Source organism: Syntrophorhabdaceae bacterium, from assembly GCA_035541755.1.
GTDB lineage: Bacteria > Desulfobacterota > Syntrophorhabdia > Syntrophorhabdales > Syntrophorhabdaceae > PNOF01.
The window spans coordinates 1-52011 of record DATKMQ010000011.1 but is presented as its reverse complement, the minus strand read 5'-3'; the positions used below and the strand labels follow the sequence as shown (position 1 = coordinate 52011).

The following is a 52011-nucleotide window of genomic DNA, read 5'->3' as shown; positions in this document are numbered from 1 at the left end:
GGATACGAAGCGGAGGATTTTCACCTCGCCCGTTTCCGTGTTCACTTCCACTTCGCAGAATTGGGCGCAAAATGGATTTATGGCAAAGCCCTCTGGGTTGGGTGCGCGGTAGCCGATGCCCACGATGACTCCCCGGTCCTTAAGTCCCTTAAGGTCTGAGAAGAGCACCTTCTTGGACGGGTTCTTCGTAGATACGGCAAAGCCGCTCTCGAGTGAAACCGAAGCGGGGTCCGTCTCCAACTCCTGCGCAGCTATTTTCAAGAGCTGTTGCTTCACGTCGATGGCTGCCGCCCTCACCGCGGGGGATTCCGTGGGCACGGTCTTGCTTCCTCCGCTGGGGGTGGCATACTGGGTCGTGCCGGTATCCGCGTGTTCGATAGCGATCACCTCCGGCTTAATCCCCAGTTCCTCGGCGATCACCATGGCCATTACCGTCTTGGTGCCCGTGCCCAGATCGCTCGCGCCCATATTCAGGTTGGCGCTCCCGTCCGAGAAGAGTTTGACGATAATGGTAGATGGCGGACGTCCGCCTCCCACCGACCAGAGACAGCTCGCCATGCCCAAGCCCCTCCTCACAGGTGCATTCTTCTGTGACCGGGAAATCTCAAGGCGAGTCTCACGCCACCGAAAGGCCTTCGCGCCCTCTTCCAAACATTGTTTGAGACCCGTGGACGTATACGGAGGAGTGCCCGGCCTCGATTGGTTCTTAAGCGGTATATTCTTAAGCCTCATCTCAACGGGGTCCATGCCGATGGCCTCACTTAAAGCGTCCATCATCTGTTCCAGTGCCCAGGCCCCCTGAGGATGCCCCGGGGCGCGGAAAGCACGGGCAGGTCCCGCGTTCATATAGACGTCGGTAGCTTCCGTGCGCACGTTGGGACACAGGTACAGATCTTTGACCAGAGAATCGACCGCCCCGGTACCGCCGGCGGCGTAGGCCCCACCACTTCCGAGGATCGAGAATTCTAGCGCTGTGAGCGTGCCGTTCTTCTTGATACCTGCCTTAAGCCGCATGTTTGCTGCGGGCCTGTTGCCCACGGCAAGATAGGTCTCCTCTCGGGTGAGGAAGATCTTGACCGGCCTGCGCGTCCTTTTGGCAAGAAGCGCCGCAATGATCGTGGATTTGTCGGTCTGCAACTTGGCCCCGAATCCGCCTCCCATGTAGTGGCCGATGACCCGTACCTTGGAAAGAGGAAGACCGAGTATCTCGGCGATCTGCGCCTGCACGCCGTAGACGCCCTGCGTCGACTCCCACACGGTCAACTCATTGCCGTCCCATCTCGCCACGCAACCATGCGTCTCCACGGGCGTATGGATCTGGCAGTCTGTTCGGTACGTCTGCTCCAGAACCACATCCGCTTCAGCAAAGCCCTTTGCCACATCACCCCGTTCGTAGCGCTCTGGAGTCCTCACACGGTTCCCCTCAGGTTGCACCTTCTGGGTATTGGGAGAAAGCGCCAGGCTCTCGTCCGCTACAAAGGGCAGCGTATCGTATTCGACCTTGATGGCGCGCACCGCATCCCACGCCTTGTACGGTGTGTCTGCCGCCACCGCAGCGACCACTTCGCCCTCATAACGGCAATTCGGATCAAAGAGTTTGAAGCGCTGCGATCTTCCGTATGGCCAGAGCAAATCCACGCCGGACGAGGCCGCACTCAATACCCCGCGAACTCCCTCCATGGAGCTCGCCGCGCTCACGTCGACTTTTCGCACCACGGCATTGGCGTGAGGAGAGCGGAGGATGGCCCCGTAGAGCATACCTGGCAGAGAGACATCCGATGGATAGATGGCCTTGCCGCTTAATCGTTCATAGGCATCGACCTTGGGCTGCGCCCGGCCAACGACCCGCGTCTTACCCCATGGCTTGGGCGCCACGCCGGGAGCGGGCGTTTCCGGTATGGGGATCGATTCAATGTAGTAGTCGCGCTCATTTGCCATGGTCTACTCCTTTCCCTTAGCTTTCAGGTCAGCAGCTTTAGCTACCGCTCTGAATATGTGCGCGTAGGAGCCGCATCTGCACAGGTTGCCGCTCATGCCCTTGCGGATTTCATCAAAAGTCGGGTGTGGTTTTGCGCGAAGCAGACCCTCGGCTGCCATCACCTGGCCAGGGGTGCAGTAACCGCACTGAAAGGCATCCTCTTCGAGAAAGGCCTGCTGCACGGCTCCCAATTCGTCCCCGTTCATCAAGCCTTCAAGCGTGGTTATAGACGTGCCTTCCGCCTCCACGGCAAGGGTCATGCATGCGTACTTGGGGATGCCGTCAATCAAGACCGTGCATGCCCCGCACTCGCCCCGTTCGCATCCCACCTTGGTTCCTGTAAGACCAAGACGTTCCCTCAGCACATAGAGGAGCGACCAGCGAGGCTCTACAACGAGTCTGTGCCGCCGGCCGTTAATCGTGAGCGTGATCTTGGCGAGCTTGTCCGCCGGAAGGAGAGTATCCTCCTTTTCTTCTGCCGCGGCGGCTATCCTCCCGGATACCGCGGTTACGGCCGCAGCCGTGCCCACAGATTTTATGAATTGACGGCGTGTAAGCCCCTTCTCGCCATCGGTCTTTTTCTCTTCTTCGTCCATCGGCCCCTCCTTCCTCGTTCGATACTGTCTAATTATGATACTGCCCCGGATAGATGTCAAATTGTGGACCAGGCTAGTTTCTCTGTGTCGTCGCTCCTGTGGATTGGACCTGACGTGCGTCTCGTTTAGGGAATGACCGGACCCTGGATTGGACTGTTAACAGAATATTTCTTTCAAATTTGTCGTTCCTTAACCTTCCCCTCACATAGTGATATTGGAACATCTCGGGGTAGCAGGTATCTAATTCGACTGAAGTGAGTTGTTGTCGTGGTCAAGCTTAAAGTGGCATTATTTGAGAAGCATATAGAAAATTATGAAGTGACCGGTGAAGAGTATTGTCGGTACCTTCACTACCGGAGATTAACGAATCTTGACATTGTACTCTGCCGTTGTCGCGACTCGCACGGACAGCTTGGATTTTTCAGATTACTGTCTACATTGTTATACGGAATACCGCCCGGCGGACGAGCATCCTCTCCGAATGCACCGCCAGCTTCCGGGTCTTCTTCGAATCCTCGAGTCCAACAAAAATCCCTCTCTTGGGTGACCGGTGTCTTTAGTATCGTGCAGGGCGATACAGGACGGGGAGTCCGATATGGATTTGAACTGCCATATATGACAGATACGTAACCGCTATAGTCTACCCTCCTCGACATTTTTGTCCGCAGCTCATGTGCTCATATCTTGGTCCAGGGTTTAGCCCAGGAAATGGACGGACTTATATGAAGGGAGGACAGGGTCTCAGGTCAATCCGAAAAAATTCCCGTTTTTTATATATTTGGGTACGGGGCGAAAATCCCGAATCTAAAAGCAGGAGGTATTCATCATGGATACTGATCAAAAGAAAGGCCATGGAGAGAAGTACAGTAGGTTAAAGGAAGGGGTATTGGGCGCTCTGATGTGCTCGAAAACCATAGGGGAAGCGGCACAGAAAGCTGGCATCGCGGAATCCACCGTGAGGCGCTGGCTCAAGAAGCCCAATTTCCGAAACGAGTATGACGAGCGAAAGAGACGCTTATACGAAGAGGCCGTAAGCGAGCTGCCCGAGGCTATGGCCGATGCCATACGGGTTCTCCACATTGTAGTCAACGACTACAGGGATGAGCACAGCATCCGCGTAACCGCCGCGAATGCCATTCTCAACTTCTACAATAGGGCGACCCCCCGGCTTGACACAGAACGGCGGTTGAGCGCGTTAGAACGAAAGGTAGCTGGCGAGCGGACACTCGGTACGGAAGATGCCATCGTGGAGAATCAAGAAGATGAGGACGATGTGGAAGAGGGCGAAGCCGACATGGTTGACACTCTGCCCGAGGCACAAATTACCACCACAGAAGACCTCGTGACTTCGCCATCGGCGCAGATGAGCGCAGACGATGGGAAGGAGAACGATGAAAACAATGTAGGAGGCCTCAACCTTGAAGCCATCTCCGAGTGCTTTCCGGACAACGGAGGTCCGACCAAGGATCGTGATACCCATGGGCTGATCTCCACACCAACGAATGAGCCGCAGCCTGAGACGGAAACGCCGGGCGCACCTCTTATTGCCACCCAGTCACCCATACCAGAGACGCAGGTGAGCGCAGATGAGCGAAAAAATGAGATAAAGCAGGGCCAGGATAGGAGCCTGCTGGCTCCTGAGGGAGATGGTGGGCTGGGAGACATTTCCAAGGCCGGATACAAGAGCAGGCGGCTACGTAAGGCAACTGGAGCCTTAAGTGCAAGTGCAGTATAAAGAGTTGTACCCTGAGGGTTCAACAGACAAGCTGTTGTGCCGTTATTGTGCAAAGGAGGTTATAAGCGTTATGGGACGAAACGACGAGTAAGAGCCGGCAATAAGTAACGAACCCCAGTTCACACCCGCCCGACAATAACGATAGGCGCTTAGGGGTTCAATAGATAGGCCCTGAATTACCATCCCTTTGCTGACGTTCAGGGCCCGGATATTGCCTTGCAGGACATGCCCGAGGCTCGTAACATTATTTGTTTGCTTCACGGGTGATACGCTTGTACAATGTCGGCCGTTGATTCACGGGGATAATTATATCGGCGGAGATCTCGTGATAACGAGTTGTGAGGAAGAAGATTTGCGATATAATACCACTCCAGGACAAGGCTCTGAGAAAGGAGGTAACCATATGGGGCTTTATAAAAGGGGGAGAATCTTTTGGTTCAGTACTATGTATCAAGGCAGGAGAATACAGGAGTCGCTAGAAACCGGTAACAAAAGGCTTGCGGAAAAGGTGTACGCAAAAAAACTGATGGATATCATGGAGGGAAGGCATTTGGGGGCCTTTATGGCAAGAAAGATTGTGTTTGAAGAGATGGTCTCAAAATACCTTGCAGAACATGCCCATTCGAGAGATCCGTATACGGTGAAGCGACTGAGACAATCTTTCAACGGATACACCTTATCGGAGATATCGACCAGGATTGTGGCGGAACATCGAACCAGGCGGTTGCAACATGTGAAACCCGCAACGGTGTATCAGGAACTCGCTTTGCTCAGAAGAATGTTCAACGTTGCTATTAGAGAATGGGAATGGCTGCAAGATAATCCGGTGAGTCGGTTGTCCTTTTCTGTGGGAAGTAGGAACGCACGTGACAGGTGGCTTACGCCAAAAGAAGAAAATGCCTTGCTTGCGTGCGCCACAAATCCTCGGTGGCTGAGAACACTTCTTATCGTGGCGTTGCATACGGGGATGAGACAGGGAGAGATCCTCAATCTAAAATGGCAGGAGATAGACTTTGACAAGAAGATCATCCTTGTGAGTAAATCGAAGAACGGAGCAAAGAGAAGTGTGCCCATGACCAATACCCTATGCGAGACTCTAAAAAATGTTCAAGTGAGAGGAATTTCAGGAAGGGTCTTTCCCATAGCAATCAGGAGCCTCAGGGTTGCCTTTGGGAAAACCCTCAAAAAAGCCGCCATAGAGAATTTCCATTTTCACGATCTCAGACATACGTTTGCCACACGGCTTGTTCAAAACGGGGTCGATCTTTACAAGGTCAAAGAACTTCTTGGGCACAAGACTCTTGCGATGACCACGAGATACGCCCACCATTATCCCGAAAGTTTAAGAACCAGCGTGGAGGTGCTCGATAATTGCTACAAATTTGCTACATCGCAGGTCGGGGCAATTGACAGATGACACAAGAACGTAATAATATCAAGCAGGCGAGAGTGGCGGAACTGGCAGACGCACTGGACTTAGGATCCAGCGGGTTAAACCATAGGGGTTCAAGTCCCCTCTCTCGCATTTTCTTTCATATCAAATACTTCCCGTGTTCTTAATCCCGAAAAGTCCAGCGTGTTTTTGGCCGATTGTGATAAATTTGTGATAAATCGGTCGGACACGTCCTTTGGTTGCTTATCTCCGCCGCCGCCGTTACTCAGACTCTTCGTATAGACGTCGAGTACATTGATGCCTCTTCGAAGGCTCTCTGTGTGGTGGTGCGCATACCGTTCTGTGGTCGCATAAGACTTGTGGCCGAGAAGCTTCTGGATGGTAAATAGATCAACACCATTCTGGGCAAGCCGTGTGGCAAACGTATGCCTCAGATCATGGAATCTGAAGTTGTCAATGCCGGCATCCCGCAAAGCGACCTCGAAGGCCCAGCGAAGCTCGTGAATATTGACGGCGAGACCAGTCTGGTTGCAGAACACAGAGTTATCGCGCAATGACCGCACCTTCTGCGAAGCTTGTTTCATTGTGAGCATGTCCCGGAGGCGTTGCGTCAGCGGGACGCCGCGCCATTCGCTTGTCTTCTTTCCAAATACCACCGCAACCCCTTTTTGAAGATCCAAACTCTTCCATGCCAGAGAGAGAATTTCTCCCCTTCTGCAGCCCGCATCCACGGCGAACGTGACTACTTCTTTCAACCATCCAGGGCATACCTCAAGGAGGCGTCTTTCCTCGTCGTCTGTCAGCCAACGGTCCTTGTGAGGCGACTCCTTTTCCATGGAGACCATTTTCACAGGGTTCTCTTTCGCCCAGCCCCACTCTCTTATGGATAGGCTGAATGCGTGCTTCATCAGGGCGAGCTCTCTGTTGACGGTGCCCGGTGCTGCCTTGGCCGCCAGCCGATTAACTTTGTAGCGGCTAATATGGCCCGGCTGGATCTCCCTCAATGAAAGTAGTCCAAAAAAAGGCAGCAAATGCTTAAGGGATGCCTGGTCGCGCACCGTCGACCTCTTTTTGACCGCTGAATGCTCCTTCATGTATCTTTGCATCATCTCCGCGAACGTTTGGGTTCCTTGTTGCTTTTCAAACCATTTGCCCTCTGCAACCTCAGTCATTACTTTGTGCTGAATCTTCTCCGCCAGCTTCTTGTCGGCTGTCTCCGTGGACTGCCTTATCTGGCGCCCATTGTAAGTAAAGCTGATCCACCATGTTGAGCCTCTTTTGTACAATCCCATTCATTCCTCCTTTCCGAGGCTCTTGATCCGATCTGACTTTCCACAATGGGGAGTATACCCGATACCTTTAATCTCGTCAATTGCTCTGCGCACGAGAGCATGGACATCTCCGCTTTCGTCGCGAAACGTGGCTTTCCGGCATTTTTCGTTTCGGGGCGGATGGGTAATACATCCCTCCATCCTGCTTGATTCCATCCATTGATCGATATCTTCCTTCTTAAACCGCAACAGCCTTCCAATTTTATAGTGTGGGATGCTCCTTACCTTCGCGTACAACGTCTTGACGTTAATATTGAGATATTTCGAGACCTCTTCTATGGTAAGAAAGCTAGATTCCATCATCAATCTCGGGTCTAAGTGTTGACGGGCGCTCATTCTTCAACAAGAAAGATTTGGCCCCCTCGCCCACGCATATGCCGTTGATGGTTTTGCCTGAAGCATTTCAGCGACCTGTTTACAGGTAAGGATTTTCATGAACTCAATCCAGCCACACTTGTTTTCTTAGTTAACGGCAAACTTGCCATCTTTTTGGTCGTTTCCATTTTTCCACTGGGTTTTTTCTCCAAAAGTACTGAATGCTCGCGCCCTTGGCTATCGCAAGAGAAACAGCTCCGGGAAGGACCCGCGCTCTTATTTGAGCCCTCTCTTGAGACGCTCAAAAGAATCAACCCCTGAGAGTGATAGAAAAGAGTGATAGAAAGAAGAAAACGAAACGGAAGATGGCTATATATAGTAAACATGTTCATTTTTTGCACTTCCGATATGTGTGCCTTTCCTTCTACAGGTGTACTTTCTGCCCTTGCGTGATCTATCAGGTATTCCTTAGTGCAAGAAATACCGGTTTTGAGTGCAAGAAATACCCTTGCCTTTAAAGTTATCCTGTCCCCTCTGATTTTGCCTCCAATATTAATCAATAACTTATTCCTTGTGTCCTTGGGTTTTGCTGGGGGAAGTACTCCCATTTTGTGATTTCAACGAATTCTGGTGTTCCATAATGTTTCCATCTCTGGGACAACTTGAACTTGCTTCTTGTGAAGCCGCACCCTTTCATCCCGCCTTTCGTTACAGGATCGATAAACCCAAACCTCATGAGATTCGATATGATCTGGTGGAAGGTCCGTCGGGCAAAACCGAAGCGCTCGCCCTCACTGTATTTGAAAGTAAAAGGGATCTCATACCGTAGAGGATCGGCGTAGTGTTTCTTTCGGGTTTCCTTGTTACCGAGAAAATAAGGAAGTGCCTTTGCAGCGGATGGGGGCAAATCTTTATATGCCTGGCCATTTAAGATCTCCCAGGGCAGTGGTACAAAGGGCGGGAGTTTATTCGTGACGTATTTGCGTCTCGTCATTTTCTATTCATCTCCAGCTTCTCTGCCGTCTTGGACTTCTTTTGCGGAGTTCTTTGGAAGGTGTTTTCGCTGGTCCTGCCCTGTTCATCGTTGATTCTTACACGAATGCGACAGCAACAACTGGTCAAATCATTCCCGTATATAACATTATCCTCTTGGAAGGTCGCGCGGTGTCCGGACATGACAGCAGAGATAGCGGCCTGGGCTTGGTCGAGCTCTTCGGAAGTGGTCTTAGACACGGGGAAATTATCGCATGGGAAAAAACCCGAAAAAGCAAATCAGTGGCAAATCAGTGAACGTTTTCAGGGCAAATCAGTGAACGTTTAGGGGGGTTATTTTTCTTGACAGGGTTTTGGGGGAGGGTTGGGAAAGGGGGTTAAAATGGAGAGTGAAAATGGGGGCAAGTCAACAGAACTTTGATCTTAGACATTCTCTGTTCTCCTTAAACACTCTGGCGCAGCCGATGGTTAATATACTGCATGCGGCATGACATTGGAATAGTGACGATGTTGCAAGGAGATAAATGCTGAAATTATTGTCGGGACGAGAGAATAGAGACACCATCGATTACCAATCGTGATGTAGTATATCGGGTGCGGGTTCCAGTAACTCGCTTTGAGGAAGAAGTTGGGTGAGAAAGTAGCTTACGTAGAAAAGAACAAACAGAACAACTCGCAGATTCAGAATGGATAAGTTAAGGTTTGACAGATTCTTTGGGGCGTGTAGAGGAGCGGTTTTATGCGATAGGGAACTCCTGGTAAAAAGTCTGTTCCGTGACGCCTGTCTTTCTGACCACCTCCTTGACCGCGGTTCCCGGTTCACAGCATTCCAGTCGTCAAGCGAGCTTTTGCTCTTCGTGGCGACAATTTGCCGGGTCTACTGGGCCAGGAAGCCTAGACCGGTTTCTAAGGAGCAGGTTCGCTGCCAATTGATGGTTTCCCGCGCACAGAATCCTGGCATTACCCATACAAGTGACCAGAAAATTAACACAATATTAACTTGCAATCCGTGATTTCTGTTGTTAGGTTATCTTGGCATTGAGGTCTAATTTGGATGGTGCCTGTTACTCGATGGACGGCATCCTACCGGCTGGAGGTTTTGGATGGATTACCATAAACTCTTCAAGATCAAACCAGGCGCGAAGGTAAGACTGGACAAGGTTGACCCAGGGTTCACCGCAAATCACAAAAACAAAATCTCGGCCGAGACAGAGATGGCCAGACATCAGATCAGACTCTGTGATCTTCAATACCTCCTGTATGCCGAGAACAACCGATCCCTACTAATCTGCTTGCAAGCCCTTGACGCAGGCGGCAAGGACGGCACTATAAATAAGGTATTTTCGGCGCTTAACCCCCAGGGTACTCACGTGTACAGCTTCAAACCCCCCTCAAAAGAAGAGGCTGAGCACGACTTCCTCTGGCGCGTACACAAGCGGGTGCCGGCAAAAGGAGAGGTCGTCATTTTCAACCGGTCCCACTATGAGGATGTTCTTGTCACGCGCGTTCACAACCTTGTATCCAAAGACGTGTGGTCGAAACGGTACGATGTGATCAACGAATTCGAAAAGGATCTCGCCGATAGCGGCACCAAGATTGTGAAATTCTTTCTGTACATCAGCCCCGAAGAACAACTTCGGAGGTTTGAGCAGCGCCTCAACGACCCTGCGCGTCGCTGGAAAATCAGTGAGTCTGATTACGCCGAACGAGAACTCTGGAACAAGTACATGAAGGCATACGAAGACGCTTTGAGCAGGACAAGCACAGAGTATGCGCCCTGGTACATCATTCCCGCTAACCGGAAATGGTTCCGCAACCTCGCGATTTCGCGGATCGTCATGGAGACCCTGGAGTCGATGCATCTCAAGACACCCAAGCCCAGCGTCGATATCGATGACATACGCAGAAAATACCACAGCGCGGCCATGGCCGCCAACACGGAAACAAAAAATAAGAAACAAAAAAAGAAGGACAAAAAGAACAAACAGCTAAAAACGGAAAAGAAACAGGATCTCAAACTCAAGATGAAAAAAAAGGAGAGCAAGACCACAGAAAATAAGGGGGCGAGCAAAGCAAAGCAGACGACTGAGCACGAGGGCAGTTGAGGAGGAGCCAGACAAAACCGCACGTGGCCAATAAAGGCAATACCGACCTAATCCGGATTCAGAAGATCTCTACACTCTACAATCTCTCAAAGGGTGCGCAAATAATCAGGAAGGGCCGGCAGCGCCTTAAGTTGCTGCGAGGTGTTGATGGAACCCCTCCGGCCAAATCATCCGAAGTCCATGCTTGAAGACGATACGCTCGCTTGAGCCTAAAAAATAATTGACGTCAGTTTGAGGAGAACGTTGTAATGTCAGCAAAATCATCGGCTTCATCGAAAAAGAAACGGACTAAAAAGAAAGAGCGGAATCGACAGACCGCTTCTAAGCGGAACAAGGTATCTCCTGCAGAAGTAATCGGACTTGAACCGGCGGATGCGGCATCGCCCGCAAAGGTCGTACCCGAGAGTAAACCATCGCCTAAACCAGCAGTAGAGCCGCCTCCTGTCAACCTCAACGACCCTTCCCTGTATGTTAATCGCGAGCTTTCATGGCTCGAGTTCAACAAACGTGTTCTGGAAGAAGCCCAGGACCCTCTCACGCCCTCTCTGGAGAAACTCAAGTTCTCCAGTATTTTTCATTCGAACCTTGACGAGTACTTCATGGTTCGCGTGGGCGGACTCTTCCGCGAGCTTGAAGCCGGTGTAAACGACTCCGACTCAAGCGGCATGACCATCCGAAGACAACTTGATGAGGTGGCGGAAAAAGTGCGGGGACTTCTTGCTGACCAGTACGCAAGCTTCATGGACGATGTGCTGCCCGGGCTACAAAAAGTGGACATATTCATCCACAATATCGACGAGCTCGACAAAAGACAGAGGAAGCGTCTTGACAAGTATTTTGAGGAGCAGGTGTTTCCCATTTTGACGCCGCTCGCCGTGGATGCAGGGCACCCCTTTCCGTTTCTGACGAACCTGCGACTGAATCTCATGGTCATCTTCAAGGAGACCGGTGATTCGAAGATTCCTCAGGCCTACGCATTCGTTGAGGTGCCATCGGTCTTGGCAAGGCTGATCGGGATCGACCAGGACACCAGGGGATATCACTTTGTCTTACTCGAAGACCTCATCAAAAGACACATTCATATGCTCTTTCCGGGCATGGAGGTGCGAACGGTCATCGCCTTGCGGGTGACGAGGAATCAGGATTATGATTTGCATGAAGAGGATGTGACGGATCTTTTAAAATCCGTAGAGGCCGAGATCAAAGACCGCTCCGACAAACTCGCCGTGCGCCTCGAGGTGGAGTCTGGTGCGCCTAAGAAGATCGTGCGTCTTTTAGCCAAACAGGTGGAGGTGGAAGACCGTTTCGTCTACGAGATTAACGGCCCCATCAACATTCGTGACTTTCTGTCTCTCTATGATCTGCCTGTAAACGGGACACACAGGGATCCGCCCTTTAATCCTCGCATCCCGCGCCGTTTAGCAGGCGAGAGCGATATTTTTACCGTCATCAGGGATGGAGACGTTCTCCTTCACCATCCCTACGACTCGTTTGCCGTGTTCATGGATTTTCTCAATGCGTCAGCCGATGATCCAAACGTGCTCGCCATCAAACAAACCCTCTACCGGATAGGCAAGGATTCTCCGGTGGTCGCCGCCCTGCGTCGCGCAGCGGAAAACGGCAAACAGGTGACGGCCGCTGTGGAGCTCAAGGCTCGCTTCGACGAGGGCTCCAATATTGACTGGGTGCGACAGATGTCGCAGTCCGGTGTGAACAGCGTGTTCGGATTCGTCCGCTGGAAGATCCATTGCAAGGCCACGCTCGTGGTACGCCGGGAAGGCAAACAACTCAGGCGCTACGTTCACGTTTCCACCGGCAACTACAACACCGTCACATCCAGGATATATACGGACTTGGGACTGTTTACGTGCGATCCCTCCTTCGGGAATGATGTTTCCTCACTCTTCAACGTTCTGACCGGGTTCAATTCATGGAGCGGCGGCAATACATTTACCCCGGAGACGGTGGCGTCCATGTTTCACAAATTCATGATCTCCCCCGTGACCACACAGCAGACCCTCTTGCGTCTCATTGATCGCGAAATCCAGAAGACAACATCAAACTCACCGGGGCGTATCATCGCAAAGATGAATGCTCTTGTCGATACCAGAATGGTCGGTAAACTTTACGAGGCTTCCCGTGCAGGCGTACGTGTCGATCTTCTGGTACGTGGCATCTGCTGTCTTCGTCCCGGTATACCGGGGGTGAGCGACAACATCCGGGTCATAAGTATCCTCGATCGCTTCCTTGAACACTCAAGGATTTACTACTTCGACAACGGAGGAAATGCCGAAATCTACTCGGGAAGCGCCGACTGGATGCCGAGGAACTTCAAGCGACGAGCGGAAATCCTTTATCCCATAGAGGATGTCCGACTGAAGACGCGGATCATGGACGAAATTTTTGCCACATACCTCAACGACAATGTCAAGGCGCGCATCATGCAACCGGACGGCACGTACGTCAGAGCCAAGGCGAAACCCGGGACCAAACCTGTAAGAAGCCAGAGCCAGCTCATCGCCATTGCCCGCGAGGGGGGCATCAAATCAGCCCCCTATGAAGAGCTGGTGAAAGAGATCGGCAAAAAGAAAGCAAAAAAACATCAAGGATAAAGGAGACCCGGAGGGATGAAGAAATCAGACATGGACAAAGCCGTTGAGTTTGCTGCAAGCACCGCGGAAATCTACGATCCTGACCCTGCGCACAGCGCACAGGTTACACTGCTTGCCCTGGCTCTCTTTGACGAGCTAAAGACTCTCCACGGGTACACGGAAAAGGAGAAGCGGCTTCTTAGCATCTCAGGAAGGCTCCACGATATAGGTTGGTCCAAGGCGGTTTCCGGAAAACATCACAAATTCACCCGTGATATGATCCTAGATCTGGCCATACCCGGTCTTCACAAGGATGAACGCTTTCTCTGTGCCCTTATTGCGCGCTACCACACAAAGGCTTTGCCGGATGCGTCAAAGCACCAGAGGTTCGCTTCGCTTGCCCCCACCGCACGCGACGTGGTGGAATGGCTCGCCGGCATGCTGCGCGTGGCCGATGGCCTCGATTGCAATCATAATGGTGCCGTTCAAAATCTCCGGTGCGAGATCAAAGACGGAAAGATCACGGTAAGGCTCAAGACCAAAAACCGCTGTGCCAAGGAGATTGAGCGGGCTACCCGGAAACAGGAACTGCTCGTCAAAAAGACAGGGAGGGACATTACATACCAATGCTGATGGTATTCTTTTCCCACGTGCGAAGCAACCCCCCCGCATCGGAGTCGGCGCGTGACAAACACCTCGAGAAATGGAACGACCGGGAATACCGACGCCGGCTATGCCGTCGGCTTATGCCCTTATCCAGATAAACCCTGTTTAAGGGGGTGCGCGACGGTTCACAAGAAGGAGCCAAAGGGAGGTTTCTCTCATGGGCAATAGAACGAGATCCACTGAGGTAGAACTCAAATTACTTCTCCCCGACGAGAACGCCATACCGACGATCCTGAAATTCTTGCGTCAGCGAGGTTACAAATTAGAAGACATGGGCCCGGTCAAAAATGTGGACACATATCTCGACACCTTTGATTGGACGCTCATGAAGAACCATCTTGCTTTAAGGCACCGCCAAGCAAACGACAAGGCCATGTACACATTGAAAAGCGTGGGTGGTATGGAGGACGGGGTCGCAACCAGGGCCGAGACAGAGATTGTGCTCGATCAACCGGTGAGCGATTTGACGATAATTCCCATAAAGAGCCTTAAGAATCAGGTGAAAGAACTGATCTATCCCCGTAAGCTTATAGAGCACGTCCAGGTGCGCACGGACCGGCACCTCTACCATGCCGTCTCACCCAGGGGGGCAAAGATCGAGCTCGCCTTCGACGCCACCGGGTTCTCAGCCCGCGGACTTCACGAGCAACGCACGGCGCGCCGGCTCATGGAGATGGAAGCGGAACTCTTGAGCGGTCCGGTAAAGGAGATCACCGGCCTGCGGGATCTTCTCAAAGAGAAGTTTGAGTACGCGCCGTCGGCTGAGTCGAAACTTGAAGTCGCCATCAAGCGCTTAAAGATTGTTATCCCCTCGAAGAAAGTTCCGGAGTCGCTTAAGGTGCGCCTTGACGACCGTCTGGATCTGGCCGTGCGTAAGATCCTCTCTTTTCAATTTCAGTGGTTCACCGAGCAGATCCCCGGGGTGCTTCGCGACATCGATACCGAGTTTGTACACCAAGGCAGAGTGGCCACGAGACGCATGCGATCAGCCCTCAAGTTGTTTCATGAAGCGCTCCCGGAAATCACAACGGTCTATCTCGAGGAAGAACTGAAATGGTTGGGAGGAATGTTCGGCGCCGTGCGCGACCTCGATGTCTTCCTTCTTAACCTCCCGAAGTTTAGAACTGAGATTAAGCCCTTTCCAAAGAAACAGAAGAAGGGCTTTGACGATTGGATTGAAAAGCATCGGCGCAAACCACTGAAAGCGCTCTGCGATGCACTTGAATCTGTCAGAGCAAGGCGCATCGAACAGCGCATGAAACAGTTCCTTGAACGACCCCTGCCTAAGCGTCCGCGTGGGTCCTTCGCCGCAATGACCGTAGCTTGCGCGGCACCGAAGATCATCCACGAGAAGCTCGCAGCGGTCGTCAAACAGGGACACGCGGTCATACAGAATCCAAAATTGAAAGAGTTTCACGGTCTGCGCATTCAGATGAAAAGACTGCGGTATGCCTGCGAGTTTGTAGCGCCGGCCTACGACGGAGGTCTCGATGCCTTTATCGATCGGACAGTGGACATACAGGACTGTCTTGGGGAGCTCCAGGACACGGTCTTCACCAGGAAGTTTGTGAGGTGGCTGCACAATGATTCGAAAACCAAGCTCGTAGACCCCGACATGCTTTTCACGCTTGGGCAGATCCACGAGCTACAAGCGCAGATCGCCCGGAACAAACAGGATGCCTTTGCCGCAATCTGGGAAGAGTTCTCGTCCGATGAAACCCGGACAACATTGGAGCAAGTCTTTCGCCCGTCTTCAGAGCAGTGATAAAGATTACCCTCGCCTCACGTGTGGCTTATCAGGAAGAGACAACTTTAGAAAGCCACCTCGGATATCCGAACGACTGCTCTTGAGTGAGCGGTACTCCCACAATCTGTCCTAGCTCTTCAAAGAACCGTTGTAGTGCCAGCGACAGGATTTCCTTCATGGTGGTCGCGGATCCGAAAGCCTCAAACCCGATAGTGACCCAGTCGGCCGGTTTGACATCCGCCTGTATGGCCGTCACTTCCACGTTATACCCCTCGTTACTCAGGGCCTCTTTAGGGCCTGAGATCTCCACAAACTCACCGGAGCCATAGGTATATCTACGGATAAAACGTTCTTTGCGCACTTTGAGCCATGTGCCGGAGTCAACTAGCCAACTGTTGCGTTCGTGCCAGTCACCGCGTGCGACGGACCATTTGACCCATTCTTCCGCAACGCCCTCGATGCCTCCCTTGAGGGCGAAGACGCGCGGAAGACCTCGCAACGCTTTGACTTCGAGTTTCCCCTCCCTCAGCTTGATACCGGTAGACGTGCAATCGGGGAGCACAAGATATTCGTGTTCCTGCACAACGCCCGCGCCTGTGTCTCTGCCATCGCCGAACCATTTCAAGATCTCTTTGAAAGAGACGTAAGAGACAAACCAGCGCGCCTCTGAGCTGTAGAGGATCACGTATACGCCCCCTTGCCAGATTGAATGCTATCGGAAACACGGACCATAGACGATTGTATACCTCTTTGTCCTCTATCTGTCAACAACTGGCACCAACATATTTCTCTTGCAAATCTCTTCAGATTACATGAGAATAATTCGGCATATGAAGAAGGTAAAACGTATCGGTATTTTGACTGCCGGGGGCGACTGCCCCGGGCTGAACGCAGCGATTAGAGGTGTGGGCAAGGCAGCTCTCGGCCGCCATGGCATCGAAGTCATCGGTATCCGCGACGGCTTTCTCGGGCTTATCGAGAACCGTACGTTGGCCCTTGATGGGACCGCACTCGCCGGAATCCTCACCATAGGCGGAACCATCCTGGGCACAAGCCGTATCAAACCGCACCGCATGGATGTCAAAGGCGTAATCAAAGACTTGAGAGACCTCATCGTCAGGAACTACGAAAAGAACAGACTTGACGCACTGGTGTGTATCGGCGGAGGCGGCACGGCCAAGAATGCGCTTCGCCTCACAGAAAAAGGTCTTAACATAGTACACCTGCCGAAAACTATCGACAATGACGTCGCCATGACCGATACGAGTTTCGGCTTCGACACTGCGCTCGCCATCGCCACCGAGGCCATCGACCGCCTGCACAGCACGGCCCACAGCCATCACCGGATCATCGTCGCAGAGGTGATGGGGCACCGCACCGGATGGCTGACTTTAGGCGCCGGCATCGCCGGAGGCGCGGATGTGATACTCATTCCAGAGATTCCCTATAATGTGAAGAGTATCGCCAAGGCAATCCGGGCCCGCATGGAGCGTGGGATGAACTTCAGCATTGTTGCGGTGGCCGAAGGCGCTCTCTCGCGTGAGTATGCCAACCGGTTCAAACAAGCCAAGGAGCGCAAAGCCAAGGCCCGCGATCAGGAAGCCCTGCTCCTGGCGAAAGCCGAGCTCGCGGAACTGGATCAGCATCATTCCGGCAACACGCTCCGTCTGGCCCACCAGCTCGAAAGACTCACCGGCCTTGAATCCCGCATCACTATCCTCGGCTATGTGCAGCGGGGTGGAACTCCCTCGGCAGTGGACCGCCTGCTTGCCACGAGGCTCGGCACCGCTTCCGTTGATTTCATCCGCAGGGGCATTTTCGGAGTCATGGTCGGAGCATACGGGGATGGAGTCAGACCTGTGCCGCTCGCGGATGTGACGGCTGAGCGCAGGGAAGTCCAGATGGACCACGCATGGGTACAATCCGCTCGAGCTGTGGGCACGTGCCTGGGCGATTAAGTGGACGCCGGCATCCCGCCTGGCCCACGTTTAAGGTCCCTAGAACTCTTTCCCGTGCTTGGCGCTGCCATGTGACGGGCCCCCCGGTAGAAGCAATCCCAGGCTACCCTCCTCGTGAGTAAAACGCGTCTCTTTAATTGTGCTTCTCACGCCGGCCATCTTGATGATCCAAGTCCCCTTCTCCTGGTGAGGCACGTTGTAAGCCCTTACCTCGACATGCCGTTTCTCGCCCGCTGTTTCGGCTCTTTGTCCATAGCAGAGATGGGGCAGCTCGCATTCTTCTTAACTCTACACTCCTGAGATGTCCTGTAACGTTCTGTTCTGGAAATAAACCGACACATCTCTTTCGCCTATGAAGGAGGCTGGGTTTTTCAGGTGTAGGTTTAGCTTACGCACGTAAGTGCAAAATCCAACAGGTTAGATAAAGGCCGGTAAGACTTCCCTTTCGTTCGAGGGTTTCACACAAATGCAACGCAGATTTCATACTTTTGTAACTGGTTTGTAATCGTTTCTTAATACCGCGGTGGTACATTTGTGTTGTCGGGACGGTAAAGATCTCTGAGGTCGCGGAACCGCGACCTGTGGGCTTCAAGCAAATACTCGGGCAGGGAGGAAGAGACGATGTTCAAAACCGTAACCATATCTTTCAGGACCAAGCAGGAGCTGCTCGATTGGCTCGATCACGTGAGTCAGGAATCTAAGTGCTCACGCTCCGCGCTCATCGAGGCCATTCTGCGTAAATCAATCGATGAAGGCTTTCAAGGGGATACGATGTTCAACAGGATCGTCGAGGAGCGGGGTTCGGCAGCAGCCGAAGAGAGGAGCTTGTCGTCAGAGGATGTATCCTACGTAACAGTCGGAGGCGTGAAGATCGGCCTGCCAAAGAACATCTCCTGCAACATATCCTTTGACCAAGACAAGTCGACCTTCAGTCTCGATCTCACGCCTGTCGACGGTAATGTAACTGAGGCCTCCAAACGCGAGCCGGGCGGGCAGCTCATAGAGGCGGGCAACTTAAAAGAGAACGCTATAAAGGAGGTTCTATGAAAGTCCATGCGAAGACCGGATTCATCACCATGCTCACGGTTTTCCTGATCCTGGGCCTCAGCGCCATCTGCCACGCCTGTTACGGCAACGATCAGGAGTATATCGTTGTGTTCCGGCCGGGCATCACATGGCAACAGGCGGCCGAAGAGGTTTCATCCTGGGGAAGCGCTTATCATCTGGCCACCGTAACAAGCCCCACCGAACAGCAAACTCTGCAAAAAGATCTTCAGGGACTCTCGGGCGAGTTCTGGCTCGGTGGGTATGAGGATCCGTCCAAGAAATGGCACTGGGTGACCTCGGAAGGCTGGAGCTTCGCCCGCTGGGCAAAAGGTCAGCCGGACGATTCTAGAATTCGCGTCACCGATCGGTACCTGGCGATCGGGTCAAAATACGGCAAGGACAACTGGATGTGGTATGGCGAGTCAGACCCGCGGAAGATTCGTGGTTTCGTCGCCGAACGGGACACCGACCCCGGAAATCCTTCTCCGGTCCCACTGCCTTCAGCAACGCTGCTTTTTGCATCTGGTTTGACTCTTGCCTCGGGATTTCGCGTGATTCATCGCGTCAAAAGGCACGGCTAACCGCTCACGTACCTTTGGGGTCGGCTCAACCGGCCCCAATGTTCATAATGCATGCAAAATGCCGTAATATTCTTGCCGTCCGAACGTTCTGTGTGTTCGTCTGGTCCCGTATATTCTCCAACGCTAACCCGGCCCGTTAACAGAATATTTCTTTCAAATTCATTCTTTCTTAACCACGGACTCATATAGTGATATCAGCATTTCTCCAAACCGAAGAGGAGGTTATCATGAAAAATTGGATGAAGACACTTGCAACACATTACGAGACCATGAGAGAGCGCTACCCTCAGGATAGGTTGCTCATCGTCTTCGATATCGACGGCACCATCCTGGACATGCGCCACACTATTCGCTATGTGCTGCGCTGTCTTGACGAGGAGAACGGGACGGATTATTTTGCGCATGTTGCGGCCTCGGACATTGATTTCGGCGAGGAACACCATATCGACCGGCTTTTCAAAAGACTTCATGTCCCGGAAGTAGCCCAGCCAAACCTCCGCGCCGATTACGAGAAGCTTATGTTTTCCTCCGTGGCCATACCGGAAGCCTACCGTCCGTTTCCGGCGATTCTCGATGTCATCAGGTGGTTCCAGCTGCAGCCCAATACCTATGTGGGCTTCAACACAGCACGGTTTGAGTCCGCGAGAGAGCATACCTTACGGTGTTTGAACGAATTAGGCAAGGAATACAGGGTGGCGTTTGTAGATGATATGCTCTTCATGAGGTGCGACGAGTCGGGTGGAGACATACCGGACTCAAAACAGAGGGGCATCACCTATTTCAGAGAGCAGAATTACCGTGTATTTGCCTTCGTTGACAATGAATCAGAGAATCTGAAGGCCGTCTCCGAGAACGATCCGGACAAGGAAATCCATCTTCTCCACGCGGAGACCGTCTTTCGGTCTGCTCCGGCTGCCCTCACACCTCACGGCAAGAATGGCAAGGTATACGATCTCACCAGGTCTGCCCCGGAAGAACCATCCACAGAGCACATACAGTTCGTGTGGCCCTGCGACTTCACGAGAGAGGGGCTCGGGTCTTTCATGGGCTCGAACATAAACTGGCTTGAGATCGATCTCAAAGATGTGCAGAAAGTGAGCCCTGTGGCCGACGGCATGCTTTCTCTCGAGGAATGCCTGGATTTTGCAAGCATCGGCGGGAAAGGCATAAAGTTCAACGTGCATGAGAGCAAGTTTCTCCTGAATAAGGCCATGGAAATAGCCGATGCATACAAACTGCAGGGGTCCTCTTTGTGGTTTAAACTTGGCGATACCCACATCCTGCGAGGTAACCACCTAGCGGCTCTCAGATACAAGTACCCTCTTGCCGTTATCGAGTATAATGTGGATTATCTATCCGAATCTCTCCTCAATGAGGCCGCGAGCGCCCGGGAGATCCTTGAACTGATGCGCGTGGCCGGGATCGATAGGTTTTCGCTTAACCGCAGCCACCGGTACTGGAGATTGGTGGTCAATGTGCTCACCATTTGGAAGTTCGATGTTCACATCAACAATGTGATGAGTTTTGAGACCTTCCTGCAAGCAGCTCTTCTCTACCCTCGATCTCTGACCCTCCACCTCGGCTTCAGCGAGTGGAGATATTTCGAGCCCTTGCTCGAACGCATAGCGTAACAACAATAGACATTAACACGGAGGCTACGACATGGTTTGTGTGAAATGCGGACAGACCGAAACATATAGAGAATATGATCGCCAGACCGATACGGAGATATTTGCCTGTTTCAAATGCGGGTTCAGGAAGTACAAAGGATATCCCATGCAGCCCGCCGATTTCGCGAGGATAAAGCGGATCTGCAGAAAGATAATCCGTGGCGAGTGATACGACTTGCTCGCAGCCTTGATTAGGACGCAAGGTTGCGACGCGGCGGCTCCTGATGATAGTCAAAGAACTGGGCTGACTGCGCTTCCCCCATGAAACGATCCAGCACCTTGCGGTCACACTTGAGAAGATCAACCACGATAAGGCCATCAAGGACATTCCCGAAGGCCGGGTCAAGGTTAAACCCCATGAGCCTGCCTCCCAGTTTGACATAATGCTTGAGCAGGATTGGCAAGCCTTTCCTGTCGCTCTCCACATCAGATATGATGGAGGAAAGCTCTTCGATATCGGCAGGAAGCATGGCGGGAAAACTGGAACTCAATCTCTTCTTTGATTGTCCGGACAAAGGGGTACGCGGTCTCACGAACCTGGCCATGTCTGGAGCAAAGTGATTCATGGTGAGATAGGAAACCATGAGCTGTTTTGAGAATTGTGAATAGCGGTCGCTTATACTCACAGGGCCGAAGAGGGTGGTGTACGAGGGGTTCCTCGCTACAAAGGCGGCTATGCCTTTCCAGAGAAGCAAGAGCGGCTGATAAAGCTTCTGGTATTCGGCTCTAACAAACGACCGGCCGAGCTCCAGACCGCAGTCTATGTGCCTTAAAAAGCTCTCTTTGTAATCGAAGAGCGTACTGGTGTAAAGCCCCTTCTTTCCGAATCGGCTTACGATCTCGTCCACGCGACCCAAGCGGTAGGCTCCCACCACATTCTTCCTGTTATCATCCCAGACAAAAAGATGTGTGTAATAGAGATCGCACCTATCGAGGTCCACGGATTTCCCCGTCCCTTCCTGTGTCTGACGGAAGGAGATCTCGCGGAGACGGCCGATCTCGAAGAGCGCATTCGGTATCTGATGGGCCCTGGCAGAAAACACCCGGTATTCTCCGGATGTCATAAGCAGTGCGTCTCGAGGGAGCCGATCAATTTCCTGCGCGATGACGTCTGAGCCCGGCCCCGCTGCGAGAATCTCCTGTACGGCCTTGACTTGTTTTCTAAAAATCATGAAACACCCCCTCGCTGCCGGTTTTTTGTGGTTTCGGTGCTGCAGCATATATGTTCGCATTCTCAGATAGGATAGGAGGTTCTCGTTGTCGGAGAACTTCTTGAGTCTCTGGAAAGGCACCACACGTCCGATGCGGATTTTGACCGTGCTGTTTCGTTTCTTCAGGAGTTCGTGTGGCAGCAGTGCAGTCCTCAATTTTGCGTTGAGAAGACCCGCTGCCTGAAAGAGTGCGCTGTTCGCGCCCTCGAAGAAGACCGGAAGCACGCTGGCTCCGGACTTGCGCACCAACCCTGCCACAGCCTCATGCCAGCGCGGATCCACTATTCGCCGCTCCTGAAGGTTCAGAGAGGAAACGGTGCCGGAAGGAAAGACTGTGAGCGCGTGGCCCGCTCTGAGCCAGGCCAAGGCCTGCCTCAGAGGCTTTAGGTTCTTGGTAGTGGAATCTTTTGTTTCAAAGGGATCCACCGCAATCAGAATCCCTCTCAACTGGGGGATTCTTGAGAGGAGATAGTTGGCCATTATTTTTGTATCGGGACGCACGCCCGGAAGAAGTGCTCCGAGTATAAGACCCTCAAGACCACCGAAGGGGTGATTCGACACGATAACCAGAGGCCCTTCAGTCGGAATGGAGGCTATCTCCGATTCGCTCACCTCGTAGCGCACTCCCAGGCTCTCCAGTGATCGGCGCATGAAGCCGCTCGCATCGGTCTCGTCTGCGATCTCCATATACACATCGTTCAGCATGGAAAGGCACAGGGCCTTTTCGAGTCCTCCCTGAAGAATAGAAAAAACCTTTCTGGCCAAGGGGGCTTTGAACGGGGTCGGGAATGCAAAGATCCTGGCGTTTTGCTCCGTATCACTGTTGTTCATAATCTCCTCCGTGTCGATCTGTTTGTAGATTCCACAGCTCCCGGAGTAATCCTACACGCCCGCTGTTAACGACCAATTAATTTCATACATTCATACGGTTAATTCTACGCCGGCTAGGGCAGCTCATTTATCAGGAGAGCGAGCGTTCTCACGATCTCAGCGAGCTGTTGATCGTCTATCTTTCCAGTGGATCTGTACCGGATGACCTCCTTGCCGTCGAGCATCAGCATATTGCTGTCTGCACTGCTCATGTCGAAGGACCTGGATACCTGCCCGCTCCAGTCGCAATAGACCGTCATACCCACCCTTCTCGAATTGTCGCGTAGGCCCTTCTTCCATATTTCAGAAATAGGCCAAATGACACGGGAGCAATCAATGACCGGGAGACGTACGATGAGTTCCTGTACAGCATGAAGTTGTCCATCGTACATGTGGTTCAGCCTATCCTTGGCCTCGCTGTTTTTCTTTACGAGGTCCCGTATTTCGTAAAACATGACCACCACCTTACCCCCCGCAGCATCTCTGAGGTGAGTACCTGTCCCGCTCCTAATTCCACGGAGAAATGAGGCGCCGGGGCGTTTACCGAAGGGGAATTCGCGCCCGCATCACGGGCAGGACCCGCCGAACAGAGCATAACAAGAACCGCGGCCGCAACGAGGAACATGGTCTGCTTCACCGTACGTTGAGGATTAAGCAGTGGAGTCATCGAATTTGTAGCCCACGTTTGTGACGGTTACGATGTAGGCAGGCTTTTGCGGGTCCTTCTCGATGATCTTTCTCAGGTGGCTGATATGAACATCGACCACGCGCGGCGTCACGAAGACCTTGTCACCCCAGACATGGTCCAGAAGCTGGTCGCGCGTGTAGACCCTTCCCGGGTTCTTTGTGAAGAAGAAGAGAAGCTTCGTCTCTATGGGGGGCAGGTCCGTTTTCTTACCACCGATCGTCACTTCGTATCGCTGGAAATCAACAAAGAGATCCTTGTGAAAGAAGGTCTGTCCCTGCTGTGTGAGTTTCTTCTGCTGGTTTCCTCCGGTCTTTCTTAAGGCGGCCCTGATGCGTGCTACGAGCTCTCCCACGCTGAAGGGCTTGGTAATGTAATCATCGGCGCCCATTTCAAGTCCCACGATGCGGTCTACCTCGGTCCCCTTGGCGCTCAGTATAAGAATAGGAAGACCCGCATGCTCCGGCGCCCCTCTAATTTGCCTGCAGACCTCAAGCCCGTGGATTCCAGGCAGCATGAGATCGAGCACTACGAGATCGGGCTTCTTGCTTTTTACCAGATCGAGGGCATCTTCTCCGTTATCCGCGGTGATCACTTTGAAGCCCTCGCGTTCGAGGTTGACGGAAACCAGGTCGAGAATATCCTTTTCGTCATCGACTACGAGAATCTTCATGGGCGTCCACCTCTATCTTATCTGTGGCCTGTTCGAGAATAGGTACTCCTCAGGGCTTTAAGCTTCCACTGGGCTGAAAGGAATTGCGAACGCGCCCCCACGCTTCATTCCGGTTTTCCTCATGGTGGAGATTACTATGGTATTGTTAGAAATCGATTGAGATACGGTTAATTTACGGTGAAGAAGAAAAGGGGCCCCCGAAGCGGCCCCTTTAGATGTTACGGAAAAGACGTTACGGCGTCTGTGGCGAATCCGCTCCCCGGTAACCCGGATATGCGGACGGATCATCCTTCCAGTAAACCATTTCCGCCTGGCTCGCCCAGTATTTCGCAGGGTTTCCGCCCATAGCGGTTATCTTGGTAGGATCGTTGGCAAATTGCATGAGCTTCTGCACCACGGGGGTGTCGTCGACAGCCTTGACATAGAGGTGCTGCGCTGACCAGAAGTTGTCATACTGGCCGTTCCTGATCGTTATTCTTCTCGGATAAAAACCATTGTATTTGACCGCAGCGGTGTTGACATAAGTCTTGCCTGTACCGCAGCTCTCGGCCTGATCCGCGTCGGCAAAGCCGATGCCGCCGGTCTGGGTATTCACGCAGTTCATCTCTGTACCTGTGCCGTTGTTGAACCATACGTACGGACCACCGTCTTGTTCTGTGGTCACCAGGTTCCAGCCCCATTTGTTATTCCCTCTCATCACTGCCCAGTCGAGGGTTGCCACTGTTCCAGATCCGGCATGACGTATACAGGCTTCGATCGGATTGGTGTCATATCCGGCGCCAAAATCGGTCCAGTTATAGGCCTGTCCGGAAAAAATCATGGTTGCCATCTGACGGGATACATCGGTAATTGTCTGCGATACGGTGCCGCAGTCGCCCGCCAGAGGCACTGTGTTCAGGCAGTCGGCATCTGCGGAGCACTGTACGCCCGCATTGGGTGTGCCGGCAACGCATGTTCTCACCTTTACGCTGTTGTTCACAAAGAAACCAAAAGGCACTACAACCGGCCTGTAGAGATCGTAACCTGTCATGTCCTCGGCAGCGGCGACGAAAGTCTTCACGTTAGTTCCCCTGGCGCCGTCCTGAGGCCCGTTTACGTTGCCCGTGCTCTGCTGGGCAAAGGCGCTGCTTGCCACGTCCGATGCCCCAATGGTCACATCATAGCAGCCTGTGGTGTTTGCGCCGGTTCCGCTAAGCATGGTGCGGTAAGCAAGACCGGTACTCGTACATGGATCTGAATCGAGCATGGCCTCTTCTTTTACAGCCTTGATACCCTCAAGGGAGTTCTTGGCGGTTACGCGTATCGTGATGGTACCGTTACCGAGAGAGCAGCCGGTACCCTGGGCGATGAAGTTGGAACCGCTCGTTCTGGTCGATACGTTAGCGGCGGGGCATCCCGCTCCATTATCGCCGGTATCTTTGAGCCAGGCAGGGGCCAATGCGGTCCAGAAGGTCTGCTCGGCCGATGCTCCGTATATGTTAATGTCATCAGCAAAGGCGGCTGTTGCGCCAAAAGCTATCAGGGAAACCCCGATTAGTGTATTGAGTAATCTATTCCGTACCATAATTCAAATCCTCCTTTATGATCTTGTCATTCGCATATCAAGTAAATTTCATAGAACTTAAGCAACCCTTCTCTTGAGACCGATGAGACCGAGTAGACCCGGGGCCAGTAGCAGCAGACCCGGTGGCACGGGCGTGGCGGTAGGATTGATAATCGTGCTTCCGTCCGCCATGGTCCTTAGCGTAGCAATCTTGGTGCCTGCGCCGGCGTTGTCGCCGCTCGCGAAGTAATAGAGGTTCATGTCCACGTATCCCAGGGTAGCCATAGTAGACAGGGAGGCCTCCCCGGTACCGGTGCTCAGAAAACCGCCGAAAGTTCCAGGACTGGCATCGAACCTGGACACATAGCCATTCGCTGAGCTCTGTGGGATGTAAACCGTGCTATTGCCGTTCGCCGCGCTGGTGTAAGTAGTTAAAATACTCTGTACATTGCTGAAGTAGCCAGCATACTTGCGTGCTACGCTCGATTCTGCCTGAGTGCCACTGACCCAGACCCGTTTATCGGTGTTGCTTCCGTCGTAGAGAAAATATGCCACATACAGGGTACTCCAGTCCGTGCCCGTGTAGCCCGTGAATGCATCGCTGCCACCGCCAACGGTCAGGTTGCTCGTGCCGGCAAACTGCTGGTCGCTAGAAGCATTGTAGAGTGACGTGGCCGCTTCATACTTCGTTGTGGAAGTATCATACACGACCCTTATCAAGTCATAGGTGCCGAAGGCGGCATGGCTCTGTCCCGCAAAAGCAAGAACAAACGCGACAGTCGTGAACACTAAAAGAAATTTCTTCATTGTTACTCCTCCTTTTTTCATAATTCGTGCATCTCTATCTCCTTCAGGCAACCCAGCCGCCCTTGTTCTCAAGGGCCTGTGGCTTTCCGTCATCCCGTTGCCGGAATTTTGGCTTTTCTCTGAGGGCCGGGGTCTTGAGCGGGGCCCCTGGTCCCGCAACCGTTATCCTGTTTCTTAAGATCTCTTCTTGCATCACCTCCCCGGTCTCGATCCGATGCACACATGCTCTTATCCGCACATCGAATCTTGGAATCATTCCGCGCTTTCCCGAAATCTCTTACGGCGGATCTTTTATGTCTTCAATGAACTTAAGGGCAGTATATCTGCGGGATGTTGCGCTCGTATGAAGGTCAAATTAAAGTTTCTTGAAACTGGCGGATGGTGCAGTCAATCGTTGTGTGACAGTACGTATTTTCGGCTCACAGATATCTTCTTTATTCGTCAAGGGGAAGAGATATCTCGACCTTTGCCTTTTCTCTGAGCGTTGCCGTATAAGCGTTCGCGTCGGTCTGAGCCTTTTCCCGCTTAAGAGCGGTACGCAGCTGATCTTTAACCGTTTCAAACGGGATTGTGGCCTCCGGTTTCCTCTCCGTCGCCTTGACCAGGCTATAGCCTGCGCTCGTCTCCACTACGGCACTTATTTCTCCGGGCTTGAGGGAGAAAAGGGCATCCTCGATGGGTTTTAGGATCTGACCCGTGCGGATATAGCCCAGGTCTCCCCCTTTGGCGCTACTTGGGTCCTCGGAATACGTGCGCGCCAGCGACGCAAAATCCTGCCCCTGCCGCACCTTGGCGAGAATATCTTCCAGTTTCTTTCTGCTTTCCGCTTTTCTACTCTCGCTCCATTGAGGGTCCACTTTAATCAAAATCAGTGAGGCCCGTACCTGCTCAGCCTGACGGAATGAGTCCCGGTTATGATCGTAGTAAGTCCAGATATCTTGATCGGTAACAACCGCTTTGGGTACGAACACCGTCGTGATCATCTTCTCGACAGAGAGCGTTCTTTCGATCTGGGCTTTCAAGAGAGCAGGGGTTGCGGCAACAGAGTTTAACGCGTTAGCGAAGGCAGTCTCGTTTTCGTACTGGGCCTTTATTTTGGCGAACCGTTCGTCTATTTCGGATTCGCTCACCTTGGTCTGTTTCTTGCTTTCCTGATAGAGGAGTTCTCTGCGGATCAGACCCTCAACGACTTCCGTACGAAGGCGCGATATCTGCCGGCACGTGAGAGGATTCCCCGTGTCGATAACGATGCGCTCCATCCTGTTGAGTTCACGGTTAAAATCAGCCAGGGCGATATCCGACCCGTTGACTACGGCAACGACGCCGGGCTTTACGACCTGAGATCTCTTCTCGGCAGATTTTTCAGGCGCTTGACGCGTTTCCGCGCTTAGGGCTACGGAGCCCCCCCATAGACTGACAACCGCCGCCAAAACGAGTATTGTCTTCGTTGATTTCATGTTTATTCCCTCTTGTTTTCGAAAAGAATTGCAGGGTTTGACAAAATAAGAATCTTCACGTTACGTGTGCTATTTTGACTTAAGTTTCTGCTCGTCAATCCTGTCTTTGTAATCCTGAACGAGCTCCTCCAGCGCTACCCTCTTGATCTTGGTAAAGGGCTCTTTTTCGAAGAGTGTGGTTACCACGCCTTTGTTCGCGTACCGGTTGAGAAGTTCTGCGCTGATCACATAAAGACGTGCATTGTTGTCCGCACATTGATCGTATTTTTGACTCTTTTGTTTGAGATCTCTTTCCCTCTCCTGCAACGTCTGAAAGGTCTGCTTTTGTCTTTTTTCCGAAGCGTCACGCTCGGCCTCGGCCTTGGCCATGCGCTCTGCCGCCTGCTTCTTTTCGGCGTCTAAGGAGGTCTGTAGCGTGAGGCGTTTCTTGTCCGAAGCATCTATTTGCAGCGCGAGCGCTTCGACTTTTGCTTTCAAATCCTTGTTCCCCAGCTCAAGACGTGCTTTGTCTTTGGTCAGGGTCTCTAATTGAGCTTGCGCCTGCTGCTTTTCGTCTTCCGTGGCATCCTTTAGCGTCATCTCCTGCTGGTACTTCTTCTGCGTCTGGGTCAGTCGCTGGTTCATCTCTTTGATTTTCGCTTGTGAGGTCCTATCATGGCTTGCTACCTGCAAAAAACCGCAGCCGAGCCCTATCCCGAGTCCAGCGATCCCTGCAATCGCGATATAGGCTATACGCTTGACTTCGGTCTTGTTCATGACCGCACCTCCTAAAACTTGTAATTCAGATCAAGAAAGAATGAGTCGATGCCGAAACTCTGACCCCAGATCTCGTTCGTTGTCACCCACTTGAGCGAAGCCCACATGTTCTTGCGAAGACCGAAATCACCTCCGAGGATCCATCCCTTGGCGTTCGTACCTCCAAGGTGAAAGGTGGAATCGGCGAAGGCGTCCAAAATGGCATCATCGCCCAGATAGCGATAGTAGCCAAAAACTTTCCACTTGCCGAAATCTCTGACTTCCGGATGTCCCACGGCCAAACCCGCCTGATATCCCTCGGTGCGCTCTTTCACATCCTGGCTCGTAAGGAAGGCCACTTCCTCTCGGTCAAAGCCAAGATTCTTCACATAATCCCCGAGCAGAACAATGTGGATCGGATTCCAGAAGCCGATATCGAGGGTACCGGTGATGTTGAGTTCCTTGAACTTGGAAGCAAGACCTATCTTCGTTGAATTGAGAGGGTCGATATAGAACCAGGTGTTTCCTTTCTGCTGAAACAGGGGGGAAGAGAAGTCGGTTTCTCCCGCCGCGCTACTCGGATCGTTGGGAACGCCCTGTACGTTTCGGTAATGGTAGTAGGCAACACCCAGCTTGCCGGAAACGTTCTCTGTGGGGTCAGTTTCCAGGCCCACTTGGCCTCCGAAAAGCCATTTGTCTGCCTGCTGGAACTCCAATTCCTGGAGTGGGAAGGCGCCTACCGTGGCGAATCCGGTGAGCAGTTTCTTTGGAAGTTCCTTCCTATAGGTGGCCGCTACGCCATCGAAAGCCACGGTCGGGTCCCAGACGAGGTCGGAATGGAAAAATGGGTTCTCAAATCTCCCACCAACAAGAGCAAATGATGGGATCGGTTTCCATTTGAGATAGGCCCTGTCGAAAACCACGCTGTAAGGGCTAAAGTACGTACCCATGGTTTGATTCGTCGAAACGGGGTTTGTAGTGCTGCCGGTGGACAGACGCAGCCCCACTTCGACCTGGTCGTCCGGCTGAGCCGTGGCCTCCAGGCGGGCCCGGATGAGCATACGGTGGCGATCGTTTTTCGAGTTTATAATGCCTGAAAGATCGGGTTTGATGATATCGTCATTGTCCTTTGGGAAATAGTCCCCGTTATATCGCAATCGTATGTCACCGCCAAAGCGGATACGCTTGGTCCACTCCGGATTTGCGGCGACCTGCATTTTGGCGTTGGTCTCCTGAATCACCTCATCCTTTATTTCCGCCTTCATCTTATCCCGCTCTTCTTTCTTCATGCCCGGCGACGCAGCAAGTTCCGTGGCCGAAACTCCGGGGGCGGTCTTCCCGGAGACTCTATCCGCATCATCGGCGCTGATAAGACCTTTGGTCTTAAGAATTTCCGTGAGCGCGGCAAGGGCGGAGAGACTGCCTTCGTCTTTGCGCAGCATAATTGCCTCAGCCTGCTCTTTGGTTATGAGCCCGTTCTTGACAAGGATCCTGGTTAGTTCTTCGATACCGGCAGATGGTGTAGCTCCCGATTCGGTTAGACCGGGTTGTTTAGCCTCCGTGGGCGTCTGTCCATAGGTACCCGAAACAAACACCAAAACGCTGAGACCGAACAGAATGGGTGCAACCCAGTTATGTCTGATTCTTCGCTTGAATATCATTCTCTCTCCAGATTTGAAACCCGCGTTCGTACGGTCAGTACGATAGCAGGCGGGTGTTGGAATCATGTTAACGTCATATAAAGATCATGTTAAGGCCAGTCCCTTGCCATTCTCAGTTTTCCGCTTGATGACTGCCGTCTTTTACGAACTGATTTTGACGTTCATAGCCGTATGTATTCCTTCAGGTAGCGGCTCGCCGATGCGGGCCGTCCTCAAACATTCCTTGACTGCATCGTCCACGCTCTGAAACCCCGAGGGCCGGGTGATCTTAAAGCCCGAAATTGTCCCGCCTTCGTCTATTTGAATGTAGACCAAAGCTTCCCATTTACTTTTGGGCCAGCCTTTGTTCTCGTCGAGACGTTTGCGAACGAGACCGTTAAGCTGTTTCTCCACAAGCCGTGTATACCAGGCGTACTTCCTCAAGAGCCCACCCTGGTCAAATCCGCCGGCTCCTCCACCCTTTCCCAGGGTGATAACGTCCCTGCCACCTTTTCCTTTTGCTGCCAATCCGAATCCGTCGGAACCAGCTCCTCCATCCCCTTCAAGCCCCAGAGGGCCGTCCGCTACGGGTTTACCATCTCCCTTCATGGCCCGGGCTTCAGATTGTGGGGCCATCTGCGGCACCGCTTCAATGGCCTTCTTCTGCGCCTCAGGCTCGGGCGGCTTCTCCTTGGGCGGGGGAGGCTCTTTGGGTGGTGGAAGGGGTTTTACCAGGTCCACTGTGGCTATGTGCTGTTTCTTGCTTCCGCCTTTGTCGCTCGCTACCAGATAGATGAGGCCGCCGGCCAAAAGCGCCAGCACGAGAATCACGGCTCCGGTAATCACGAAGGCTGATTGTGTAGACGTCTTCTTTTTTGCAGCCATATGCCCTCCTTGCATTGCAGCTTCACTTCACCAGTTTTTGCGTAACCAGACCAAGCTGCGTGATCTCGAGCCTGGTTAACAGATCGAGTACGTCAATGACGCTCTTGTAGGATATCTTCTCGTCTCCCTTGATCACGACCGGAAAATTGGGATTGACCGCCTTTATTTGCTTGAGCCTAGTTTCAAGTTCCGGCAGGGTGACGGGAAAGCTATCGAGATAAATAGTGCCCTCGGCCGTGATCGTAATGGCCTTGGTCGCGGGCTTGATATTGCTAGCTGCCGCGCTTGCCTTGGGAAGGTTCACGTTAATACCCTGCACCGTCGCCGTCACAACCATGATAAAAACGATGAGAAGGTTCCAGGCCAGATCGAGAAGCGGCACCACGTTCAGTTCGGCGTGCACTTCAAGATCATCGTAAGGGTTTTTGCTCACGTTTTACCTCCGTACTCTTCTTCGACCCTGGTGGTGAACTCTTCCATGAACACGTTCATATCGGCGCTCATGTTCTTTATGTCCTGCGACAGGAAGCTGTACTGAAAAAGGGCCGGGATAGCGAGCACGAGTCCCATAAGCGTGCAGGCAAGGGCCGACGCAACACCCGGCGCAATGGCCGCGAGGTTCGCCTCACCGGCTTCAGCCACGCCCGCGAAGGTGTTAATGACGCCCCAGACCGTGCCGAAGAGCCCCATGAAAGGCCCCCCCGAAATGCTGAGTGTGAAGAGGATGAGTCCCGAGGTGTTCCTTTTGCTCTCCTGCAGTGAGGCTTTTGCCAAAACGCCTTTGAAGGCTGTGAAGGCCTGTTGAGGAAGACAGACTGTGTCGGTCTTGTCTGTCCGGCCGAACCGTCTCTCCAGTTCGGCCATGCCCGCCTTATATACTCTGAAAAGAGAAGAACCTTCATACTCCGTATCTGACTCCCGCAAAGCTAAAACGCTCGTCGACTGACTGAAGGCGTCGGCGAAGGCGGCGTTCTCTTTATTGAGCCTTTTAAGACCACTGAACTTGTTAAAGAACAGGATCCAGGTGATACCCACCATGATGATAATTGCACCGATGATGAGCCAGCCGTCGAGGGTGATCGCCTTGGCGGTTACAACAAGCAGGTGTACAGTCAAATTCTGCGATCCGCCCCCTGACGAGGTTTCTTCATCAAGATACGAGAGAAGGGGCGTCTCGGGACCCTGACTTAGTGCCTCTGCCCTTATGTATGCCGCGCTGCGCGCTATCCCTGCAATTTCAATTTCGTCGATATCGCCGGCAAAGCCATTCTTCCCCTGTACCGTAGCGCCGATCCCTATGTCAGCCACCGGCTCAACAAGCCCACCGGAGAGTTTTTGTGACGTTTTCTCTTGTCCGTTTACGTAGACCGCCAGGTTCTTGCCCGGCTCTGCGCTCACGCCCACGTGAGCCCATTTCTGAGCGGGTATATCGACTGTCTTTTCAGTTGCGGTCTTCTTTTTTGCGTCAGTAAAGACGCAGTACAGCTTTGCGCCATCGATACCGATTACCACGGATTGTTTACCGTCGTCCCAGGAGAGAAGTCTCGCGTCCTGCTGAGCGCGCGCCGAACGCACCCATGCTGAGAACGTAAAGCCTTTGGAAATGTTCATCGAAGGGGACTTGGCGATAACGAGTTTATCGCCCTGGCCGCCCATGGTGACGCCTCGTCCGATGGCGGCCGCGATGTCGAGCTTGCCCGTAAACTCTTTGGCGTGATTGCCATAGGCGGTGGCATCATGCGGTGCGCCTTCCTTTTCACCAAGATGATATACGGCGAGTTGCGGTGTGTCGTAGGTCCCCCCGGAGTCTTCACCTGTTGCCGCCCCGCTGTTACCGTAGTAAAGCCAGACGAACTCCTGATTGGAGGCCGCCGGCACTCTGGGCGCTTTCACCCAGATCAATGCCATCTCTTCCTTGGCGCTATAGCGTTCTACGTGGTACTTAAGGGGCGTCTTGTCATCAGATGCAACCAATCTGATGTCCGATCCGTCGGGTTTGGCGTTTCCGAAGGTGAAATTGCCCGCGTCGAGCCTGAGCAACACGGGAAGATCCGTGATGGCTTCCCTGATGTCGGCACCTTCAGTGGTAGTGTTCAAAACTACTTTCTTTCTGTACTGCCACTTTGAGTCCCACCAGGCGTTTGCCTGCCCGGCCAGGGCCGTGAATAAATATGCTCCGGCTATAAGCCCGCACACCGCTACTCTCCCAAACCACCTATGCCGCATGAACCAACCTCCGTTTCGTTTGCTTTTGCATTCTCCGCACTCAGGCGACGAGTTGCGGTAACTGTCTCTAGAGCCGTCTTCTATCTGCTCGGGTTACCGCCTGAAGCCTCGGGCGAATCCAGGTCAAAGCTAACTACCCGCACATCCACGACCTTCATGGCATCTTCCACGGGTTGTGCCTGCTTCGCCGCGTCCTTACCCGCTGAATTCGTGAAGCCCGAGTCTTGCATCACGCTCGTCGCGGCACTCATGGTCGTGGAGCCGCTCAGGGCTCCAAGGCTGATCCCCGATGATGAGGAGGGCAGCCCCACGGGGGGGACCTGGAACCTCATGTTCATGGCGTTGATAACCTGGCTGGCGGCGAGAATGCCCCTGCCCCCTGATATGCCTGCCTCTCCCGCATCGAGCACACCTCTCGGGGCGAAGATATAGAGATCCCCGATCGGGGGCGCCGTGAGCGGCCCGGCCTGGTCCGGATCGTAGGTCATTGCCCTGATGCCGCTCCCCACGGTTGGCGGACTGATCTTGAGCGAGCATATTCCGGTGGTCTTGTCGCACGTGTACACGGGCTTACCCATACTGATAACCGCCTTGGAACCGCGTCCCGCATTGATATTTCCGTAGTCGCTCCAGATGGTAATGTCACCACCCATGAACGTCATGATCCTCGATTCGTTCACGTTCACATCACCATGGGCAAAAACATCGATGGCGCCGCCCGTAGAGGTGAAGATGCCCGTGCTCTTTCCTTCCGTGCTGCCGAGGACGGTCTTCCCCACGTTCACATCACCCGTGGCCATAAGAAACAGATTTCCACCTCCTGTCGTGGATATCTGCGAAGCGGTCATGGCGATGTTTTTCCCTTTGTTCCATTCCGCATAGAAGGGTGTGATGATCCTGTTCGTCGCATCATTCAAGGATTGCTCGGCCCCTGCGCTCTCGCCATTTGCCAGATGGTCCGCATAGTCAGCCCCCACGGTCCTCAAGTCGCTGAAAAAGGTATCAACGTCCCCAGGTGCGAGCGCTCCGGCGTACCCGGCAGCTACGATAATTGAACCGCCGTTATCCAGGGCCTGGTTTTCGATGTTACCGACCGCGGAGATCCCCTTGGTATTGCCGAGATCTATGTTGCCTCCGGCCTGAACTACAAGATATCCCGGTCCGCCGATCTCGATCTTCTCGTTCACAGCGTTCGCATTATAGCCGTACGTAATGTCGCCCCCCGCAGAAATGCGCGTGACATCTGTGTCATGGATGTTCTGCCCGGCGTACATAAGGTCGGTAATATCCCCGCCTGCTGTGATTTCCGCCTTCTTCGGAAGTGTAATGCTCATATCTGTGATATCACGTCCCGCATTGATCACCACCGGGTTCGGGTCGGCCGAATGGATGGGGCCGACGGGGTAAAGGGCATGCGTGGTCAGATTTGTGTCTTCCTGGGTGCTTTTTTGCAAGGTGAAGGCCTGTACGGGGTCGGCATCCGACATGCTCCAGGTTGCGCCGTTCCAGAAGGTAATATCCCGGCCAGATTCAAACGTCAGCGATCCGTTCGCGGTTGGTACCTGAACATAAGCGCCCGGCCCGTAGACGTTGATGTCCCGTCCGGCGCTTATGTGAACCGAAGGAGGCAGGATCAGGTTTCTGCTACTCGTGGAACTGTAAGAATAACCGGGGATGCCCGCATACAGGGAAGTGTCCACAGAACCGTAAATGTTCACGTCGCCCGTCACCGCCATAAGGCTTACCTTGGAGGCCGCAGTGTAGGTATTATCCCACCAGTTGCGGCCGCCTCCCGTGCTGTCGCCCCACGCAAGGCTCGGATTAAGGATTGCGCCTATCTCTATGTTTCCCTGGGCCGAGACATTGATATTTGCATCGAAGGCCTCAATCAATTGTGCCTGCTTTTTGATCGTGTTCAACGTCTTTTGGCTGGGGGAACCAAAGTTGCCCATACTGCTCAATATGGCGGTCCCCTTCTTCACGAGAAAACGGCCCTTGAGATTGCCTCCCGAGTAAACCGTCAGATTCCCCGTCCCGAAGGTCCCTATCTGGCTGAAAAAAGTCGCGCCCGAACGCACGTAGACATCGCCTCCAGCCATGGCGGCAATGCCTTCCGTGGGAAAAAGACTCTGCGAGGGGTTGGTCACATAATTGGCAACCACCTGCTTATGCGTTCTGAACCCTGCGTTGTCCTGGTAGGTGGAGAGCCAGTTTTGCGAGAGCCCTCCGGTCGAAGACGCAAGATTGCCCCCCACATTTCCGGCGACGTTGAGGGTGATGTTTCCCCCGCCTGCGTAAGTGCTATAGTTGCTGACGCTGCCCGTTGAACTCTCCCCGGTTGTCCGGATGGCCCCCAGGTAGCCGGAGGCTGATTTGTCCAGGCTGAGGTCGCCCCCGACCTGCAGACTAATATCTCCCACAGTGGTTTGAATGGCCGCTTGTGCAGTAGCGCTCGGGCTGACTTCGAGGTTTCCCTTCACGTCACCTAAGACTTTTCCTGAATAGGTGGCGAGCGAATACTGCATGGATGAGGCAGTCATGTAATTATTCGACGAGCCGGCATTAATCGTGGTGTTCCCGCCGGAAGCGAATCGTATATCGCCTGTCTCCGTGTATATCACTTTGCCCGCCCCTGTAGAGATGTTTCCCGTGGTGGCGCCCTGAATGACTGCAGGCTTGACGGACATGAAATCGGCGCTTGTGGTCTCCGCCCCGGCCACAAGGTTTATGCTAAACGAGGGTTTCGCGGTTTTACTGGTCAATGACGAGTATCCGGAAGAACCTGTCGGTGCATCCGTTATGTTCCCATAAAGTGTGAGGTTCCCCCCTGCCCTAAGCGTCAGCGAGCCGACCTCATTGGAAAAATGGAGTGATCCGAGGTCCCAGTTCTGGCTCAACGTCGCCGTGCCGAGGCTCAAGTCGCCGGAGCTCGCGACCACGATGTTTGGTCGCAGATGTAACTGCGAGGGAGACAAACCGAGTCCTGCTGCGAACCCGTTCTTCAGGGAGGAGGCGGAGGCGCTGTTCATAAATGCCTGGGTATTCGACTGTATCGCGCTTATTGCCGCAGAGTCGATCGTGGCGTAGTTCGTATAGGTCCTCACCGCATCGACATATATACCGGCAGCCCCATTCACTCGGCCGTTAAGCGCCATGTTGAGCTGATCGTAGTTTGCGCCGCTCAGACTGCCCCGGAATGTGGTTTTCCCACCAGCGCCCGATCCGGCACCGGCGACGTTGATAGTCGAGTCGCTCTTGAAATCAAGGGTCCCCGTGTCCACACCAAGGGTCACCTCCCCGCCTTTTGCACTGGTGGCGGCCCCCTGGGCCAGAATCGAGCTGCCGGAGATCGTCAGATTTTGCTTGGCGTAGAGTTCGGCAACCCCTGCGTTACCACTGGTTTGAGACACGTTGATCGTGCTGCTGGTGAGGCTCAGGCTACCCCCGTCTGCCGTAATTTTCACGTTCCTGCCCGCCACCGTCTGATTGGCTATTGCTATATCTCCCGCCATGGACCTGATGTTCAAGGTTTCGGTGAAACCCCCGCTGTTAAGCGCTGTGTTCAATGATCCAAAATCTCCGATCCGGCTGGTCACGAGCGAGAATGAGCCGCCGCGCCCGCCCGCTCCCGCCTGGCCGTTAATGCTCCCGTTCAGCGTAAGTCCCCCGCCGGGCGCGTAGATGCTTACGCTGCCTGCGTCCGTATGTGAGCCCGCTGACACGTCGATAAGAGATCCGGCATCAAGATTGATGGTCCCCCCGTTTGTGCTCGTCATTGAGACGTTCCCCCCGGGGGCGCACACGGTCCCCTGCAGGTCGAGCATAGCCCCTCTGGAGAGCGAGATATTGTCCGAAGCGCTTACATTCAGCTGGCCGGATCTGCTTTGAATCAGGGTAGACACATTGATGGCCCTGCCGGCCACACTGAGCGTTCCGCCCGGCGTCACACCGGTGCCCGCAGTGCCGCTGCCCGGGCCGATATTCACGCTGCCGCTGCCAGCGTTCACCTGAAAGTTGGCCGGCGTATAAATGGGAGAGAGGCTCGGGTCACCGGCGGCGTCCATGTAATAGGATGTGGTCACTCGCGCGGCTTTTATATTCAGGTCAACCCCGCCCGTCCTGAGATTGCCCACGCCTTTGAAAGTCAGGTCGTTTGCGGCGTTCAGGTTCACCCCTGAGAAGGAGTCGAAGAGCACGTCACCCTTACCCACCGACATCTCCTGGGATTCGAACGTAATGGTCCCTGTTCCCAGGGCGCCCGTAGACGAATTCGTAGCCCCCGTGTTGAGAAGATTTATGGTCTGCGCTTGAATCTTGACTGCGCCCCCGGCATCGCCCACGATCCTGCCCGCGTCGATAGTGAGTGTGTCTTTAACGGACAGGGCATCGGCAAAGGCCCCCTTGAAGATAAGGTCGGTGGCACTTGTGAGTCCGATATTCTCGAAAGTTGCGGTGAAATCGTTCCATTGACTCTGCTTGAGGAATATGCCGTCTCCGTCCGTTCCATTGTAACCGTCCACCGCTACAGTGATTTTGCTGCCCTTAAGGTTAAGCTCGCTGTGATCGGACTTGAGTATGCCTGCAAGGTCGAGGTTCTTCACCTGAAGATTAACTGCGTTAGACGCATGCACCTGGGCGCCTGCATTGATCGTTGCTTTTCCGTTCGGCGTGATTATAGATGCCGCTCCTGCGCCCTGAGAGGAAGAAAGCGCAAGCACGGCCGTTCCGGCCTCGAGCGTGATGAGGTCGGTCGCAGCCAGGATCACATTCTCCGCCTGAAGGCTGATACCATCCTTTAGCGTCACGGAGGTGGCCGTGATGGAATTGACCGGATCGTCGAGGTTCGTGAATCCGAGTCCTATGGTTTTAAATCCGCTATTATTGAGCGATGATGCCGATACGGTGAGGGTACCGATCACGTCCGGGGCGACGTCCTGCAGCCGGGTCGTGAAACCGAATCCCTCCGGCAACGGCACTGCCGACGCCTGCACTGTAACGTTCGACCCGCTCAGAGCGATGGCCCCGCCGCTGTATCCAGACAATGCGCCCGCTTGAACGACCCCGTTGAAAACAGTTGTGTTCGCGCGCGCGGTGAGGGTTCCAGCATCACCGGCCACGATGCTCTGGATCTCAAAATTGCCCTCTTTGAGCACGTCGGAAGCTGATCTTACGCTGTATCCAGTGTAGACCTGCGAGCTTATGCCGGTCCCTGAAACCGTACGATAGCCGGAAACAACGGTGTATCCCTCTTTTGATATCTGGGTAGAGCCGGCGGTGACTTTGGTTCCGAGATCTGTAACGACGTAGGCTCCCGGCAAAAACGCGTATGAGGAGGGTAAAAGCGAGTACACGCCGGCTGCAAGACCGTTTCCACCGGAGAGATAGACCGCGTTGCCGGGAAGCGTGACGCCGGGCACGACCACATAGACGCCTGCCTTGGCGAGCGGGTTCGTGGTTCCAGACGTCCAGGGCAGAAATGTGTACGTAAAGACCGAGCCCCCACCGGAGATATCCAGAGTTGCCCCTTCACTCACGATCACATCTGCGCTCGAGCCCGCTGCGGAGATCGAAATCGATTTGTCAGGCGCAGTAGTCACCGCGGTGTAGGGGGCCGAAACATCCGGGTGATTCTTATCGCCCACGCCCCACACATTGTCCCCGAGGCTAGACTGAACGTCCCCGTACTTTACCGCGACTTCGCCCCTCGTAGTGGTTGTACTTCCGTCTGCAAGATATACCCGCCCATTCGCCCCGGTGGCCTCCAGATCAATAGACCCCATGGGCGCGGCAATGTAGCCCCTCTGCTCGATACCCTGGGCGGCCCGTATGGTCAGGCTTCCTCCTGCCGAATAGATCGGGTCCGCCACGTACACGCCGGAGGGCAGGATGGTTACTTTTCCGTTGGGAGCATTGATCGTAAATAGCGAGGAGGTCGTAGGATAGATTCTCGCCGCTTCCATGGTCAAATCGCCGGGCACCCTGAGTTGCCCTGACCACTTGTGGGAACCGCCGACCTTGTAAAGTGCATCGGTAAGCCTGATGTCCCTAAGTGCTTGCAGTCTGACATCGCTATAGCCCGAGAAGGCAACATCCCCCGTGATGTCGAGCCATGTGCCGGACAGTGTGATCTTTCCCGTGCCCGCCGCAGGATCGACGATAGATGGTTGAGCGGCGCTCGTGACCTGTATCCACGGGGCGCCTAAAGTGAGATCGCCCGATCCGGTGATCACAGGCGCCGATAACGTAAGGCTTCTTCCAAAATCGACTCTTCCCGAACCGCTCAGATTGAGCGTGCCCTGGTCTGCACTATTCGTAAGACTCAGCGCGTCGAAACCGTTCTGTTTGAATTGAGCGAGTTCATCCTGAGATATGGAGAGTGCGCTCGCGCTCTTCTTCTCTATGCTTAATGTACCGCCTTGCAACCGGGAGGCCCTGGCCTGACCCTCAAGCAAGCTGTTGAGCGTCAAATTACTGGTAGCGGTGAGGTTTATGCTTCCCGAAGCGCCTCCGTCCAAAACGGTGGCAATCTTTCTATCCGATCCCACCACGGTTCGAGTAACCAGGACTCCTCCGGAAACGCTCACAAGTGATCCCTCCGAGAGAACGAGGTCGCTTGCGGCATTGAGGGTAACGGTGCCGCCGGATAGTGGCGTTACGTCCAAAGTCAGACCGGCCACAGGCGCGGTAGTGCTGCGCTCATTGTATCCTTCCGCAAGGGCCTCTCCCCCGGTTTCGAAAACAAGACCCCCGACAGATGAAATAACGCTGATACTACCCGCCGGTGCGTTCAGCGTGCCTGCAATATCCACAGAAGGGGCGTTTGCCGAGATGACGCCATTGGGTCCTGTTGATATAACGGATCCTGCCGCCATGCTCAACTTTGCGTTCGCATTGATTAGGCTCATGGACCAGTCGGGTACAGTCTGGCCTTGCGTAGACGTGAGATTTGAAGGCACCTTGCCTGCATTGAGCGTGACCGAAGAATTCCCGATCAGGTCCTGTCCCACCCTAATGAGCGACGGGGAAGCGCTTCCGGCATTGCCCGGACGCATGGCCCCGATCAAGGCCGCCAGGGGGGTGGCCAGTTTCCAGGAAGAAGGCTCTATTGTTACGTTTGCCCCGATATTAAGGTCGTTTACGCTACTTAGCGTGATCCGTGTGAAACCGGTGGGGTCCAAAAGATCGGGGTTGAGGAGCAGACCAACGTCCCCGGAAGATGAAGCCGATGACAGCACATTCACACGACTCGCGTGCAGACTGATCGCCCCGCCGTCTTTCCCTGCGAGCGAATATCCGCGGAGATCTCCCTGAACACTGAGCGAAGATCCTTGCAGGGAAAGCGTTCCTGCATTCCCCCCGGTGATCTTGCTTGCCGAGTCGATCTGGTACCCGCCGCTTACATCGATGAGCGCTCCTGGCATAACGGCAACGCCCTGACCCGTCACAGTCTTATCTAAGACTTCGATGGTGCCTCCGTCGAGATGACCTGACGTAACCTTTGCCGCCGGGGAGTTTCCAAGAACCATGTTGTTGACCTTTTCGCCAGAGGCGATAAGACTGCTGCCGGCCCCCACATATATCTTCTCTTCCAGGGTGCTCGAGGGGTCTTGCTTGATATTCGACTCGATTCCAAGTTTTATGGCGCCTCCGAGCGCGGTGATGGCAGCGTAATCCTCAATCCGTCTTGCCCTTGCAATGAATGTCCCTCCGGGGTTCACGGTCACGGCGGCGCCTGGCTGCAAGGTGAGCTGCGTATTGGTCGCCAGATAAATGAAGCCAAGATCGGCATCGCTTAAGGTCCTGCCAGAAAGATAGGTGGTGGAACTCGACAGCGGATCTTCCGCGCCAAATGTCGAAGGCAGCGGCGAAGCCTCGGGCGTGACCACGATCTCCTGAGTGAAGAAATCGATCGGACTTGGCTCGTTGGCAGAATTAAGCATTTGCGTATCCCCGCCTATATAAATCTGCCCCCCTTTGGGCTCCACATAGCCTGCCCTGGACTGGTTGCCGGTTCCATTGACGGGCTCGGCGGTCTTGTACTGGAAGATCCCTTTGGTCACATTGCCCCGAAGGGTTCCATCGAGAACCACTGTGCGCGCCTTGATGTAAAGACTTCCCGCGTCGCTCCCTTCTTTATGGGCTGCCACGTAGGTCGGCAGGTTGACCATCTGGTCATAGTGCAAATTCGGATCCGCACTGCTTATGCTGTACAATTTGCTGCCGGAGCGTAGATAGGTCGTCTCCCCGTATCCGCCTGCGTAGTTGGTCCCTCCGCCGGACAAATCGATGACCGCGCCCTGTCTTACCACTGCGTCGCCCGTGGTAGCGCCGGTCCCCTGATTGACCAGGTTAATGTCCACGGTGCCGCCTGTTGTGTGTCTCTCAAAGGCCGTAAGGCCTTCGTTGGAAAAAGCACCCGAGACATCTCCGATGTTTGATCCACCCGTGCGGGTGAACGTCACTGTCTGTCCCTGCAGCACTCCTCCTTTCTGGATAAATTCGTCCCGAAGGTTGCTCGTGTTCATCTGGACTTCGAGAAAATTGGCCGAGGCCGGCTTGTCTATCCATAAGCCGCTCACGTCTATTTTGCTGCCGGAGTCAAGGTAAACGCGCTTGTTCGCGTTGAGCGATACATAACCCGATGGGGCTACAATCGAGCCGTGGTGTTCGATACGGTCCACATATGTCTGTGGACTCCAGGGGACATTGGCATCAAGGCCGCTAAAGACCACGGTACCCTGGACTGTCTGAAATGACTTGTGGACAGGGTCTGAGGAGTCAGAAACAGGAAGTAGTATTTGACTGTTCGCTCCGGTGAGTATTTTGTCCGATGCGAGAAGCTCAACGTGGCCCGCCCGCTCCACAGCGGTTACCGCCCGGATGATGCCTTCATGGTTCACGATGTTGCCGTACATGCCCACCACTCCCGTGTCAGCGGAAAGAAGTCCGCCTTCGAGATTGTGAGCGAGGGAGCCTGCGGGGCTCTCGTACATCTTCACAACGCGCGTCGTACGACTCTCACTGGCGCCACCTGGTCCTGTCTGATATGAATACACGTTTCCGCTGGCATCGGTCGCCAGAGCAAGCGCCAGGTTTGTTCCGGCAACAAGCCCTATCTGTCCCGACGGTGTTGTAATGGTGCCGCCATTCTCAACCTGCGGCCCCACCAGAAAGACTGAACCTTCATCGTCTGTGGTGATGATCCCGTAATTTGAAACCGGACCCGGCACGTTGTTTGTGGGATCGTAAAGGAGGTTATCGCCGCGCCCATTGTAGTTCTCGGCCTTGAAGTTAAAAAGACCATTCAAGAAATCGCTGTTTGTAAGATTATTCGAGGTGGCGATCAGGGAATGGATGTTCAGCTGAGAGGTGGGACCAAAAAGGATGCCGTTCTGGTTGATAAGATAAACTTTACCGTCTCCTGTGAGTCTCCCGAAAATCTGGCTTGGGTTGGCATCCCAGATACGATTCAAAGCCTCCCAATTCCTGTTTCCCTGTTGATCGAAGTGCACCCATGCCTGACTGCCTATGTCGAACGAATCCCAATCCAGGACAGCCTTTGCCTGATTCTGGTAGATCGTCAATTTGGCGAGTCCTCCGTCGGTACTGTTTGCCACCGAGCTGACCCCCTGGGTAATGCTTCGTAACTGGGGCAGGGTTTTGGGAGCCACCGCCGGCAGGGCGAGCTTTCCGTATATTCCCGGAATATTGGGTCCCGCCGCGAACAAAGAGGAATGGATCATCGCGAGCCCCAGATACAGGGCCATTGCTTTTCGTAGTGTTCTTCTTCCGGTCATCTTTGGTCCCCCGCTAAGTTCATATGACGGCAATATCCGCCTCGCGCGTCTACTGGAGTTCGCCCTAAGGTCACCGTAGTGTATCTGAACGAAGAATATCGACAACCTGTTAAACTTGTGTTAATAAAGATTGAAATTCCGGTTAAATGGTCGCCCGGCCGACGCCCTTGGTTTACGCCCCGTGGTGCGATCCCCGGGCAACTCAAAACTGTGCCCCCACCTTGAAATGGATCCGGCTCTGGTACTTATCGGTTTTATCCGTGTCCTTAACCGGGAAAGCCAGGGCGACTTCGTAGAAAAGATTCTTTTTATGCAGATTTCCTCGCGCCCCGGCGCCCACACCTCCGAGCCTCACTACCTCATCTTGACCGGGCAGGGCATCTTTCACATTGAGCCAGGCATAGTCATAAAAGACGAAAGGAATGAATTCAAAACGGTCCTTCAGATTGAGCTTAAGTCCGATATCCGGGCCATGTAGCTCCACCGTGCTGTGAAGCGCGTCATCGCCGGAGGCCTCGCCTTCCTTGTATCCCCGCACGTTCGTCATGCCACCGGCAAAATACTGCTCTGTAGAAATCAGCGGCTGGTCCGATAACTGACCATCCAGTTTCAGAAAGAGACTTAAGCCCCCGGGCAGCTTCTGTTCTCGTTCAGCCCCCGCGGTCATGTACATGTAGTTTCCCCTGGCATTCGCCCGTTGGTTCTCGAACTGCTGCGCATCGGTGACGAACCCCCGGAAGGCCACGTTGAGACCACCGCTAAAGCGCGTGCCTCCCCATGAATCGACCAGATAGGAGCTGTAGATAAAGGATAGCGGAAGATAGGTGGTCGGTTTAATCTCGGCACCCTGGTCCGCTCCGCTCAAAGCGGTTGTTTCTGCAAAGTCTTTATAATCGAGGCCGAGGGTAATATTGTGGGTGTACGTCTTGTAGGGCTCAAGCGGGACCACGTAGCGCAATCCAAGGATGGTTCCCTTTCCGTTCACCAGGAGGCTTTCAGCAGAGGTGATTGTATTGCTTTCGGATCTGATCGCAAACAGCGCGATCTGATGGTCGATAAGCCAGGGAGCGGGCAGCGTGTATGACAGGGCGTAAAGCTTCACCTCGGAGGTGTCCTCCGGAGACGTCTGATACTGCGCGGAAATGGAGTGACCCTTTTGCCACAGGTTATCATAGTGCAGCGTGGCATTGAGGCGCAGATCCGTGGTATCGTGCGTGCTTCGATTGTTCAGTTCCAGGCTGCCGTGCAAGGGTGGGTGGTCATCGACCTTTATGTCCACATCAGTGTGGCCCGGTTCTTTGCCGGGGGTGAGCGCAGGGCTTACCTTAAGATCGTCGTTGCGACCGATGCGCTCAAGATCCTTCTGCACATCTGGCAGAAATATGACCTTTCCAGGGGCAAGAGAGGGGAGGTCTTCGAGAATCTTTTTTCTGGTGAACCAGCGATTTCCCGTGATCCTGACCATTCCTATGGTGCTTTCGATGACCTCAAGACGGATTATCCCTTTCTCTACGGTCTGCTCCGGAATATTGACAAGCACCGCAGGGTATCCCTTGTCGTGATAGGACTTCTCCAATGCGCCGCGGGCGCTCTCCACGTCTTGAGAGGTCCTCCCCGGCCCTCTAAAGGGTTCTAGAATGTCCTTGACAGCTTTCTCTGAAAACAGCGTATTCCCCTCCACAATAAAAGACTGTATTTCAAACGCAGGTAGCTCGTCCGTGGCGCCAACGCGCTCGACACAACAAAGAAGAATTAGCAGGGCAGATGCAATAAAGCCCATTCGGAGCACGTACCGCGCGGTCGTGAGGCGCCGCTTTTGTCTGTCTGTTGCACCCTTTCCCGGCCTTGTCATCCGTTGCATGAACCACTCTAATTGCATCATGATCGCCCGGCTGGCGTAGGGGCCGACCCCGGTGAATGCTCGCAGTTTCATGGGCCGTTCCTATCTGGCCTCCGGCTGCAAGATCCCGTCCGGTCTCGCCGGTTCTACCAGGATGTCGCAAGTGAGCGGCTCTCCACCAAATGCATGACCATAATCGATAGTAATGAACCGGTCGTCAACGCCCACGATGCGGCCTACGAGAGGTCCTGTTCGAACCAGAGTACCTGTATGCGCATCAATATCGATTTCATACCGGTCAGCTAATTCACGTACCGCGGCCTCGCCGAAAGGTGTCGCCACCACCTTCGCAGCGGGGAAAAAAGTGATAATCACATCCCCCTGTGTAACCGACGTGATCTTCCCGGGCACAGCAGGATCGATAATGAAGCTATCGCCCGTTTGGGGCGTTTTCCCTGTTTTGGCCCGGTACTCTTCAGGAGTGAGACGAACTTCTTTGTTCCGGCGCCGTACTTTGGCAATTTGCAGAAAGTTCTCGTTCTTGTGCGTTTCGGGCAATCGTTCGGCACGGATCGTTACCGCCTGCCTTTCTCCTGTCTTAAGACCGACGATCGCCTTCGACAGCTGATAGATAATCTCAGCCTCAAAACCTCTTTGAGAACCGGTGTCAGGAGTATCTGCGGCTTCGCCTGCTGAAATGACGATAGGCGTGTTTGCCTGTCTTGCTCTGAATATCGACGATTTGATGAGGTTGGCATCTTCTTCGGCCATGTCCGATGACGCCGCAATTTCCCCATTGTCCAGACGGCAGGTGAAATGAATTTGCGCGGGTTCGCCGGCAACCACCGTATGACCTTTGGCGCTAACGGCAGCGGGCTTGGTTATCGGTGGACCTGCCAGCTCCCTACTTGATGAACATCCGCCCGACATGCTCGCTATCAGCGTAGCGATAGAGATCATCACCAAGGCCCATGGGATGTTTCGCGTTACATCCTTACCTTTATTGCACTTCATTCCCTGAACCGGCAACTTCACGACACTCCTATTTGCAATCTTTGGTGTTCCCTCTTAAGGAGAGACTATGATATTCGCGTCTTATCCGGCAAAGCCGGAACGCCCGCCGAAACAGTGTGAAACTGTAACAAGCCGATGTTGCGGTCGTATTAAGAAATTATTAAGAACGTGTGAAAGCCCTACCACCGCGCGATCCGGCTGCTCGAGGCCTGATAATACTGACTTTACGCAAGGTTCACACTAACGTCATGCGGGTATAACATTATCATGGGACAATAGTTTCCATGGTCGGGAATAGACGGCCAGTCGAGGTTGTGAAAATTCTTGAAGGTCGGCGGTGCGTGTTGTTGGCCAAAAGATGAATTGACAACGAGGAGGAACGATGAAGGATTTCACTATTCACCGGAAATGCGCAAATTGCAGAGGATATTATGAAATGAAGCTCCGGGACATAAGGAGGGATTTTAAGAACTCCTGTCCTGTCTGCGGCCATTCCAACAGCGTGTCCGAGAATCAGGCCGCGCGGGCACAACGTCTGCTTGAGAGACTTGAAGAGAAGCAGCGGGTCACGCACACCGCCTAAACCACCGCTCGCGCGCTTGCTGCATCATCTCGCAGGGTGACCGTCCTGGAACGGACTATTTGTGGGACGCCGCGAGCCTTATGTCGGTTGACTCGGTGGTAAAGGGCCTCTTAAAGATCAGTACCCACAGGTAGTTCATGGCATAACGGCAACCGGTTGTGAAAAGGCCTTCCTTAACCATGCGCCGTCCCGAGCTATTCATGGGCAGACTGAAGGTAAATTTTACCCGCCCCGCTTGCTGCATGCGCCGCGCTACATCTGTGTCTTCCCCGTAAAAATCGATGCTCGTATCAAACCCTCCGATAGCATCGAGGGCCGATTTTCGCACCACGAAGTTGCCGCCCTGCAGCATTCCCCCTTTTTTCAGCAGGTAATGGTTGACCAGATAGCTAAAATAACCGAGATAGTAAAACATTCTCACCTGGAATCTGAAGAGAATGGGAAGGTCGTAGTAGACCAGGGGGCCGGACAAGGCTGCGAGTTTCTCGTTTGCGCCAAATTCAGAGAGCACCCTGGTGACCCATCCGGGTGGAAGCATGTTGTCTGCATCGATATTGGCGATGAGCTGGCCCGTCGCAGCCCGGTAGCCTGCCTGTCTCGCCTTGACTATGCCCTTTTCGAGTTCATCAACAACCCGCACCGATTCATAGGCGAGTGCAGCTTCTCGTGTCCTGTCGGTACTTGCATTGTTAACGACAATTATCTCCGCCTCACACGCAGTAGATCTGACCTCCTTCAAAATGGAATCAAGACAAATTCCAATAGAAGCCTCTTCGTTGTAAGCGGGAATTACAAAACTCAATTTCACCGTAATCCTCCTCAGGCAATCTTCTTTTCCGTGATACGCTCGTCGCCACCTCCGCCTTCCGTCAAAAGATCATGCACGCCCTCCCAGGTGTAGTGCGTCTTCGCACGAGAGTGCGCGGCCTGACGCATCCGTTCATAGGCTAAAGGTGTGGCCTTCATCATATCAAGCATGTATTCGATTTTTTCCTGCCAGTCCTTTACATCATGAGCCCTTGCCACGAAGCCAGTGGCGCCGTGAAGGATTATCTCCTGGGGTCCACCCATATCGGATACGATAGCCGGGAGGCCGCACGCCTGGGCCTCGAGAACGGCCTTTCCGAACGTGTCGGTGGTGCTCGGAAAAACAAAAAGATGTGAAGATGAGTAGATGTCCGGCAGCTCCGGATGGACAACCCTTCCTGCGAAGTGCACGCCCCTATGGCCGCCCGAGCGTAGTTCATCGAGCAGAGGGCCGTCACCCACGATGAGTAGATTAACGTCCGATCTCTTAGCCATGATGCGGCTGTGCGCCTCAATTAGCAGGTTAAGGCCCTTATCCTTTGACACGCGGCCCACGTAGAGCAGGTTGATACCGTCGCTTAGGTCTCGGGCGGGTGCCCTGGCGGGTCTAAAACGATCCAGGTCGAACCCCCTCTTAAAGAGGCGCATCCTGCCCGTATCAAAACCTCTTTGAGCAAGGATTTCCATGTATCGCACAGTGGGCACCATGACTTCATCCATGGCCGAATAGAACCAGCGCGTGTACGATTCGAGCATGTGCGCTACCGATTCGTCTTCCACTATTTCGCGGGCCTGACCGGCAAAGTCGGTATGATAGAAACCTGTACATTTCACATTCATCAGCTTGGCGGCAATAAGTCCCAACATGCCGATAGGACCGGGCGTGGAGATGAAAATCCGGTCCGGATCAATCTGGTATACCTCTTTGAGGGCCGTGAGCACGGAAGGTATTCTCAGCTTATACCGGTCGTAATAGGGGAGTGCGATCTGCCGGATAGAAGCTAGATTGATCACATTGGGCGGGACACGATTAAGCTCGTTTGAGTCGATCGATGTCACAATCTTCATATCGAAGCCTTGCTCGTGCGCCAATCGGCCTATTTCATTGAGGGTGGCCGACACCCCATTCAAGTCTGTAAGCGAATCGGTGAACCAGAGCACTCTGCGGCCTTCTTCCGCCTTGTTGATGGATAGGTCTGCACGTAGCCGCTCCACCAGGGTCCTGTTCTGGGTGAGATGGCGCAAAGAGATGAGAAAAGGCATGGATAAGAGAAAACCTGGCAGGCAGGCCTGGATGCTGCGGGCAACGGCAAAGAGGTCGAGCTTCGCCATGTCCAGGTCCAGGGAATTGAAAAGAAGCTCGAGATAGGAATCCGAGAGCTTTGCAAGACTAGCGTATATCTCGTCGACGCGCTCATCCACGCTCGCGCATCTCTTCCCTTCTACGGCCTCTGTCAGGCGGACAAAAGAGGTGCTTACAGGGTCCGCATTCTGTTTGGCCCGGGCCTTCAGCCGCTTTAATCGAAACCTGTCGGCAATCCCTAAGCGTTTGCCGTCGAAGAACACCTCGGCGATGCGACCCATAAAGGAGTTATTGACTGCGTTACGGCTCTGACGGGAGAAGTCGTGAACCACCTTGCATACGGTAAAGACCAGGGAACGATAGTCGCTCTGACGGCCCTCTCCGGCGGTCTTCTTGTTTCTTAATGCCTGAATAAATCCACTCACTGTATCGCAGGCCGCTTCCGTATAGGTGGCTCCCACGAAGAGACCCCCGTGATCATCCGAGCCGGCCGTAAACCCCTTGATCCACGGCTCCGCGTCGAAGGGCTCGATGGCGTGTTTCTCAATGAGGAGCTCCAAACACTGCGGTGTCAGGTTTTCGAGGATATATTTCCACGCGAGATTATCCGTCTTGTTTCTGCCACCGTTAATGATTTCAAACGTGTTGAAAAGGACGACCAATTTTTCAAGGTGGGCTGCCGTCAATTTCCCCGTCTCCACCGAGTATGTTGCGTGTGCCACGGAATGGGCAAGCCCGCGTTCTTTGAGATAGGCCCTTAGTTCGTAAATGTCTTTGCGCAGTCTCTGTATCACGAGAAACTCCGCCTCGGTCATCCCATATATGAGCAGATGAATCTTGCATCTGTCCTCAGGAAAATAGGCCGTTGTCTCCACGCCCATGAGCACATCGTCTCCGTATTTTTCCTTGAGATAAAGACAGCCGTCTATTCTGTTGTGGTCCGTAATGGTGACAAAGGACATTCCTGACCGTTTCGCGCTTTCATAGATTGAGAAGGGATCTGAGTAAGACTCGGAGATCTGTGACCCCTGCATGAACCAGTCCGTGGAAGGCTCCGAGTATTTTGAATGGACGTGCAAATCGATGCATTTAATTTCCCGAGCGCTGTCTACCGTGCACACAGATACCTCCTGACTTTCGTTATGCTGATGACCGGACATGGTTATACGGTACCCTGTTTCTGTTAATCTTGATTAAGCGTGATATTAATTATCAGTTAACCAAGTGCGTATGCCATGACAGATCCGCCCCCATAGCAAGGGCCAGGCATGGGAAGACTCCAAGCAAACAGGACTTGGGTGGGAACGCTGTGATAAAATTGTGATAGAACAGATCAGAATAGAGGGTGATACCGAGAATAGGCAGGAATTGTTAGGAAGGGCAATTGTCTTTAAATTCAAAGCATTGTGGAAAATCAGACCAAATATCAAGAGCTTATAAATTTGTTTTCTCCGCTCTTAGGATCCAGCGGGTTAAACCATAGGGGTTCAAGTCCCCTCTCTCGCATAATGTTCTCTATCAACGTTTTCCGGTCTTCCTTCGTAATCTTACACGTGCTTTCTTAACGGGATTGTGCTTGACCTGCCCCCATTCATTGTACCACTCCCAGAGCTAGTCTTTCCAGAGAACATCTAAGAAATCGACCGCAAGTGTATTCGTGGTTCTGAACACACGGATTGATTTGCATAGGATCTCCTTGAAGAACCTTGCAGCGGGGCCCCTTTCCGGTGGTTCATAGCGTAAATGGATTTCAAGACAAAAGTACGATGTTTCAAGGATAATCAATAGTCGGATTGACGTTTTCCGCTTGATATCGAGCCACAATTGCGGGAAAATGGATTCATAGGTCGGGGAAATATGCAAAGTTAAGGAAGTGCCAGGTGCGCTCCTGACCGGCTGAAGGAGACAATATGCCCGCTGACGATGAAAAAAGACCTATGGAGGAATTCAAGGATAAATTACGTTCCCTCTTGGCTCCCCAGGACCCCCAGAAAAAGAAGAATGCCTTGCCCCCTAAGACCCACTTCAGTATCTGGTATTTTCTGATTGCCATGCTCTTAATCACCTACCTGCAGCAATACCTCTTTACTCCCAAGGTGGCGACAATTCCTTATGGGCAGTTTAAACAGAGCCTGGCCGAAGGAAACGTCGATAAACTAACAATCGGTCCGGAGAATATCACCGGTACGCTGAAAGGGAAAGACCAAAAACCGGCTAAGCAGTTCGTCACCATTCGGGTGGACGATCCCGGTCTTGTAAAAGACCTGGATGAACACAAGATCGACTATTCGGGACATTATGATAGCAAATTTCTAAGCAGTATCCTCTCCTGGGTTCTCCCCATTGCAATTATGCTCCTTATCTGGCGTTATGCGATGAAGAAGATGGGGCCGGGAATGGGGGTCATGTCGTTCGCCAAGAGTAAGGCAAAGCTCTTCGCGGAGAATGAGACGAAGGTTACCTTTGCCGATGTAGCGGGCATCGACGAGGCTGAGCAAGAGCTCCAGGAGGTGGTAGAGTTCTTGAAGAATCCGGAGAAATTCCAGAAACTGGGAGGGAGGATTCCCAAGGGCGTCCTTCTCGTCGGAGCGCCTGGCACGGGAAAAACGCTTCTCGCCAAGGCGGTTGCTGGAGAAGCAAAAGTTCCTTTTTTCAGCATCAGCGGGTCCGAGTTTGTGGAAATGTTTGTTGGCGTGGGAGCATCTCGTGTCCGTGATCTTTTCTCTCAGGCCACCGGTCAAGCCCCCTGTATCATCTTCATAGATGAACTGGATGCGTTAGGCAAGGCACGGGGGATGAACGTCGTCGGCGGAAACGATGAACGGGAGCAGACGCTCAACCAACTCCTTGTGGAAATGGATGGATTCGAAACAAATAAAGGCGTCATTATCATGGCGGCCACCAACAGGCCGGAAATCCTCGATCCTGCCTTGCTGCGGCCCGGAAGGTTTGACCGGCAGGTTCTGGTTGACCGTCCTGATATAAGCGGGCGGGAAGCAATACTGCGTATACATTCAAAGAACGTTGTGTTGGGTCCTGACGTGGATATCCGGAAAATAGCCGCTCTCACCCCGGGCTTTGTGGGGGCTGACCTTGCTAACCTGGTCAACGAAGCCGCCCTGCTGGCCGCCCGGAAAAACAAGGAGGCAGTCGGGTCGGCGGAGTTTGATGAGGCCATCGACCGGATAGTAGGTGGACTGGAGAAAAGGAACCGGGTGATGAATCCACA

The 52011-nt window shown here is 53.5% G+C and carries 35 protein-coding genes, 1 tRNA gene and 1 riboswitch; of the genes, 14 read left to right on the top strand and 22 right to left on the bottom strand.

The features are described 5' to 3' along the window. Positions 1 to 1938, bottom strand: a 1938-nt coding sequence (locus VMT62_00865) for a xanthine dehydrogenase family protein molybdopterin-binding subunit (protein ID HVN94957.1), incomplete at its 3' end; no start/stop codon positions are given. Positions 1939 to 1941: 3 nt separating this feature from the next. Next, positions 1942 to 2574 carry a (2Fe-2S)-binding protein gene (locus VMT62_00860; protein HVN94956.1) on the bottom strand — a complete coding sequence of 211 codons (633 nt, stop codon included), beginning with the start codon at positions 2572 to 2574 and terminating at the stop codon, positions 1942 to 1944. Positions 2575 to 3400: 826 nt separating this feature from the next. Here VMT62_00860 and VMT62_00855 point away from each other — a divergent pair. The 3 genes from VMT62_00855 (at position 3401) to VMT62_00845 (ending at position 5834) form a co-directional block, all read left to right on the top strand. Continuing rightward, positions 3401 to 4309: a MerR family transcriptional regulator gene (locus tag VMT62_00855; GenBank protein HVN94955.1), complete on the top strand. Its 909-nt coding sequence runs from the start codon at positions 3401 to 3403 to the stop codon at positions 4307 to 4309. 403 nt (positions 4310 to 4712) lie between these two features. Further along, positions 4713 to 5726, top strand: a complete 1014-nt coding sequence (locus VMT62_00850) for a site-specific integrase (protein ID HVN94954.1) — start codon at positions 4713 to 4715, stop codon at positions 5724 to 5726. 26 nt (positions 5727 to 5752) lie between these two features. After that, positions 5753 to 5834 (top strand) — tRNA-Leu (locus VMT62_00845). Here the strand turns inward: VMT62_00845 and VMT62_00840 are convergent. From VMT62_00840 to VMT62_00830, 3 genes are all read right to left on the bottom strand, one after another. Further along, positions 5816 to 6994 (bottom strand): tyrosine-type recombinase/integrase, encoded by a 1179-nt coding sequence (locus VMT62_00840; GenBank protein ID HVN94953.1) that lies wholly within the window; start codon positions 6992 to 6994, stop codon positions 5816 to 5818. The two genes, VMT62_00845 and VMT62_00840, sit on opposite strands and share 19 nt — an antisense overlap. Then, entirely contained in the window at positions 6995 to 7336 is a 342-nt protein-coding gene (locus VMT62_00835) for a helix-turn-helix domain-containing protein (GenBank protein HVN94952.1), read from the bottom strand. A 568-nt stretch (positions 7337 to 7904) separates the two neighbouring features. After that, a complete protein-coding gene (locus VMT62_00830) occupies positions 7905 to 8342 on the bottom strand; it encodes a hypothetical protein (GenBank protein HVN94951.1) in 438 nt (145 codons plus the stop codon). Between the two features lie 1102 nt (positions 8343 to 9444). Here VMT62_00830 and VMT62_00825 point away from each other — a divergent pair. The 4 genes from VMT62_00825 to VMT62_00810 all read left to right on the top strand — a co-directional run bounded on the left by VMT62_00825 (position 9445) and on the right by VMT62_00810 (position 15468). Beyond that, entirely contained in the window at positions 9445 to 10446 is a 1002-nt protein-coding gene (locus tag VMT62_00825; protein ID HVN94950.1) for a polyphosphate kinase 2 family protein, read from the top strand. 248 nt (positions 10447 to 10694) lie between these two features. Continuing rightward, positions 10695 to 13058 carry a polyphosphate kinase 1 gene (ppk1, locus tag VMT62_00820; GenBank protein ID HVN94949.1) on the top strand — a complete coding sequence of 788 codons (2364 nt, stop codon included), beginning with the start codon at positions 10695 to 10697 and terminating at the stop codon, positions 13056 to 13058. Between the two features lie 15 nt (positions 13059 to 13073). Beyond that, a complete protein-coding gene (locus VMT62_00815; GenBank protein HVN94948.1) occupies positions 13074 to 13670 on the top strand; it encodes a hypothetical protein in 597 nt (198 codons plus the stop codon). A gap of 190 nt (positions 13671 to 13860) precedes the next feature. Continuing rightward, on the top strand, positions 13861 to 15468 hold the full coding sequence (locus tag VMT62_00810; protein HVN94947.1) for a CHAD domain-containing protein: 1608 nt from the start codon (positions 13861 to 13863) through the stop codon (positions 15466 to 15468). 31 nt (positions 15469 to 15499) lie between these two features. Here the strand turns inward: VMT62_00810 and VMT62_00805 are convergent, their stop codons facing one another. Further along, positions 15500 to 16135: a hypothetical protein gene (locus VMT62_00805; protein HVN94946.1), complete on the bottom strand. Its 636-nt coding sequence runs from the start codon at positions 16133 to 16135 to the stop codon at positions 15500 to 15502. Positions 16136 to 16280: 145 nt separating this feature from the next. On the opposite strand from VMT62_00805, the gene VMT62_00800 reads away from it, so the two are divergent. The 5 genes from VMT62_00800 (at position 16281) to VMT62_00780 (ending at position 20875) form a co-directional block, all read left to right on the top strand. Then, on the top strand, positions 16281 to 17408 hold the full coding sequence (locus VMT62_00800; protein HVN94945.1) for an ATP-dependent 6-phosphofructokinase: 1128 nt from the start codon (positions 16281 to 16283) through the stop codon (positions 17406 to 17408). Positions 17409 to 18029: 621 nt separating this feature from the next. Further along, positions 18030 to 18455, top strand: coding sequence for a hypothetical protein (locus VMT62_00795; GenBank protein HVN94944.1), 426 nt, complete (start codon positions 18030 to 18032; stop codon positions 18453 to 18455). Beyond that, entirely contained in the window at positions 18452 to 19036 is a 585-nt protein-coding gene (locus tag VMT62_00790) for a hypothetical protein (protein ID HVN94943.1), read from the top strand. The genes VMT62_00795 and VMT62_00790 overlap by 4 nt, the downstream gene beginning before the upstream one ends. 227 nt (positions 19037 to 19263) lie before the next feature. After that, positions 19264 to 20667 carry a hypothetical protein gene (locus tag VMT62_00785; GenBank protein HVN94942.1) on the top strand — a complete coding sequence of 468 codons (1404 nt, stop codon included), beginning with the start codon at positions 19264 to 19266 and terminating at the stop codon, positions 20665 to 20667. 31 nt (positions 20668 to 20698) lie between these two features. Continuing rightward, positions 20699 to 20875, top strand: coding sequence for a hypothetical protein (locus VMT62_00780; GenBank protein ID HVN94941.1), 177 nt, complete (start codon positions 20699 to 20701; stop codon positions 20873 to 20875). Positions 20876 to 20897: 22 nt separating this feature from the next. Here VMT62_00780 and VMT62_00775 read toward each other — a convergent pair whose 3' ends face one another. The 14 genes from VMT62_00775 to VMT62_00710 form a co-directional block, all read right to left on the bottom strand. Continuing rightward, complete coding sequence (locus tag VMT62_00775; GenBank protein HVN94940.1) at positions 20898 to 22748, bottom strand: GNAT family N-acyltransferase; 1851 nt, start codon at positions 22746 to 22748, stop codon at positions 20898 to 20900. A gap of 113 nt (positions 22749 to 22861) precedes the next feature. Continuing rightward, the gene (locus VMT62_00770) at positions 22862 to 23242 is read right to left on the bottom strand and encodes a hypothetical protein (protein ID HVN94939.1); all 381 of its coding nucleotides are present in this window, start codon (positions 23240 to 23242) and stop codon (positions 22862 to 22864) included. A 195-nt stretch (positions 23243 to 23437) separates the two neighbouring features. Then, positions 23438 to 24145 carry a response regulator transcription factor gene (locus tag VMT62_00765; protein HVN94938.1) on the bottom strand — a complete coding sequence of 236 codons (708 nt, stop codon included), beginning with the start codon at positions 24143 to 24145 and terminating at the stop codon, positions 23438 to 23440. A gap of 232 nt (positions 24146 to 24377) precedes the next feature. After that, a complete protein-coding gene (locus VMT62_00760; GenBank protein HVN94937.1) occupies positions 24378 to 25709 on the bottom strand; it encodes a hypothetical protein in 1332 nt (443 codons plus the stop codon). A 57-nt stretch (positions 25710 to 25766) separates the two neighbouring features. Further along, positions 25767 to 26495 (bottom strand): hypothetical protein, encoded by a 729-nt coding sequence (locus VMT62_00755; protein HVN94936.1) that lies wholly within the window; start codon positions 26493 to 26495, stop codon positions 25767 to 25769. A gap of 43 nt (positions 26496 to 26538) precedes the next feature. Continuing rightward, positions 26539 to 26618: riboswitch (cyclic di-GMP riboswitch) on the bottom strand. Between the two features lie 311 nt (positions 26619 to 26929). After that, positions 26930 to 27952, bottom strand: coding sequence for a peptidylprolyl isomerase (locus VMT62_00750; GenBank protein ID HVN94935.1), 1023 nt, complete (start codon positions 27950 to 27952; stop codon positions 26930 to 26932). A 69-nt stretch (positions 27953 to 28021) separates the two neighbouring features. After that, positions 28022 to 28708 (bottom strand): hypothetical protein, encoded by a 687-nt coding sequence (locus VMT62_00745; protein HVN94934.1) that lies wholly within the window; start codon positions 28706 to 28708, stop codon positions 28022 to 28024. Positions 28709 to 28719: 11 nt separating this feature from the next. After that, positions 28720 to 30348, bottom strand: a complete 1629-nt coding sequence (locus VMT62_00740; protein HVN94933.1) for a putative porin — start codon at positions 30346 to 30348, stop codon at positions 28720 to 28722. 141 nt (positions 30349 to 30489) lie between these two features. After that, positions 30490 to 31212 (bottom strand): TonB C-terminal domain-containing protein, encoded by a 723-nt coding sequence (locus VMT62_00735; GenBank protein HVN94932.1) that lies wholly within the window; start codon positions 31210 to 31212, stop codon positions 30490 to 30492. Between the two features lie 22 nt (positions 31213 to 31234). Further along, positions 31235 to 31645 (bottom strand): biopolymer transporter ExbD, encoded by a 411-nt coding sequence (locus VMT62_00730; GenBank protein HVN94931.1) that lies wholly within the window; start codon positions 31643 to 31645, stop codon positions 31235 to 31237. Beyond that, the gene (locus tag VMT62_00725) at positions 31642 to 33438 is read right to left on the bottom strand and encodes a MotA/TolQ/ExbB proton channel family protein (protein ID HVN94930.1); all 1797 of its coding nucleotides are present in this window, start codon (positions 33436 to 33438) and stop codon (positions 31642 to 31644) included. The genes VMT62_00730 and VMT62_00725 overlap by 4 nt, the downstream gene beginning before the upstream one ends. A gap of 80 nt (positions 33439 to 33518) precedes the next feature. Further along, complete coding sequence (locus VMT62_00720) at positions 33519 to 43235, bottom strand: filamentous hemagglutinin family protein (GenBank protein HVN94929.1); 9717 nt, start codon at positions 43233 to 43235, stop codon at positions 33519 to 33521. Positions 43236 to 43437: 202 nt separating this feature from the next. After that, positions 43438 to 45168 (bottom strand): ShlB/FhaC/HecB family hemolysin secretion/activation protein, encoded by a 1731-nt coding sequence (locus tag VMT62_00715; GenBank protein ID HVN94928.1) that lies wholly within the window; start codon positions 45166 to 45168, stop codon positions 43438 to 43440. Positions 45169 to 45177: 9 nt separating this feature from the next. After that, positions 45178 to 46110, bottom strand: coding sequence for a hypothetical protein (locus tag VMT62_00710; protein ID HVN94927.1), 933 nt, complete (start codon positions 46108 to 46110; stop codon positions 45178 to 45180). Positions 46111 to 46471: 361 nt separating this feature from the next. Here VMT62_00710 and VMT62_00705 point away from each other — a divergent pair, with 361 nt between their 5' ends. Then, positions 46472 to 46672, top strand: a complete 201-nt coding sequence (locus VMT62_00705; GenBank protein ID HVN94926.1) for a hypothetical protein — start codon at positions 46472 to 46474, stop codon at positions 46670 to 46672. 55 nt (positions 46673 to 46727) lie between these two features. On the opposite strand, the gene VMT62_00700 is transcribed toward VMT62_00705, so the two are convergent. Beyond that, positions 46728 to 47480 (bottom strand): glycosyltransferase family 2 protein, encoded by a 753-nt coding sequence (locus VMT62_00700; protein ID HVN94925.1) that lies wholly within the window; start codon positions 47478 to 47480, stop codon positions 46728 to 46730. A gap of 11 nt (positions 47481 to 47491) precedes the next feature. Next, the gene (locus VMT62_00695; protein ID HVN94924.1) at positions 47492 to 49903 is read right to left on the bottom strand and encodes a glycosyltransferase; all 2412 of its coding nucleotides are present in this window, start codon (positions 49901 to 49903) and stop codon (positions 47492 to 47494) included. A gap of 789 nt (positions 49904 to 50692) precedes the next feature. Between VMT62_00695 and VMT62_00690 the strand changes: the two genes are divergently transcribed. Beyond that, positions 50693 to 52011, top strand: a 1319-nt coding sequence (locus VMT62_00690) for an ATP-dependent metallopeptidase FtsH/Yme1/Tma family protein (GenBank protein HVN94923.1), incomplete at its 3' end; no start/stop codon positions are given.

Excerpts from the sequence above, each read along its gene's own strand:
- VMT62_00780 (HVN94941.1), top strand. The coding sequence starts at position 20,699 with ATGGTTTGTGTGAAATGCGGACAGACCGAAACATATAGAGAATATGAT.
- VMT62_00855 (HVN94955.1), top strand. The coding sequence starts at position 3,401 with ATGGATACTGATCAAAAGAAAGGCCATGGAGAGAAGTACAGTAGGTTA.
- VMT62_00765 (HVN94938.1), bottom strand. The coding sequence starts at position 24,145 with ATGAAGATTCTCGTAGTCGATGACGAAAAGGATATTCTCGACCTGGTT.
- VMT62_00815 (HVN94948.1), top strand. The coding sequence starts at position 13,074 with ATGAAGAAATCAGACATGGACAAAGCCGTTGAGTTTGCTGCAAGCACC.
- VMT62_00810 (HVN94947.1), top strand. The coding sequence starts at position 13,861 with ATGGGCAATAGAACGAGATCCACTGAGGTAGAACTCAAATTACTTCTC.
- VMT62_00740 (HVN94933.1), bottom strand. The coding sequence starts at position 30,348 with ATGATATTCAAGCGAAGAATCAGACATAACTGGGTTGCACCCATTCTG.
- VMT62_00720 (HVN94929.1), bottom strand. The coding sequence starts at position 43,235 with ATGACCGGAAGAAGAACACTACGAAAAGCAATGGCCCTGTATCTGGGG.
- VMT62_00775 (HVN94940.1), bottom strand. The coding sequence starts at position 22,748 with ATGAACAACAGTGATACGGAGCAAAACGCCAGGATCTTTGCATTCCCG.
- VMT62_00715 (HVN94928.1), bottom strand. The coding sequence starts at position 45,168 with ATGAAACTGCGAGCATTCACCGGGGTCGGCCCCTACGCCAGCCGGGCG.
- VMT62_00835 (HVN94952.1), bottom strand. The coding sequence starts at position 7,336 with ATGATGGAATCTAGCTTTCTTACCATAGAAGAGGTCTCGAAATATCTC.
- VMT62_00850 (HVN94954.1), top strand. The coding sequence starts at position 4,713 with ATGGGGCTTTATAAAAGGGGGAGAATCTTTTGGTTCAGTACTATGTAT.
- VMT62_00800 (HVN94945.1), top strand. The coding sequence starts at position 16,281 with ATGAAGAAGGTAAAACGTATCGGTATTTTGACTGCCGGGGGCGACTGC.
- VMT62_00750 (HVN94935.1), bottom strand. The coding sequence starts at position 27,952 with ATGAAATCAACGAAGACAATACTCGTTTTGGCGGCGGTTGTCAGTCTA.
- ppk1 (HVN94949.1), top strand. The coding sequence starts at position 10,695 with ATGTCAGCAAAATCATCGGCTTCATCGAAAAAGAAACGGACTAAAAAG.
- VMT62_00745 (HVN94934.1), bottom strand. The coding sequence starts at position 28,708 with ATGAACAAGACCGAAGTCAAGCGTATAGCCTATATCGCGATTGCAGGG.
- VMT62_00725 (HVN94930.1), bottom strand. The coding sequence starts at position 33,438 with ATGCGGCATAGGTGGTTTGGGAGAGTAGCGGTGTGCGGGCTTATAGCC.
- VMT62_00840 (HVN94953.1), bottom strand. The coding sequence starts at position 6,994 with ATGGGATTGTACAAAAGAGGCTCAACATGGTGGATCAGCTTTACTTAC.
- VMT62_00705 (HVN94926.1), top strand. The coding sequence starts at position 46,472 with ATGAAGGATTTCACTATTCACCGGAAATGCGCAAATTGCAGAGGATAT.
- VMT62_00770 (HVN94939.1), bottom strand. The coding sequence starts at position 23,242 with ATGTTTTACGAAATACGGGACCTCGTAAAGAAAAACAGCGAGGCCAAG.
- VMT62_00735 (HVN94932.1), bottom strand. The coding sequence starts at position 31,212 with ATGGCTGCAAAAAAGAAGACGTCTACACAATCAGCCTTCGTGATTACC.
- VMT62_00790 (HVN94943.1), top strand. The coding sequence starts at position 18,452 with ATGAAAGTCCATGCGAAGACCGGATTCATCACCATGCTCACGGTTTTC.
- VMT62_00785 (HVN94942.1), top strand. The coding sequence starts at position 19,264 with ATGAAAAATTGGATGAAGACACTTGCAACACATTACGAGACCATGAGA.
- VMT62_00825 (HVN94950.1), top strand. The coding sequence starts at position 9,445 with ATGGATTACCATAAACTCTTCAAGATCAAACCAGGCGCGAAGGTAAGA.
- VMT62_00760 (HVN94937.1), bottom strand. The coding sequence starts at position 25,709 with ATGGTACGGAATAGATTACTCAATACACTAATCGGGGTTTCCCTGATA.
- VMT62_00830 (HVN94951.1), bottom strand. The coding sequence starts at position 8,342 with ATGACGAGACGCAAATACGTCACGAATAAACTCCCGCCCTTTGTACCA.
- VMT62_00755 (HVN94936.1), bottom strand. The coding sequence starts at position 26,495 with ATGAAGAAATTTCTTTTAGTGTTCACGACTGTCGCGTTTGTTCTTGCT.
- VMT62_00860 (HVN94956.1), bottom strand. The coding sequence starts at position 2,574 with ATGGACGAAGAAGAGAAAAAGACCGATGGCGAGAAGGGGCTTACACGC.
- VMT62_00795 (HVN94944.1), top strand. The coding sequence starts at position 18,030 with ATGTTCAAAACCGTAACCATATCTTTCAGGACCAAGCAGGAGCTGCTC.